The sequence below is a fragment of the Pseudomonas japonica genome, assembly GCF_013522925.1.
Classification (GTDB): domain Bacteria; phylum Pseudomonadota; class Gammaproteobacteria; order Pseudomonadales; family Pseudomonadaceae; genus Aquipseudomonas; species Aquipseudomonas japonica_A.
Genome location: NZ_JAAMQU010000022.1, coordinates 1 through 50,034, shown reverse-complemented (window position 1 = coordinate 50,034; position 50,034 = coordinate 1). Strand labels below are relative to the sequence as shown.

General features: G+C 59.8%; 43 protein-coding genes and 1 pseudogene. 25 read left to right on the top strand and 19 right to left on the bottom strand.

Annotated features, from left to right (window positions below; genetic code table 11):
* Nucleotides 1-675: 675 nt before the first annotated feature.
* The 3 genes from G7016_RS23605 to G7016_RS23600 all read left to right on the top strand — a co-directional run bounded on the left by G7016_RS23605 (nt 676) and on the right by G7016_RS23600 (nt 2,838).
* Nucleotides 676-1,083 (top strand): hypothetical protein, encoded by a 408-nt coding sequence (locus G7016_RS23605; protein ID WP_181118230.1) that lies wholly within the window; start codon nt 676-678, stop codon nt 1,081-1,083.
* 765 nt (nt 1,084-1,848) lie between these two features.
* Complete coding sequence (locus G7016_RS25420) at nt 1,849-2,154, top strand: BPSL0761 family protein (protein ID WP_308812210.1); 306 nt, start codon at nt 1,849-1,851, stop codon at nt 2,152-2,154.
* 387 nt (nt 2,155-2,541) lie between these two features.
* A complete protein-coding gene (locus G7016_RS23600; RefSeq protein ID WP_181118229.1) occupies nt 2,542-2,838 on the top strand; it encodes a hypothetical protein in 297 nt (98 codons plus the stop codon).
* Nucleotides 2,839-3,345: 507 nt separating this feature from the next.
* On the opposite strand, the gene G7016_RS23595 is transcribed toward G7016_RS23600, so the two are convergent.
* The 4 genes from G7016_RS23595 to G7016_RS23580 are packed head-to-tail and all read right to left on the bottom strand — an operon-like array spanning nt 3,346 to nt 9,769.
* The gene (locus G7016_RS23595) at nt 3,346-4,821 is read right to left on the bottom strand and encodes a tyrosine-type recombinase/integrase (protein ID WP_181118228.1); all 1,476 of its coding nucleotides are present in this window, start codon (nt 4,819-4,821) and stop codon (nt 3,346-3,348) included.
* On the bottom strand, nt 4,802-5,419 hold the full coding sequence (locus tag G7016_RS23590; protein ID WP_181118227.1) for a hypothetical protein: 618 nt from the start codon (nt 5,417-5,419) through the stop codon (nt 4,802-4,804). Before G7016_RS23590 ends, G7016_RS23595 begins: the two co-directional genes overlap by 20 nt.
* Nucleotides 5,419-7,494 (bottom strand): integrase, encoded by a 2,076-nt coding sequence (locus G7016_RS23585; protein ID WP_181118226.1) that lies wholly within the window; start codon nt 7,492-7,494, stop codon nt 5,419-5,421. Before G7016_RS23585 ends, G7016_RS23590 begins: the two co-directional genes overlap by 1 nt.
* Nucleotides 7,478-9,769, bottom strand: a complete 2,292-nt coding sequence (locus G7016_RS23580; protein WP_181118225.1) for a hypothetical protein — start codon at nt 9,767-9,769, stop codon at nt 7,478-7,480. Before G7016_RS23580 ends, G7016_RS23585 begins: the two co-directional genes overlap by 17 nt.
* Nucleotides 9,770-9,859: 90 nt before the next feature.
* Here G7016_RS23580 and hrpB point away from each other — a divergent pair.
* Nucleotides 9,860-11,983: pseudogene (gene hrpB / locus G7016_RS23575) on the top strand (ATP-dependent helicase HrpB); the annotation flags it as partial.
* A 285-nt stretch (nt 11,984-12,268) separates the two neighbouring features.
* Here hrpB and G7016_RS23570 read toward each other — a convergent pair.
* From G7016_RS23570 to G7016_RS23560, 3 genes are all read right to left on the bottom strand, one after another.
* A complete protein-coding gene (locus tag G7016_RS23570) occupies nt 12,269-12,790 on the bottom strand; it encodes a hypothetical protein (RefSeq protein ID WP_308812209.1) in 522 nt (173 codons plus the stop codon).
* A gap of 281 nt (nt 12,791-13,071) precedes the next feature.
* Nucleotides 13,072-14,157 carry an endonuclease/exonuclease/phosphatase family protein gene (locus G7016_RS23565; protein WP_181118224.1) on the bottom strand — a complete coding sequence of 362 codons (1,086 nt, stop codon included), beginning with the start codon at nt 14,155-14,157 and terminating at the stop codon, nt 13,072-13,074.
* Between the two features lie 60 nt (nt 14,158-14,217).
* The gene (locus G7016_RS23560; protein ID WP_181118223.1) at nt 14,218-14,889 is read right to left on the bottom strand and encodes a YciC family protein; all 672 of its coding nucleotides are present in this window, start codon (nt 14,887-14,889) and stop codon (nt 14,218-14,220) included.
* 182 nt (nt 14,890-15,071) lie between these two features.
* Between G7016_RS23560 and G7016_RS23555 the strand changes: the two genes are divergently transcribed.
* Genes G7016_RS23555 through G7016_RS23540 form a run of 4 tightly spaced genes read left to right on the top strand, consistent with a single transcriptional unit; the run spans nt 15,072 to nt 18,636 of the window.
* Nucleotides 15,072-15,815, top strand: a complete 744-nt coding sequence (locus G7016_RS23555) for a DUF2076 domain-containing protein (protein WP_181118222.1) — start codon at nt 15,072-15,074, stop codon at nt 15,813-15,815.
* Nucleotides 15,796-16,317: a LabA-like NYN domain-containing protein gene (locus G7016_RS23550; RefSeq protein ID WP_181118221.1), complete on the top strand. Its 522-nt coding sequence runs from the start codon at nt 15,796-15,798 to the stop codon at nt 16,315-16,317. Before G7016_RS23555 ends, G7016_RS23550 begins: the two co-directional genes overlap by 20 nt.
* A 60-nt stretch (nt 16,318-16,377) precedes the next feature.
* Nucleotides 16,378-17,256, top strand: coding sequence for a drug/metabolite exporter YedA (gene yedA, locus G7016_RS23545; RefSeq protein WP_181118220.1), 879 nt, complete (start codon nt 16,378-16,380; stop codon nt 17,254-17,256).
* Between the two features lie 48 nt (nt 17,257-17,304).
* A complete protein-coding gene (locus G7016_RS23540; RefSeq protein ID WP_181118219.1) occupies nt 17,305-18,636 on the top strand; it encodes a DEAD/DEAH box helicase in 1,332 nt (443 codons plus the stop codon).
* A gap of 7 nt (nt 18,637-18,643) precedes the next feature.
* On the opposite strand, the gene G7016_RS23535 is transcribed toward G7016_RS23540, so the two are convergent.
* Together G7016_RS23535 and G7016_RS23530 are read right to left on the bottom strand one after the other, a co-directional pair.
* Nucleotides 18,644-19,870, bottom strand: coding sequence for a TIGR03862 family flavoprotein (locus tag G7016_RS23535; RefSeq protein WP_181118218.1), 1,227 nt, complete (start codon nt 19,868-19,870; stop codon nt 18,644-18,646).
* Between the two features lie 190 nt (nt 19,871-20,060).
* A complete protein-coding gene (locus G7016_RS23530) occupies nt 20,061-20,975 on the bottom strand; it encodes a histone deacetylase family protein (RefSeq protein ID WP_181118217.1) in 915 nt (304 codons plus the stop codon).
* 69 nt (nt 20,976-21,044) lie between these two features.
* Here G7016_RS23530 and G7016_RS23525 point away from each other — a divergent pair, with 69 nt between their 5' ends.
* The 3 genes from G7016_RS23525 to G7016_RS23515 all read left to right on the top strand — a co-directional run bounded on the left by G7016_RS23525 (nt 21,045) and on the right by G7016_RS23515 (nt 23,133).
* On the top strand, nt 21,045-21,614 hold the full coding sequence (locus G7016_RS23525; protein WP_181118216.1) for a GNAT family N-acetyltransferase: 570 nt from the start codon (nt 21,045-21,047) through the stop codon (nt 21,612-21,614).
* A 65-nt stretch (nt 21,615-21,679) separates the two neighbouring features.
* Nucleotides 21,680-22,549 carry an acyl-CoA thioesterase II gene (tesB, locus tag G7016_RS23520; RefSeq protein ID WP_181118215.1) on the top strand — a complete coding sequence of 290 codons (870 nt, stop codon included), beginning with the start codon at nt 21,680-21,682 and terminating at the stop codon, nt 22,547-22,549.
* Nucleotides 22,549-23,133: an HAD family hydrolase gene (locus tag G7016_RS23515; protein ID WP_219854499.1), complete on the top strand. Its 585-nt coding sequence runs from the start codon at nt 22,549-22,551 to the stop codon at nt 23,131-23,133. The genes tesB and G7016_RS23515 overlap by 1 nt, the downstream gene beginning before the upstream one ends.
* Nucleotides 23,134-23,232: 99 nt before the next feature.
* Here the strand turns inward: G7016_RS23515 and ypfJ are convergent, their stop codons facing one another.
* Nucleotides 23,233-24,123, bottom strand: a complete 891-nt coding sequence (ypfJ, locus tag G7016_RS23510; RefSeq protein WP_181118213.1) for a KPN_02809 family neutral zinc metallopeptidase — start codon at nt 24,121-24,123, stop codon at nt 23,233-23,235.
* 145 nt (nt 24,124-24,268) lie between these two features.
* On the opposite strand from ypfJ, the gene pcaH reads away from it, so the two are divergent.
* Nucleotides 24,269-24,988, top strand: a complete 720-nt coding sequence (gene pcaH / locus G7016_RS23505) for a protocatechuate 3,4-dioxygenase subunit beta (RefSeq protein WP_181118212.1) — start codon at nt 24,269-24,271, stop codon at nt 24,986-24,988.
* A 14-nt stretch (nt 24,989-25,002) separates the two neighbouring features.
* Nucleotides 25,003-25,608 (top strand): protocatechuate 3,4-dioxygenase subunit alpha, encoded by a 606-nt coding sequence (gene pcaG / locus G7016_RS23500; protein ID WP_181118211.1) that lies wholly within the window; start codon nt 25,003-25,005, stop codon nt 25,606-25,608.
* Nucleotides 25,609-25,621: 13 nt separating this feature from the next.
* On the opposite strand, the gene G7016_RS23495 is transcribed toward pcaG, so the two are convergent.
* The gene (locus G7016_RS23495) at nt 25,622-26,446 is read right to left on the bottom strand and encodes an aldo/keto reductase (RefSeq protein ID WP_181118210.1); all 825 of its coding nucleotides are present in this window, start codon (nt 26,444-26,446) and stop codon (nt 25,622-25,624) included.
* 20 nt (nt 26,447-26,466) lie between these two features.
* Entirely contained in the window at nt 26,467-28,185 is a 1,719-nt protein-coding gene (locus tag G7016_RS23490) for an FAD-dependent oxidoreductase (RefSeq protein ID WP_181118209.1), read from the bottom strand.
* A 157-nt stretch (nt 28,186-28,342) separates the two neighbouring features.
* Here G7016_RS23490 and G7016_RS23485 point away from each other — a divergent pair, with 157 nt between their 5' ends.
* From G7016_RS23485 to G7016_RS23465, 5 genes are all read left to right on the top strand, one after another.
* On the top strand, nt 28,343-29,119 hold the full coding sequence (locus tag G7016_RS23485) for an IclR family transcriptional regulator (RefSeq protein WP_181118208.1): 777 nt from the start codon (nt 28,343-28,345) through the stop codon (nt 29,117-29,119).
* Between the two features lie 68 nt (nt 29,120-29,187).
* On the top strand, nt 29,188-30,003 hold the full coding sequence (locus G7016_RS23480) for a sugar phosphate isomerase/epimerase family protein (RefSeq protein ID WP_181118207.1): 816 nt from the start codon (nt 29,188-29,190) through the stop codon (nt 30,001-30,003).
* A gap of 3 nt (nt 30,004-30,006) precedes the next feature.
* Entirely contained in the window at nt 30,007-30,966 is a 960-nt protein-coding gene (locus G7016_RS23475) for a DMT family transporter (RefSeq protein WP_181118206.1), read from the top strand.
* A 183-nt stretch (nt 30,967-31,149) separates the two neighbouring features.
* A complete protein-coding gene (quiC, locus tag G7016_RS23470; RefSeq protein WP_181118205.1) occupies nt 31,150-33,063 on the top strand; it encodes a 3-dehydroshikimate dehydratase QuiC in 1,914 nt (637 codons plus the stop codon).
* A 91-nt stretch (nt 33,064-33,154) separates the two neighbouring features.
* Complete coding sequence (locus G7016_RS23465) at nt 33,155-33,817, top strand: TetR/AcrR family transcriptional regulator (RefSeq protein ID WP_181118204.1); 663 nt, start codon at nt 33,155-33,157, stop codon at nt 33,815-33,817.
* Between the two features lie 108 nt (nt 33,818-33,925).
* On the opposite strand, the gene G7016_RS23460 is transcribed toward G7016_RS23465, so the two are convergent.
* The 6 genes from G7016_RS23460 to G7016_RS23435 all read right to left on the bottom strand — a co-directional run bounded on the left by G7016_RS23460 (nt 33,926) and on the right by G7016_RS23435 (nt 40,801).
* Entirely contained in the window at nt 33,926-34,786 is an 861-nt protein-coding gene (locus G7016_RS23460) for a shikimate dehydrogenase (protein ID WP_181118203.1), read from the bottom strand.
* 124 nt (nt 34,787-34,910) lie between these two features.
* Entirely contained in the window at nt 34,911-36,323 is a 1,413-nt protein-coding gene (locus G7016_RS23455; protein ID WP_308812208.1) for an MFS transporter, read from the bottom strand.
* 49 nt (nt 36,324-36,372) lie between these two features.
* Nucleotides 36,373-38,013 (bottom strand): phosphoethanolamine transferase, encoded by a 1,641-nt coding sequence (locus tag G7016_RS23450; protein ID WP_181118202.1) that lies wholly within the window; start codon nt 38,011-38,013, stop codon nt 36,373-36,375.
* Between the two features lie 139 nt (nt 38,014-38,152).
* A complete protein-coding gene (trmA, locus tag G7016_RS23445) occupies nt 38,153-39,235 on the bottom strand; it encodes a tRNA (uridine(54)-C5)-methyltransferase TrmA (RefSeq protein WP_181118201.1) in 1,083 nt (360 codons plus the stop codon).
* Complete coding sequence (locus G7016_RS23440) at nt 39,232-40,527, bottom strand: NCS2 family permease (protein ID WP_181118200.1); 1,296 nt, start codon at nt 40,525-40,527, stop codon at nt 39,232-39,234. Before G7016_RS23440 ends, trmA begins: the two co-directional genes overlap by 4 nt.
* 19 nt (nt 40,528-40,546) lie before the next feature.
* On the bottom strand, nt 40,547-40,801 hold the full coding sequence (locus tag G7016_RS23435) for a hypothetical protein (RefSeq protein ID WP_181118199.1): 255 nt from the start codon (nt 40,799-40,801) through the stop codon (nt 40,547-40,549).
* Between the two features lie 108 nt (nt 40,802-40,909).
* Here G7016_RS23435 and G7016_RS23430 point away from each other — a divergent pair, with 108 nt between their 5' ends.
* From G7016_RS23430 to G7016_RS23415, 4 genes are all read left to right on the top strand, one after another.
* Nucleotides 40,910-41,167, top strand: a complete 258-nt coding sequence (locus tag G7016_RS23430) for a hypothetical protein (protein WP_181118198.1) — start codon at nt 40,910-40,912, stop codon at nt 41,165-41,167.
* 121 nt (nt 41,168-41,288) lie between these two features.
* Entirely contained in the window at nt 41,289-41,807 is a 519-nt protein-coding gene (locus G7016_RS23425; protein WP_181118197.1) for a (2Fe-2S)-binding protein, read from the top strand.
* On the top strand, nt 41,804-42,793 hold the full coding sequence (locus tag G7016_RS23420; protein WP_181118196.1) for an FAD binding domain-containing protein: 990 nt from the start codon (nt 41,804-41,806) through the stop codon (nt 42,791-42,793). The genes G7016_RS23425 and G7016_RS23420 overlap by 4 nt, the downstream gene beginning before the upstream one ends.
* Complete coding sequence (locus G7016_RS23415) at nt 42,790-44,991, top strand: xanthine dehydrogenase family protein molybdopterin-binding subunit (protein WP_181118195.1); 2,202 nt, start codon at nt 42,790-42,792, stop codon at nt 44,989-44,991. The genes G7016_RS23420 and G7016_RS23415 overlap by 4 nt, the downstream gene beginning before the upstream one ends.
* A 172-nt stretch (nt 44,992-45,163) precedes the next feature.
* Here G7016_RS23415 and G7016_RS23410 read toward each other — a convergent pair whose 3' ends face one another.
* Nucleotides 45,164-46,408: an MFS transporter gene (locus tag G7016_RS23410; RefSeq protein WP_181118194.1), complete on the bottom strand. Its 1,245-nt coding sequence runs from the start codon at nt 46,406-46,408 to the stop codon at nt 45,164-45,166.
* A gap of 233 nt (nt 46,409-46,641) precedes the next feature.
* Here G7016_RS23410 and G7016_RS23405 point away from each other — a divergent pair, with 233 nt between their 5' ends.
* The 3 genes from G7016_RS23405 to G7016_RS23395 are packed head-to-tail and all read left to right on the top strand — an operon-like array spanning nt 46,642 to nt 49,245.
* Entirely contained in the window at nt 46,642-48,075 is a 1,434-nt protein-coding gene (locus tag G7016_RS23405; RefSeq protein WP_181118193.1) for a cytochrome ubiquinol oxidase subunit I, read from the top strand.
* Nucleotides 48,076-48,077: 2 nt separating this feature from the next.
* Nucleotides 48,078-49,085, top strand: coding sequence for a cytochrome d ubiquinol oxidase subunit II (gene cydB, locus G7016_RS23400; RefSeq protein ID WP_181118192.1), 1,008 nt, complete (start codon nt 48,078-48,080; stop codon nt 49,083-49,085).
* Complete coding sequence (locus G7016_RS23395) at nt 49,072-49,245, top strand: DUF2474 domain-containing protein (RefSeq protein ID WP_181118191.1); 174 nt, start codon at nt 49,072-49,074, stop codon at nt 49,243-49,245. Before cydB ends, G7016_RS23395 begins: the two co-directional genes overlap by 14 nt.
* Nucleotides 49,246-50,034 lie beyond the last annotated feature (789 nt).

Genomic DNA, 50,034 nt, shown 5'->3' with positions numbered 1-50,034 from the left:
TAGCCAGACCTGTCTGGCAGGAAGCGACGATGGCTGCACTGGCACTACAGATCTCCTACCGTAACTGACAGATATGGCGTAGGTGAGCTCAAGCGGCAAGAGGCGGCTGCAAGCGGAGCGCGCAGGCGTGCAGGATGAACGCCCGTAGGGCCAAGATGCCTTGTCCTGGTTCACGACAGCCGCCCCCGGGAGGGGGCACGCACCGCCCCAGCAGGCAATCTCACAACGCGTTCAATAGCCGCTCCAGTCTCTGCTCTCATCATCACGTCGAAGACAGGGAGCAACGCCAAGGGCCAGTAGGCTGTTGATGCTGACGATCCGCAAGACTATCTAGAGCATATCTCTCGCCCCTGCCAGTCCCGCACGGAAGGCATGGATTTGCACCGCCCTGCCGCGTCTGTAAGGTAGTTTTCTCATGCAACAGCGTAAACGTTACAGTGCGAAATAAACGTTACATTCCGGTTCGACTAACCGCTTAGGTGGATCACCGGTGGCTACCGAATGTCATCAACCAGGCCACAGATCTGTTGCAGGTCTTCCGCCTCCTGGAAGCAGATGACATAGGGAACATGGGTATTCCAGATCTATCGCACCACGCGCTTCTGGACGCCGGGCTCCTGATAGGCCTATACCGTGACCTCACATCATTTGCTTCGCGCTGAGGACAGATTTTTGATGGATAGAAACACCGACATTCACACGCGCGAAACCCAAAGGAGAAGGGTTCTCTGGCGCCTTGCAGGTCTACAACCTGGTGATCCCGCAGCGCTGGAGCTAATCCTGGCTCTCGATGAGATCGACCGGGCAGAGGCTGATGATGCCTCGCTGGTAACGAAAATCCTCGATGCCGAGGAGCTTTTAGTCCAGGTACTCGCTGAAGATCATGCCTGCGGCTTCACCATCGTCAGACACCAGAATATTCCGCAGCCTTGGCGCTCACGCTTTCTCGCTGCGAGCATCGGCTCGACCCGTGTGGTGGAAGGTTTTTACGCTCACGACTGGCATAGCTTTCTCCGAAGATGGCAGGCGGAGATGATTCATTTAGATAGCCATAGGAGCGCGGGAATGAAAAGCACGTCTTGACCTCCCGGGCTTGTCATCTTCGTACTGAATGTTTGAGCACCGTCCCGAGGTGCGATCATCTGACGGCGAATCTCTTTTCGGCCTATAAAAATGCCCCTTGGGGTCACCTGCAGAGTCACGAGCCGATTGACTGCTTGGATGAATTCTCGTACGCGCCGTAGGCAAACGAGGTGGTGCGTTTAGCAAGGCACCGAGGCACTCTGAACAGACGCAAGGGCAGAGAAAATATACGGCTTACTCAGCGAAACGGGTAGTGAGCTTCATAGGCAACCTAGCTCCCCTTTTCCACACAGAAGAGGTCGCTGGTGATTTGGTCGCCCGGTCTTTGAGAGACGGTACGGTGATTCGAGCATCCCCAGAAGACGATGCTGAACCAGAAGATGCGACCGTTATTGTGTGGTGGCACGGCGATCCTGGCCGCGTCAGCGAAATCCCTGCATACATGATGGCAAGCAATGCGTTGGTCGACTACGTTCGATTCCATAGCGTTGGGCATAATGTCTCTCATGCAGCGAATCTTTTAGCGCACCTCAGTCAGCACTTTGCTCACAAAGCCTCCGCGAATCTGTACCCTCCATATCAAGGGTGAGCTGGTGCTTGAAATGAGACTCCAACAGAAATCTTTTTTCAAAGGTTGAAGTCCTCAGCCGCCGGAATCATTGCCCTGCTGTCTCGGGCGTAGCGTTGCTCAGAGGCATTTCAACGATATACGTCTCATCTGACGCCCCGTGAGCGGTGTCTTGCTCAGGTGTGCGTTGAAGTCGTATGGTTGATGTGATGAGTTCAGCGCAAGGGGCTAGATCGCCGATGACGATGCCAGAAGAGCGAACACGCTCAGTATTACAGGCGCGGGAATTTCTTATCGCGCTGTCCAAGAATGCTTCGATGAGTGAAGACCTCCGCGGGGAGGCCAAGGCGTTGCTACGTCACTTCCCATCGGAGGACGACATGTTGAACGTCGTGCGGTTTGAGACCAATCCTGACCACTACAGTCCCTGGTCTTACCAGACTTTCGGAATTCCTAGCGGCTCGGGGTGGAGCGTTGTGATGCCAGAGCAAGCCCCGGGGTAATGGTGTACGGGCTAACTGACTCAGGCAGTCGGCACCGTATAGTGCATCCACCAGAATCGTTGCCGATGGTGAGGCCTCAACCCTGAAACAACATCTTTTCATGCGTTGCGCGCGCGTTCCTAAGTAACTTCCCGGCAGGCGACAGGCCAGGGTCTAAACCCGCTTGGAAGACACCCAGAAGGGGCCTAGACCATGCGAATAAGCGCGGCTTGACCTAGCGTATGCAAGCGGAGCGCGCAGGCGGGAGGATGGAAGCCCAGCGGGCCAAGACCCCGACCGAAGTCGGGGCTTGGTTCACGACAGCCGTCCCAAAGGGCACGCCCTAATGATGCGAATATCATTCTGACGCTCACGAAACGAGCCGTGCAGTGACTGAAAGGTGAGCCAATGAATGTCCGGGAAATGATCGCGGTGCTGTCGACTTTTGATCCGGAGGCCGAGGTTGTCGTTGAATACGATGACCAGTACAGGCTCGTCAAAGCTGTACAGCCACAAGCGGTGCTGACTGAAGGAGCATCCTGGGGTGACTACCAAGGGATTGAATCCCTGGATACAGAGGATAGCTTGTACCCACCTTCTATGGATGAGCAGCTAGCAAACCAGGCAAGCCCGAGAGAGGTAGTCGTGGCGATTTGGGGCTCGAATCCACCCGAAGGACTCTGCCTGCCTACAGAGTCACCATAACCCTATGCACGAACGCCGCAGGGGATGCAGCTACCGCCCGCGGGCTATGGGAGTTTACGAGGCAGATGAGGGTCATGAAACGGGTGTGTGATTGACCTCAGTTACCCCCTGAGCTACCGTCTAAAAAACGTTATGAGAATGGAGAGGCCACCATGACCTACCGCGAAGAAGATTGGCTCTGAACACGAGGGTCGCCGCAGCTGAAATGCGTGATCTCCCATCGTCAGAGACGGGTTTGTTGGCGGCATCTCACAAAATGCGCGAAGAAACTAGGTATAACCAAGTGAGAACCCCTATGCAGCGCGAAGAAGAATGGATTTAAACAGGCGCATGCCACCTTGGTGCTGTGTTTTAAGGGATGACATCCTTGAGTACCAGTTGTTCGAGTTGTGACAGGGGCTCAGGCCGAGCACTCAGCCTTCAACCAAGACACGCGGCGCGAATGACGGAGTATCCCTAGTGTATGCCAAGGAAAAGAACCCTTCCAAACAATCTCTCAGGTTGACCTTACAAAGATTTTGGTGGCTTATGAAGCGCTGATCGCGCTCGATCTGCTACAGCTAAGTCTTGGGTAAAACTTTCATCTAGTTGATTGTCAAGCGCTGCATATTCTTCCTTCGGCATTCCTTCCAGAAGAGCGTCTCTCAGTTCTTTCCGCTTGCGAAGGTATATCTCCCTAACGTGATGGTGCCTTACTGACTTGATGGTTTCGTCATAGCTCGCCAGATCGCGGAACGCCCAGTCAATATAGTGCTCAACAGAGTCCGGATGGATCTGGCCCGTTTCAACTTGGATTTCGGTAACAAAAGTTTTGATATCAATCAGGTTTCTCCGAAGCTCATCCTCGTTGCGAATTTGATGATCATTTAGTAGGTTGAGGATTTTCTTTGTAATGAATGCATGCCGATACATGTGTGGGCATACTTGGTGGGATATGCCGGCAATCTTCCTTAGATGCCCAATTTCGTTGGATAGGGTTTGACCGCTAAGCGCCTTGCCGGTACGCTCGGAAATAAATAGCTTTCGATGGTCAGCTCCTAGTTTGTAATGCTTTTTTATGGTCATCCTCCGGGCTTTCTCGATATGAGTTTTAACTTTTCGGAGAACCATATGCGGAACTGAAACTTGCCTGGTTTCGATTTCACCTCCAGTCTTTAGGGTAATCAAGGCCAGCTTGTATTCGGGATCATTCAGTGCGTTTGTGATGTCGTCAATAGATACGTTTTGTATTTCGTCTCGCCTTGCTCCAGTGGCTTCGAATAAATCCAGTAAACAAGCGCGGCGCTCACGGATAAAAGCACTATAGGTAGAGTTTCGGTTTGCTCTTGTTAGTCTTTCAATATCATCATTGGTGATGGGGTCTCTCTTGTGCTGTCTCCGTGAAAATGTAAAAGAGGAATGGCTTTTGTAGTTGCGCCAGATCAATCTTCCATTTCTGCCTTTGGTAGCAAACCTTTCATTCGTAATTCTTATTGTACCTTCCTCTGATACAAAGTTAGGGTTTCCATAGAAGTGGCCTACAAAATAAAGGAAGTCCAACCATATCCGTCCAGTAGCAAGTGCTGAAGTACCGCTTTTCTTCTCTTTGGCCGGATTTTTATGGGATCTTTCCTGAGCCATTTCAATTACGTAATCGCTAAATATGCCATCGCTCAGATCCTTGGGTTCAATGGAATCCCGATAACAGCGTTTAAGTAGCTGACTAATTTTCGAGGCATAGTCTCCAATCGTGCCACCTTTATCTCCCCGCCTTGATAGGCCTTCTCTACCGCCGCGTCCAATCTTTTGATATAAGGATAGTATATAGAGGTTTCCAATCAGGCATGGCGACTTGTCTGGCCATGTAATATAGGAAATATTACTCGCGTCTCGCTTGTATAAGCGATCGATTGAAAAGTGCCGGTTGAGCTCGAAGTCTCCAAGGAGATGATAAATCTTTTCAGGGGCTACAATCGTAGCGGGCTTAGCGGTCACGGTACGCATTTAAGTCTATAACCTCTAAGCTAGGTGGTGGAGAGGAGCGAGTGAGCTGATCAAATGGAGGAGTATTCATGCTGACAATAGCCCTCAAACTGTTCGAAGCCGTTTGAACCCGGCTTGCACGGCTAGCGGAATCGGTGCCAGCTCCTATGATGGAAAACTGATGTAAGGCGTCACTGAGAGCGCTGAGCAAAATCATGTTTGTTTGCCGAAGGATGTCCAGCTCGCTTTCGAGTTCCTCTAATTTAAGTTTGAGGCCAGACTTGCTACGCTTGTTAGCCCGTGTGGTTTTTCTGTCGGAGAATTCGATCGCTGCAATGGCTTTGCGGCGTAGGTCGTCTAGTGCCTTGTAGCCACCGGTGATAATATAATCTGCGTGCGTTTTTAATGAGTTTAAGCTCATTGGAAACGTTTTTAATGTATCTCCCGTTTCTGTCGCTACAGTGCACTGGAATTTAGAAAGGCTCGCTTGGGTTTTCAATGCGGTTCGTAGTTCTATGTCAGCTGCATATTCTCTAGGCCGCTTGATAGCATTCATGAGTATTTGCTGGAGTGCATTGATGCCCTCTGAAATTTGGATGTTTTTGGTCGATCTGCTCATCAGACGCTCCGAGGCTTAGTCAGTTTGGCGACAATTTTGTAGGTCTCGCCATGCACGTCGGTAAAAAACTCCGGCTCAACCTCAAGCCAGCCTTCTATCATTAGGTCGTTGATATAGTCCTCAATCGCATTGCTGTCAATAACCTCAACGTCGTCTGTCCCATAGTGATCCTTTACCAGTTCAGCAAGGTCTTCGTATTCGGAGTAGTCCCCGGATTTAAGGCGCTCACTCAGGTATTGTGAACTCGCACTTCGAAGGATAGCGCCGTCTGTAGTTTCAGTAATATAGTGCCAGACGTGGCTAGGGTCTGTGTGGCCAAGCATCCACCGCAATGTATCAAGGCTATTAAATGTGCTGCAGTAGAAAAATAACATTGCAAAGAAACGACGCAATTGATGCTGTCGAATATACATGCGTTTTCCCTCGCTAGTTAGCGGGGTTTCAAAGTAGTCGCAAAAAAAATCTAGATTACGATTAAAGTTTCGGTCGGTTAACTTGGCCGCTCCCCGTAAATGGGGGGTAGAGAAGAGCTTCATCTCCCGTTTAATGAACCCAATGCGTTTGAGTTCCCCATGCATACGTTGCAGATTCTTGACCATCTGTGCCGCAATGGGATCAATAGGGCGTGCCTCGATTAAGCGCTTCCCAGAAGCATACCGGGTGCTTTTAGCATTTTGGAAAATCAGCCAGGATTCTGTTACATCCATACAATCGTGCGGCATCAGGCCAGTGAGTTCGCTTACGCGGCGCGCCATCAAGATACCGACTAAGAGTTGAATGCCACCTATGTAAACGCAGATGAGTTCATAGAAACCACGGTTAGCTCTGAGATCTCTAAAGTATTCAGATTTTCCTCCCTTGAAAGGTGTGGAGTAATCATGGTCTTCATCGGGGATGCTCAGGGATAGCCTGCTTACACCTAGGTCAACCAGTTCTGAACCCACCAACTGACGTACCCTTTTTGAAGATAAGCTTGCCGGTTTTATATTGACACGCTGACACTCCCTAGCAATCCGACACATTGCATCAATGAGCGTATTACCGTGTTTAATGTGCAGTTCAATAGCGTTGCGAATAGATGTAAACGCTAGTTCTGATGGGAGAGTCTGAAAACGTCCCCGGTTCGACAATGCAGGCTGGAATCTTTCTGCCTCTATTAAGGCGCTGCTGGCTGGTGCCGGGTATCCTACTTCGTGTAGTATTCCTAAGCTATAAATCGCATGCCTATACGAAGCGTAGCCGCTCATTCCTAGAAGCGCTTCATTATCTTTTCGTATGGGCGCGCGTGGATACTCTCTTTCAAAAAGGCAAGAGTTATCATTGTATGTCAAAATTAGTTTAACAGGTTTTAAGCTTGTGTTGCCCCAAATGCAGTTTTTATAGATTTCCTTTGAAATAAGGGTTGAGTTGGGTTGGTTGCCGTTAGCGGTCTTATGATAGAATCCGTGAAGAAGGAGGCATGCTCTGATTTTCGGAATCAGGGTCTCATCAATACCCAAGCTGTTGTTACATAGTTGCTCATCCGTTATATCCATGAGCTGAGGCTTGAGCTTTAATGTTTCCTCAATCTTTTTAGTGCATGTGGATGTTAGTAGTTCGAGGCAATACCTCCTGAGCTCGTTCGTCCAGTTATAGATGGACTCACAAACTTCTGGGTTCCTAGATATATTCTCAAGTATCTCCTTAAGATTGCCGGATGTCAGTTCGCCAAGTTTGTGCTTGTAGATCTTATATCTCGCGCAATTGATAAGAAAGTAATCGATCACGCAGCACGCGGTAGAGAAGCGCTTAGCTTGCATCTCTTTGACCGTGGTTTCGTTCGAGTGCGCGTCTCGAGTTGCGCCGATTAAATAATATTTAAAACTCTCAAGCAGAATTTTATTTGATTCTCCGGTAAGCATGCTGCCATCAGATAGTTTTACACACCAGTTGATGTACGGTGATTCAGTGTGGCCGAAATTGTAATACCATTTAGTATCCTCAAAGTCACTTTTTAGCCAGGCTGCACTGCGGTAGGCATCCCGTGGATCCTGTGTGAATTTCTTCAAGAACTCTAGGTTAGGCGGCAGATTCATATATGAACTTCAGCATGGATTCTGGATCGGTTCGCGACTCAGCTACAGTAAGGCTTTCCAGCAAGACTTCATCGAACCCTTCGCGAATGTGGGTCGAAACCAGCATGGTAAAGGCTGCCCAGTATTTAGCTTTCGCGTGTACTTGATCTGGCTTGGAAGCAGAGCTTACCGCGTCGCGCAGTGAAACGAGGCTGGTCATCAACGGAGTGCTTATGGATATCAGGACTCGCTCCTCGGATTTATTGCTATTATGCTTTGTAAGGTTTTTTCCCTGGTTCCTCGGAAGTTTCAGTCGTTGAGGAAGCTCTTTTAAAGCGTGATTCGACAAAAATTCGTGGAGCTCGTCCATGTTTTCAAAGCCGCTAGCTTCTAACAGATAGGGGCTATTCTTCATCGCCTCAAGGATAACGCCCTTCTGAAATATTCTGATCCAGCGCGTTTGGAAGAAATCGAGGATCACTTGCGGCAGATACGAGCTGAGTAAATTGGGTCGAAAGGTTTCATGGCCCAGGTCTCGGGCAAGCTTTCTTACGCTGTTATGTCTCAAGTAATCCTCGACAGCTACCGATGGACGATAGCTGGCGATCGAGACCCGATTGACAAGATGTCGCAGTTCAACATCCCCAAGAGCACTGTGTCTGGAGAACTCAGCAACTATCTCTTCCATCGTTTCCTTAGCAGTGTTTGCGCCCCATCGTTTCGTATTAGGCCGATTAGGTTTATTGATACTACGACTGCAGTGAATGAGAAGATACCGCCAAGCGTCGAAACCTGCTTCCCTGAGTTCTTTACGGAGCGGCTCCGTCAGTTCGATCAACATCCTGACTACAGCGGCATCACGCGCAGATAAATCGATCTTCTGCTCGCTGAGTTTGCCTCCTTTGCGATCTTTGTATCCAATAAGCTGGTAACCGCTATTGGTTTTCAGAAGGCCGGAAAGATTTCCATTCTTATCGTATAGCTCAAAGTCTTTGAAAAAGCTTTCAGTCATGACTGGATGCGAACGGATGAGCATAAGCAGTAACGCAATGAGGTCATATTTGTTTGGTAGACCAAGTTCGTTGGATATCTCGGATTTTTGAATGGTTCCAAAGCGTTTCTGATAGTCGTTCCGGAAGAACGGCAAGCCATGGGCCTCGAACGATGCGCAGATGTGTTCCGCACCGATATCAGCGATCGATTGGGCGCTTGGACGGTTTTCCGAGATAACGGTGCCGATCTTCGACAGTCGAATTCGACGCAGCTGTGCTTTACGTAGCTTCATGCAGCGACTTCTTGCCCACTTAAAAACGAGTGCATTATCAAGCTTTATTTTCTTGAACAGGATAGTGATCGCTTCTGAGTCCGTCAGTGTGAGAGGGATTTGAGTAATTAGATTATTCTTCACCTCCCGTCCGTCTTCGTTTTTGACGACCTTTGTGCGAGAGCCACATTTTGCTGTCATAGGGACTTTGCTGAGCGCTCCCCTGAACGGCTTTGCCCAAACTCCGGTATCTAAAAAGCTTTCGGTAATGGAGTTTATGAACCTAGAATAGACTTTAGATTTCGATTCATGCTCCGTCCGGGCACGAGTAGACCGATGCCAACTCTCCCAAAGATAGCTGTTAAAAAGGTTGTTGATGCGGATTGGGCAGCCGAATGTCTCTACTGGATACTCAGCTGAGTTTTCGGCTAGATAGTCGAGGAAGTGGTTGATTTCCACGTTGTCATTTCTAATTTTCTTTTCATGTAACTGGTTATAGTACTTATAGAACTGCTCGGCGAATTCACTGCCATGCGAATGCCATATTTGCGGCAAGGCGAGAATGATATTCCCTCCTTTAGGGTCGGTAATAGTCCAGCCGTTCCAGTACCTCACAGCATGTAGGTCTAGCCCTTGCTTCTGCTGTTCCCATACAGAAGCGCACTTCTCGAGGAATTGCGGGCTTTGTTCATAGGTGGGACAGAGAGGCAAGTGCTTCTGCATCTCGTGCAGGAGCTTGATGAAGTTCACCGCGTAGCGCCGGCGGGTTTGTTGAGATTGATCGATGAGGCACTGGCCGCTAAAAGAACCGATGAACCCGACACACACACTGCCGAAGCTTTTGTCTGATATGCCCAGGTAGCTCACCGCCGTGCTCGTCACGTGACAATACGCCTCAAAGAGCTTCATCAAGCACCGGAACCCGCCAGTCGTGATCACGGCGCTGCATTGCTCCATCAACAAGCGTACGGCCGGCGGCAGCCTCCTGAACGGATAGTATTTCAGAGAAGACGTGTTTTTGATGATTGTCAAGGACATTTGCTCCCTAGGGGATGCGCGGCTAGGCCCGTGCTGGAGGATTTTTGGCAGATTTGACAAGCCCGTGCAAGTGGCAATCTCGACGAACGCAGCCTCGATGCGGACCTGGCCTTGGCGCTGGTGCTTAACGGGCGGGATCTGTTGCGCGATGAGCCGCCACTGAAGGTGCTGCTCATGTCTGCCACTTTGGAAGGCGAACGGCTTTCAACGCTGCTGGACGACGCTCCGGTTATCAGCAGCCAAGGCCGTGCGTACCCGGTGGAGGTGCGATGGGGCCGCGCACCGCAGCAAGGGGAATACCTGGATGCCAGGGTAGAAAGCGTGGTGCTCCAGGCGTTGGACGAGCAGGCCGGCAGCGTGCTGGTGTTCCTGCCGGGGCAGGCCGAGATCCGCCGGGTGGCGCAGCGCCTGGAAAGCGCCCTGGGTAGCTACCCCGGCGTTCGGCTGTGCCCATTGCATGGTGAGCTCGATCTGGCGGCCCAGCGTGCCGCCATCGAACCTGCGCCCGCCGGTGAGCGCAAGGTGGTGCTCGCCACTAATATCGCTGAAACCAGCCTCACCATCGAGGGTGTGCGTGTAGTAGTGGACAGCGGGCTGGCTCGGGTGCCGCGCTTCGACCCCGGCACGGGCATGACACGTCTCGATACCCAGCGTGTTTCCCGTGCCAGCGCTACCCAGCGCGCCGGCCGGGCAGGGCGGCTGGAGCCGGGCGTGTGTTACCGGCTGTGGTCCGAAACCCAGCATGAGCAACTCGCGGCTTATGACAGCGCCGAGATACTTCAGGCCGACCTGGCGCCGCTGGCGCTGCAGCTACACCGCTGGGGCTCAACGCCGGATCAGCTGCGTTGGCTCGATATGCCGCCGCCCGCTGCGATGTCCCAGGCCGATGATCTGCTTGCCCGCCTCGGCGCCCTTGCTGCGGACGGCCGGCTGACGGCGCACGGTCAGGCGATGGCTGGCCTGCCGGCGCATCCGCGAATCGCCCACCTGCTACTGCGAGCCAAAGCCCTTGGGCTGGAGGCCATGGGTTGCGACCTCGCCGCCTTGCTGGGTGAGCGCGACATCGTGCGTGACCGTGGCGCCGACTTGCACAGCCGTTTGGCCATGCTGCACAGCGGGGCCCGTGCCTCCCAGCGCATCAAGCAACTGGCCAGGCAGTACCAGGGCCTGCTGCGCGGTCAACCCAATGCAGCACGCCCTGTCGAAGATCCCCAGGCCGACCGCTGGCTTGGCATGTTGCTCGCCCTGGCGTACCCCGACCGGGTTGCCCAGCAACGCCGCGCCGGCGGGGCTGAGTACCGCCTGGCCAACGGCCGCGCGGCCCAATTCGGTGAGCCAGACGCGCTGATGAAACATGAATGGCTGGTGGTGGCGGACCTGGGTAGCCGCCAAGGCCAGCGCGAGGAGCGGATATACCTTGCCGCAGACCTGAACCCTTTGCTGTTCGATACCGTATTGGCCGAGCAGGTACAGCGTCGGGACGTGCTGGAATGGGATGACAAGGAAGGTACGCTGCGCGCCGAAGCCCAGTGGCGGGTCGGTGACCTGGTGCTGCGCCGCGAGCCGCTTTCCGGCTTGGACGAGGCCGCGCGCGGGCAGGCGCTAGTCGACCTGGTACGACGCAAGGGGCTGGCTCTGCTGCCCTTCACTCCTGAACTGCGACAGTGGCAGGCGCGCGTGCAGCTACTGCGCGATCTGGACCTTGCCACCGGCCAGACCGAATGGCCGGACGTCAGCGATGAAGGCTTGCTGGCAAGCTTGGAAACCTGGTTGACGCCTTACCTGGGCAAGGTCACCCGACTGGCTCATTTCAGCCAACTGGACCTCTCCAGCATTCTGCACAATCTGCTGCCCTGGCCATTACCCCAGCGCCTGAACGAATTGGCACCCACCCACCTGAACGTGCCGTCGGGCTCGTCCATCCGGCTCGACTACAGTGAGCATCCGCCAGTACTGGCGGTGCGGCTGCAAGAGCTGTTCGGCCTGGCCGACACCCCGCGCATCGCCGGCAACCGGGTGCAAGTAAAACTGCATTTGCTGTCCCCGGCACGGCGGCCAGTGCAGGTCACCCAGGACCTGGCCAACTTCTGGCGCAGCACCTACAGCGAAGTGAAGAAGGACTTGAAGGGCCGGTACCCCAAACACTACTGGCCGGATGACCCGCTAGTGGCCGAGGCCACCGCACGGGCGAAACCGAGGGGGACGTAGCAGCAAGGAGGGCGTCTGTAACGTTCAGACGGGTGTGCTACGGTAGGCCAAGCCAAGCCTGACGAACCTTATTAACGATATTCTTTGACCCAAAAACCAGGCTTGGGTACGATGGCCTTGTCGCTACAGACCGGAACCTCAGATGAGGGGTAGCGATGCCGGGAACGAGTTCAGACACGTTCCTCCCAGCCTGTGAGCGGGTTTAAAGGCCAGGCCGACATTTGATTCAGCAAAAAGCCCTGCGGTGTGAGCCGTAGGGCTTTTTTGCTATTTATTTATCAGCCTTCAAACCGAGATACCCTCGTTGCGCTTTTCCAACACGTAGCGAACGTTATATAACGGACCTTTGCTCGGCAGGCCGGAGCGTCCCCAAGGTTCAACTTCGTAAGCGGAAACCACATTCAGGCGAAGGAAGTTTTCCCGGTTCAGCGGCTTGCGGATTTCAAAGAAAATTGCGTATTCATGAGCGTCAAGGCAAAAATATCGCCTGTTGTTCTGGCCCGCAAAGTGAGCTCTTACCTTCGAATCAATGAAGCGCCTATCAATGTAGTCAATTAGCTGTTTGGGAAGAGAGTACCTGGGAGAGCAGAAATATCGTTTTTCCCGAACTTTTGGATGAACTATTAATGGCCCATTTCCCTTCTTGTCACTGAAGCAATGAAGCCCGAATGTGAATTCGACGCACACGTTGCAGGCCGCCAGCTGGTATGCCCGCGCAGTTGGCTGTAAATGTGCCATACAGACTTTTTTTCCGTCTACCGTCAGGTCTTCCCAGCGCATACTCATTGCCGCTTCATTTCGGCTCACGAGAATATTCCATTAGTGAATCATGTCAATGCAGCGCTGCATGATTTCACCGGGAAAATTTGTCCAGTAACTGCTCTGTACTGACGACGTGGGTTCAGCGGTGGCTGAATAGGTTCTGGTCTTGCAGTAAGTCTTGAATCTTGTGGTGCTAATTTATATTGAAGTAAGCCAGTGCTATTTGCGCGGCCGTTACGCTGAACTAATTAATACGTAACGATATAGGACGAAACGAATCGCCTTCTTAAAAGGCGCCGGTCGAGAAATGAAGCCATAGCGGGAGCCTACGCCCCCGGCACTTTCCCCGGCAGCAAAAACCGACCCATCAATGGCAAATGATCGGAAATCCCAAGGGTATCTTCCTGCCGTACGTGGGCTTCGAGCTGGCGCACGCGGGGGCTGTGTACCAGGTAGTCCAGGGTGCGATCCGGGCCGTTGGCCGTGGGCGGAAAGTGGGTGAACCAGTCGGCTCGATCAGGGCCGCCGGCTTGCGCGTTGCTGGGGATCAGCGGGTAGCGATCCCACAGCAGGTGCAAATCGTCGGCGGGGGAATAATCTGCCTGCTCACCAGGCTCCAGCCGTCGGTATTGGCCCAAGGGTAGGAGGTTGAAGTCGCCCCCCAGTAGCCAAGGCGTGCCCAGGCTTTCCAGATGGTCTACCCGGTCGGCCACCGCTTGCAGTTGCCGGGCCTGGGCGTCGTTGCCGCGCTTGTAGGGCTCCAGGCGAGTATTGAGCACAGCCAAGTGGCCGCTGCCATCGGTGACGGGCAAATAGGCGCCCAGCATCACCTGCTGAGGATGGAACCAGCTGAAGCGGCTTACAGGGCGAGGCAATTGCCAGCGCTCGGCCTGATCAATGCGATAACGGCTGAGCGTGGCGAGCTTGCGCCCCACGCTGCCGAATATGCGGGTATCGGGTATGAAGTCGGCCTTCCAGTCAAAAGCTTCCACGCTGCAGGGGTACAGGTCTACCAAGCGCTCCTGCAGCAAGGCGAGCTGGTTCTGGTAACCGGTGGCCTTGGCGCCATCGTCCAGTTCCTGCAATAGCACCACATCGGGCTGCTCGTCGCGGATTACCCGTACTACTTCGTCCAGGTCATGAGCGATGTCCTCGGCGCTCGGGCGGTCGTCATGGCTCTGGCCTTCAGGGGCGCCGTACCAGAAGAGGTACCGCTTGCCGGCCAGGAACTGCACGTTCCACGTCATTACTTTCAGCGGCTGGCCCGGCGCCAATGTAGGCGGGCTGCCTCGGCACACTGGCGTTACGACGGCGTGGGGCGCGGGATGCCACGACAGGTGCCAGGCCAGCGCAGCGAGGGCGGCGGCCATCAGCAGAAGGATCAGGGAAGCGTTACGCAGTCGTCGAATCATCGGCTCGGCTACGGCAGCAGGAAGTTCCTGAGCATAACCGAGGCCGCGCGTCGGCCCAAGTCAGCGGCGGGGTTCGCGCAGGGTTGGGTCCGTGACCAACATGAACAGCCGGAACAGCACTACGGTCGTGATCAGCTGCACCAGGCCATTGACGCAGTCCAGCGCAAGTGAAATGGCCAGGTTGTCGTCATCGGGCAGCACGGCAGCGCTGGCGAAGTCGATCAGCCACAGCGGCACCAGCACAGCCAGCACGCAGGCCAGCACTTGCCAGAAAGGCCCGCGGGTAAGCTCGAAGCTTTGCTTGATTGCTGCCAGCGGAGTCAGCCCCCGCAGCACCAGCAGGTACTCGGCAAATGCCAGGCGGGCCATCAGCCATAGCCCTGGCAAAAGGTACAAGGCCATGCCCAGCAGGATGGCCAAGGAACAAATGGCCGCCAGTAGTGCAAAGCGAGGCCACAGCCGCAGGCCCATGCCAAGCAGCAGTTTGAGAGGTGGATGCTCGCCATTGCTGCGCGAATCGAGATACAGGATCAGGGCCGCGGTATAGATGGGGTAGAACAGCAGCCCTACCAGGATGTCGAACGCACCACGGGCGTCGGTCGCCACGCTGTGGTCTACCAGCTGTTCGGCCAGTGACTGCAGGGCAACCAGCGGCAAGCACAGCCGCACGATGGCCCACAGGTGAGTGCGGAAGAAATAGAGAGAATCTTTGAGGATGCTGAGCGGGTTCATCACGCCAATGTCTTGGGCCAGGCAGGCCCACCACTGTACCGGATGGGCCCCGCAGGGCAAACGCCTGGCAGGCGATTAACAATGTTTCATCCCGGCCAGCCGTTGAATACCAGGGTGTGGCCCCCATAATGGGTTCATCAGGCCCCTTTGGGCCAGTCAAATTCGGCAATTGAGAGGTCGCCATGAACAGCGAAGAGCAAAGCCTGATCGACGGACTCTTTTCCCGCCTCAAGCAAGCGGAAGCAGACGGCGGCCCGCGCGACGTACAAGCGGACCAGCGCATCCGCGAGCACGTGGCCAACCAGCCCGCTGCCGCCTATTACATGGCCCAGGCGATTCTGGTTCAGGAAGCGGCGGTAAAACGCCTGGATGAGATGAACCGGCAGCTCAAGGCCGAACTGGAGCAAGCGAAGGCCGCAGCCAGCAAGGCGCCGGCTCAGAGCGGCGGGTTCCTTTCCGGCCTGTTTGGTGGCGGCTCGCGCGATCAAGCGCCGGCCCCGGTGCAGCAAGCGCCCAGTGGTGGCGGTTGGCGGGAACCGGCGCGCGGCTATGCACCGCCGCCCCCACCGCCTCAATACGGCGGTGGCCAGCCGGGTTATCAGCCTGGCTATGCCCAGCCTCAGGCAGCGGGTGGAGGCTTCATGCGTGGTGCGTTGCAAACCGCTGCGGGCGTGGCCGGTGGCATGATGCTGGCGGAAGGGCTGAGCAGCCTGTTCCATCACAACAATGCGCCGCAGGAAATCGTCGAGATCATTCGCGAGGAGCCGGCACCCGCCGCCGATCAAGGCGGAAATTGGGGCGAGGACAACAGCCAGCAGCTGGTGAGCGACAACAGCGACTGGAACAACGACCGCGGGGGCTTCTCGGACGCCGACTACAGCGGCGACAGCGGAGGGTTCCTCTCGGATGACGACGACTACGTCTGAGCCCACGAGCGAGCCCTCGGAGCGTCGGCGGATTGCCCTGTTCGCCGACGTTCAGAACCTCTATTACACCGTGCGCCAGGTGCACGGTTGCCACTTCAATTACGCCGCGCTCTGGTCCCAGGTGGCCGGGCGCGGCGACATTGCGGTGGCGTATGCCTACGCCATCGACCGCGGCGATCCCAAGCAGCAGCAGTTCCAGCGCATCCTTCGCCAGCTCGGCTTCGAGGTGAAGCTCAAGCCGTATATCCAGCGCAGTGACGGCTCGGCCAAGGGCGACTGGGACGTGGGCATCACCATCGACGTGCTGGAAGCCGCCGCAGAGGTGGACGAAGTGGTCCTGGCGTCCGGCGATGGCGATTTCGATCTGCTGTTGCAACGCGTGCACCAGCGTTATGGCGTGCAAACCAGCGTGTACGGAACACCGGGCCTTACCGCAGGTTCCCTGATACGCGCCGCTTCGCGCTATGTCCCTATCGAAGGCGAGCTGTTGCTCCGGCATTGAGCTGGACGGGATCCGTTTCGCTCGTACAATGGGCGCCTTTCTCGATTTCGAGCGCCTGCCATGCCTTCCCGTCCTATGCCCGCCCTGCTGGTCGGCGCCTTTTTGGCGCTGTACCTGGTGTGGGGCTCCACCTATCTGTTCATCCGCATCGGGGTTGAGTCCTGGCCACCGCTGACCATGGCTGGCATCCGGTTCCTGGTGGCCGGCGCGATCCTCTACGCCTGGCTGCGGCTGCGGGGGGCGCCAAGGCCCACCGCGCCACAATGGCGTGCTGGCGGGTGGGTCGGGCTATTGCTGCTGGGGTGCGGCAACGGTGGGGTGACCCTGGCCGAACATGCCGGTATCGCGTCCGGCGTGGCCGCGCTGGTAGTGGCGACCATGCCCTTGTTCACCTTGCTGTTCGGGCTGCTCTGGGGCCAGCGCAATTCGTGGCTCGAGTGGAGCGGCATCCTGCTGGGCATTGCCGGCATCGCCTTGCTTAACCTTGGCGCCAACCTGCAAGCCAGCCCCGGCGGGGCGGCGGTATTGCTGTTCGCAGCGGCCGCCTGGGCGTTTGGCTCGGTGTGGAGCCGTTACCTGCCGCTGCCCGCCGGCGGTATGGCCAGCGCCGTGGAAATGCTCATCGCCGGCGCTGCATTGCTGGCTACCGGGCTGATCAGCGGCGAGCGCATGACCAGTTGGCCGCCGCTTTCTGGGTGGTTCGCACTGGCGTATCTGGTGTTCTTCGGCTCCATCCTGGCCTTCAACGCTTATATGTACCTGCTCAAGCACGTGCGCCCGGCCGCGGCAACCAGCTATGCGTACGTGAATCCTGTGGTGGCGGTACTGCTGGGCGTGCTGTTCGCAGGCGAGCGGATTGGCCCATGGGAGATGCTGGCCATGCTGGTGATCGTCGGTGCGGTGGTGCTGATCGGCTTGCCGCAATGGCGGCGACGCTGATCCGGGGTAAACTGCGCGCCTTGCCAGTTCATTTTCAGGTACACCCCGATGACTTTCGCTTCACTGGGCTTGATCGAGCCGCTGTTGAATCGGCTGCAAAGCCTTGGCTACGACAAGCCTACCCCGGTCCAGGAAAAGGCGATCCCTGCCGTGCTGGCCGGCCGCGACCTGATGGCCGCCGCCCAGACCGGCACCGGCAAAACGGCCGGTTTTGCCCTGCCGGTGCTGCAGCGCCTTACCCTGCAAGGCAGCCAGGTGGCGAGCAACAGCGTGCGCGCCCTGGTCCTGGTACCCACCCGCGAACTGGCCGAGCAAGTGCACGCCAACATCAAGGCCTACGCCGCTGATCTGCCGTTGCGCACCTACGCTGTGTACGGCGGAGTGAGCATCAACCCGCAGATGATGGCCTTGCGCAAGGGCGTGGACGTGCTGGTAGCCACGCCCGGCCGCCTGCTTGATCTGCACCGGCAGAACGCGGTCAAGTTCAACCAGGTCGAAACCCTGGTGCTGGACGAAGCCGACCGCATGTTGGACCTGGGTTTTGCCGAAGAACTGCGGGACGTGTATGCCGCGCTACCCAAGCGCCGCCAGACCCTGCTGTTCTCCGCGACCTTCTCGGATGACATCCGCCTGCTGGCCGGGAAAATGCTCGATGAGCCACTGACCCTCGAAGTGAGCCCACGCAACCAGGCCGCCACCAGTGTTCGCCAGTCCGTGGTGCCTGTGGATAAGAAACGCAAGCCGGAACTGTTCTGCCACCTGTTGCGCCAGCGCCGCTGGAAGCACGTGCTGGTGTTCGCCAAAACCCGTAACGGTGTGGACCAACTGGTCGAGCGGTTGCAGGGCCAGGGCGTAGCGGCTGAAGGCATTCATGGCGACAAGCCCCAGGCTACCCGCCAACGTGCGCTGGACAGCTTCAAGGCCGGCGAGCTGACCGTATTAGTGGCCACAGACGTGGCTGCGCGCGGGCTGGATATTCAGGACCTGCCCCTGGTGGTGAACCTGGATTTGCCCATCGTCGCCGAGGACTACGTGCACCGTATCGGCCGTACCGGCCGCGCAGGCGCCACGGGTGAGGCCATTTCGTTGGTATGTGCCGACGAAGTGGAGCAGCTGGCAGCCATCGAGGCCATGACGCGGCAAACCCTCAAGCGTGTCGAAGAGCCGGACTTCGAGCCGGAGCACCGCGTGCCGGAAACCACGGCAGGCGGGCAGATTCTGAAGAAGCCCAAAAAGCCGAAGAAGCCGAAGACCACTGGCGGTAAGGCTACGCTCGGCCGCTGGACCGAGAGCCGCGACGCTGCCGTAGCCGAACCAGCTATCAAGCCCGTGCGCAAGGTGCCGGCGTTCAACACCGGGCCTCGCAAGCGCAAGCCGTAAAGCCCGTTTAACCCAGGTACCGCAAAACCCCCTCGGCGGCGCGGCGGCCGCTGGCAAAACAGGCGGTCAGCAAGTAGCCGCCGGTGGGTGCTTCCCAGTCGAGCATCTCACCGGCGCAGAACATGCCCGGTTGGGCTGCGAGCATCAGGTCGTCGGTCAGGGCCGAACGCATCACCCCACCCGCGCTGCTGATAGCCTCGGCCAGTGGGCGAGGGCGCAGCAGGGTCAATGGCAGCGCCTTGATTGCCTGGGCCAGCCGAGGCAAGTCCTGATACACCGAGGCGTCGGTCAACTCTCGCAGCAATGCTGCCTTCACACCCTCCAGCCGCAGTTGGCCCTGCAGGTGACGGGCCATGGAGCGAGTTCCGCGCGGTTTGTTCAGCGCCGTTTCAACCTGCGCCAGGCTTCGGTCGGGCAACAGGTCGATAAACACCGTGCATTGCTCATCCCGATTGATCGCCTCTCGTATTGGCGCGGAGAGGGCATACACCAGGCTGCCTTCCAGGCCGCCTTCGGTCACTACGCATTCCCCTTTACGTGGCGCGTCGCCAGCGAGCGAGAGGGCGATATTCTTCAAAGGCGCGCCCGCGAAGCGCTCCTTTAATACAGCACTCCAGCCGCTCACTTCGAACCCGCAATTGGCCGGCTGCAGGGGCGCGATGCCCACGCCGCGCTCAACCAACCACGGCAGCCAGGCGCCGTCCGAGCCCAGCCGCGGCCAGCTTCCACCGCCCAGCGCCAGCACTGTCGCGCGGGGCTGGATAACCGTTTGGCCGTCGGGATGCTCGACCTGCAAACCACCGCAGGGCGCCCAGCCTAGCCAACGGTGGCGGGTGTGGATAACTACGCCGTTCTCGCGCAGGCGTTTGAGCCAGGCACGTAACAGCGGGGCGGCTTTCATGTCGGTGGGAAAAACCCGGCCGGAACTGCCCACAAAGGTCTCGATGCCCAGGCCGTGTATCCAGGCGCGCAGGGTGTCGGCATCAAATTCAGCCAGCCAGTCGCTTACCCAAGCGGCCTGTTCGGCATAGCGGCCAATGAAGGCAGGCTTGGGCTCGGCATGGGTAATGTTCATGCCGCCTACACCCGCCAACAGGAATTTGCGCCCCACCGAAGGCATGCTGTCGTACACCGTCACGGCGTGGCCGGCCTGGCTCAATACCTCGGCCGCCATCAGGCCGGCCGGCCCGCCACCCATGATCGCCACCGTGGGGGTAGCGGAAATCAACGCCATGAACATTCGCCAGAATCATAAAGGGCGGTAGTGTAACCAAGGCGCCTGTCAAATGCCTGCTCGCTGCTGATCAAAAAACAACCAGCTGCCTCGCAGCCTGCGTACAGAAGGGGCCTCGATGCTTTCACTCAGGTTATCCACAGGCGGTTCCACAGCGAATGTGGGTAATTTGCTAGGCAGCATGGCCCTATCAAATGCCTGCGCCCCATACCCGCGCCGCCACGGTATGCAAAATGCCGTGCCGCTTCGCCAATGCGTGCCGGTCCTTGCTGTAACCCCCGCCGATCACGCCCATTACCGGGATATCCCGGCCCAGGCAGTGCCGCAGCACGCGCTCATCCCGGGCCGCCACGCCTGCATCGGTGAGCTGCAAATAGCCCAGGGCGTCATCCTTGTGCACATCCACGCCCGCGTCATACAACACGAGGTCGGGCTGATAAAGCGGTAGCAAGTAATTCAGCGCATCCTCCACCACCTGTAGATAAGCGTCGTTTCCCATGCCCCGGGCCAAGGGGATATCCCAGTCGCTCTGCGCCTTGCGCGCAGGGAAGTTCTGCTCGCAGTGAAGGGACACGGTAATGGCATCGGCGGTATCGGCCAGAATGCGTGCAGTACCGTCGCCTTGGTGTACGTCGCAATCGAAAATCAGCACCCGATTCACCCGGCCGGCTTCCAGCAGATAGCGGCTGACTACGGCCAGGTCATTGAAGATGCAAAACCCTGCCGGGTAATCGTAGTGGGCGTGGTGGGTGCCGCCGGCCAGGTGGCAGGCCAGCCCATGTTGTAGCGCAAGTTCGGCGGTGAGCAACGAGCCGCCCACAGCGCGGATCGTCCGGCGGGCGAGGGGTTCGCTCCAGGGTAAACCCAGCCGCCGCTGGTCCTCCCGGGACAACTCACCGGCCATGTAGCGCTCTATGTACTGGGGAGCATGCGCGAGCGCCAGTACATCAGCCGGGCAGAGTTCTGGCCGATGCAGGTGTTCGGAAGAAGCGATGCCCGTGGTGACCAAGTGATCATGAAGCAGGCGAAACTTCTCCATCGGAAACCGATGTTCAAGCGGGAACGGCGGGCTGTAGTCTTCGTGATAAACCAGAGGTAAGCGCATGATCGACCGCACGGCACGAAAGCTGCGAGTGTGCCAGCTTTCGCCCGCTGATAACAAAGGAGCCCGGGCATGACTGATCTGCTGACGCTCGAGAGCCCGCGCCTGCGGTTGCGCTTGTGGAAGGATGAGGACCTGGCGCCGTTCTCCGCGCTCAGCGCAGACCCTGCCGTGATGCGCTACTTTCCCAAACCGCTCAGCCGCCTTGAAAGCGCGGCCTTCATTGGCCGCGTGCGTGGCCATTTTGCGGAATACGGTTACGGCCTGTGGGCACTGGAGCGCAAAGATGATGATGCTTTTATTGGTTTTACCGGGTTGTGGAACGTGCGGTTCAAAGCCCCTTTCACGCCTGCCGTTGAAATCGGTTGGCGGCTGGCCCGAGACTACTGGGGGCTGGGTTACGCCAGTGAAGCTGCGTTCACCAGCCTCGGTTGCGCCTTCGAACAGCTGGGCCTGAAAGAGGTAGTGGCGTTCACGTCCGAAGTGAACCTGCCCTCGCAAAAGGTGATGCAAGCGATTGGCATGCAGCGCCACGACGCCGAGGATTTTGACCACCCCGCGCTGGACGAAGCCAGCCCGTTGCGCAGGCATTACCTGTACCGCATAGACCGCGCAGGCTGGTTGAAGGCCATGCACGGGTAGCCGGTTGGCTTGCACATCAAGGTATGATGCCCGCTCATGGTATTTGTAAGCCGAGGTAACCCTGAATGAGCCACGTCCTCGACGATCTGGTCGACCTGTTAAGCCTAGAACCTATCGAAGAAAACCTCTTCCGCGGGCGTAGCCAGGACCTGGGCTTTCGCCAGCTGTTCGGTGGCCAGGTGCTGGGCCAGTCCTTGTCGGCTGCCAGCCAGACGGTAGAAGAAGAGCGGCATGTACATTCCTTGCACGGTTATTTCCTGCGCCCCGGCGATGCATCGCTGCCCGTGGTGTACATGGTTGATCGGGTACGTGACGGCGGCAGTTTCTCTACCCGACGCGTGACGGCGGTGCAGAAGGGGAAAACCATCTTCACCTGCTCGGCGTCCTTCCAATACGACGAAGAAGGCTTCTCCCATCAAAGCAAGATGCCGGATGTCGTCGGCCCTGAAAACTTGCCCACCGAACTGGAGCTGATGCGCCTGGGCGAGGCGTTGATCCCGGAACACCTGCGCGAAAAACTGCTGTGCCCCAAGCCCATCGAAATGCGCCCGGTAACCGAGCGCGACCCGTACAACCCCACCCCGGGCGACCCGGTCAAATACGTGTGGTTCCGCGCGGACGGCGCCTTGGCGGATACGCCTGCCCTGCACAAGTACGTCATGGCCTATGCCTCGGACTTCAACCTGTTGACCACCTCGCTACTGCCACACGGCAAGAGTGTGTGGCACCGGGATATGCAGATGGCCAGCCTGGACCACGCGCTCTGGTTCCATGGCAACCTGATCGCGGATGACTGGCTGCTGTATGCACTCGATAGCCCTTGGGCCGGCAATTCCCGCGGCTTCTCCCGAGGCAGCGTGTACAACCGCGCCGGCCAGTTGGTTGCCTCTTCGGCGCAGGAAGGGTTGATTCGCCACCGCAAGGATTGGGCGTGATGCTGGGGCAGATCCGGCACTGGGTGTTCGATATGGACGGCACACTCACCGTGGCCGCCCACGATTTCGCCGCCATCCGCACCGCGCTCAGCATCCCCGCCGAGGACGACATCCTGCACCACCTGGCGGCCTTGCCTGCCGACGAAGCCGCTGCCAAACACGCCTGGCTGCTCGAGCATGAGCGCGAGCTCGCGATCGCCTCCCAGCCTGCGCCCGGCGCGGTAACCCTGGTGCGCACACTGGCGGGCCGCGGCTACCGGCTGGGTGTGCTGACCCGCAATGCTCGCGAATTGGCCCATATCACTCTGGCGGCGATTGGCATCGACGACTGCTTCGCCCCGCACGATGTGCTCGGCCGCGACGAAGCAGCCTTCAAGCCCAACCCCGAGGGCCTGCTCAAGCTCGCCGCAGCGTGGCAAGTGCCGCCTGCCGAAATGGTGATGGTGGGCGATTACCAATTCGACCTTGCCGCCGGCCGCGCCGCCGGTACCCGTACCGTGCTGGTGAACATGCCGGCCAACCCCTGGCCGGAGTTGACCGACTGGCATGCGGTGGATTGTGCGGCGTTATTGGACGCTCTGTAGACCGGCGGGGCCGACCTTCCGGAGGCCCGGGAATGGCTACGGCTCCAGACACAGCCGGGAGGGGTTCGCCAGCTGCGCTGGCTCCTACAGGTGCCGCATTTAGAGCTTTTGCGCGGCGAACGTATCGCACTGCTCCAGCTTACCGCCCTCGAAACCGGCCTTGAACCAGCGCACACGCTGCGCTGACGTGCCATGGGTGAAGGAGTCAGGCACTACCCGCCCTTGGCCTTGTTGCTGGAGGCGATCGTCGCCGATGGCATTGGCGGCGTTGAGCGCTTCTTCCACGTCGCCGGGTTCCAGCCAGTTCAAACGTTGCTGGGCATGGTTGGCCCAGATGCCGGCAAAGCAGTCCGCTTGTAGTTCCTGGCGAACGAGCAAGCCATTGTCGCCTTCCAGTTTTTGCCCACGCTGGCGTGCGGCATCGACCTTGGCCGAGATACCCAACAGCGTTTGCACGTGGTGGCCTACTTCGTGCGCAATCACATAAGCCTGAGCAAAATCGCCCGCGGCTTGAAAGCGCTGGCTCATTTCGGTGAAGAATGCGGTGTCCAGGTACACTTTGTGGTCACCCGGGCAATAGAACGGGCCTACTGCGGAGGAGGCCAGGCCGCAAGCTGAATTCACCCTTCCACCGAACAGCACGAGGGTTGGGTCTTCATATTGGCGCCCGCCTTCCTTGAAGATGGCCTGCCAGGTGTCCTCGGTATCCCCCAGAATGGCTTTCACAAATTCTGTCTGCTCATCACCACCCGCAGGCGTGGTGCGCTGTTGAGTGGGCGCCGGCGAGGTGGCCTGGCCTGTGAGTTGCCCGAGTATCTGTAGCGGATCCTGCCCGGTCAGTAAGCCGAACCCGACGATCAGCACTACCGCACCCAGGCTCAAACCTTTGCCGCCCACGCGGAATCCGCCGCCTCCGTAACCGCCGCCATTGCCGCCCTCGCCGCGGGCATCGACCACGTTGTCACTGCGCCGGCCTTTTTTCCACAGCATGCTGGTGTCTCCTTGAGGTTTTTTCATAACCATATGGTTATGACAGAACTGTACATTTTCAGTGGTCGCACTGCCCGCTTTGGCGGAAACTGAAGCCAGCGTATTTATCTATGCGACCTTATAAATCCAATAACAGGAGATCGACATGTCTGAACAAGACACCAGTCGCTTCATTGTCCGTGACCGCAACTGGCATCCCAAGGCGTTGACCCCCGACTACAAAACGTCGGTACCGCGTTCGCCTCGTCAGGCCCTGGTGAGCATTCCGCAAACCGCAAGCGAAAGCACCGGCCCGAACTTCTCGCACCTCAAGCTCGGTAAGTTCGACAACGATCTTCTGCTGAATTTCAATAATGGCGGCCTGCCGGTGGGTGAGCGCATCGTGCTCGCCGGCCGTGTGATCGATCAGTTCGGCAAGCCGGTGCCGCATACCCTCGTGGAAATGTGGCAGGCCAACGCAGGTGGCCGCTATCGCCACAAGAATGACCGTTACCTGGCACCGCTGGACCCGAACTTTGGCGGGGTAGGCCGCACGCTTACCAACAGTGAGGGCTACTACACCTTCCGTACCATCAAGCCGGGCCCGTATCCATGGCGCAACGGCCCGAACGACTGGCGCCCGGCGCACATCCACGTGTCCATCAGCGGCCCGTCGATCGCGACCAAGCTCATTACCCAGCTGTACTTCGAGGGCGATCCGCTCATCCCGATGTGCCCGATCGTGAAATCCATCACCAACCCCGAAGCGGTGCAAAGCCTGATCGCACGGCTGGACATGACCAACGCCAACCCGATGGATTGCCTGGCCTACCGCTTCGATATCGTGCTGCGCGGCCAACGCCAGACCCACTTCGAAAACTGCTGAGAGGAGTGACGCACATGCCTGTTCAATTCCTGCCCGAAACTCCCTCGCAGACCGCTGGGCCTTACGTGCACATCGGCCTCGCTCTGGGCGTGGCCGGTAACCCCACCCGCGACCAGGAAATCTGGAACGAGATGGCCAAACCCGGTGCGCCGGGCGAGCACATTCTGTTGATCGGTAACGTGTATGACGGCAACGGACACCTGATCCGCGACTCCTTCCTGGAGTTCTGGCAGGCGGACCACCAAGGCCGGTATGACACCGAGTACAACCTGGAAAAGCCGTTCAACAGCTTCGGCCGTACCGCTACCACTTTCGATGCCGGTGAGTGGAGCTTGCACACCATCAAGCCGGGCGTGGTGACCACCACGGCGGGCATCCCGATGGCGCCGCACATCAACGTGAGCCTGTTTGCCCGGGGGATCAACATCCACCTGCAAACCCGGATCTACTTCGACGACGAAGCCGACGCCAACGCGAAGTGCCCGATCCTTAATTTGATCGAGCAACCGCAGCGCCGTGAAACCTTGATTGCACGCCGCTGCGAGGTGGATGGAAAAACCGCCTACCGGTTCGACATGCGGGTGCAAGGCGAAGGCGAGACGGTGTTCTTCGACTTCTGATTCAAGGCCGGGCTTAATCCCATTTGGGAGCGAAGTCCGGATTCACCAGGCGCTGATCCTTGGCCAGGCCAGCGATCAGCGCACGGTCCTCGTCGTCCAGCTGTACCTTGAGCGAGTCCAGGTTGCTCTGCTGGTTCTTCACGCTGGCAGCTTTGGGAACGGCGGCAACGCCGTCCTGATCGAGCAGCCATTTGAGCGCCACCTGGGTGGGCAGCACGCCGTGCTTTTCGGCGATCTGCTTGAGCTCAGGGATGTTCGATACCTTATTGCGTGCCAACGGGCTGTAGGCGGTAAGGGCCAGCCCATGCTGGCGGCAGAAGTCGAGCCGCGGCTGTTGATCCAGGCTTACGTGGTATTCCACCTGCAACGCTGCCAGCGGCACCTTCAATTCCTCGACTGCGCGACGCATCAGCGGCAGTGGAAAGTTGGCCACACCAATGGCTTTCGCCTTGCCGCTTTCGTATACCGCGGTCAGCGCCGCCAGGCTACGGTCCATGTCCCAACCCTCGCGCCCAGGCCAGTGGATCAGGAACAGGTCCACGTAATCAGTTTGCAATGCATTGAGGCTGGCATCGAAGGAGGCCTGCAGGTCAGCTGGGGCCAGCTTGTCCCACCACACCTTGGTGGTCACATGTATCGCTTCGCGTTCCACTGAGGTAGCGCGCAACGCCTCACCGACCGCCGCTTCGTTGTTGTAGGCCGTTGCGGTATCAATGTGCCGATAGCCGAGGTCCAGCGCGCTGAGCACCGCGTCGGTGCACTCCTTGTCGAGCATGGGCCAGGTACCCAGGCCCAGCTTGGGCATCTTCAGGCCGTACGAATTGTCGATGGTTTGCATGTGAGCCTCCTTGGTTGAGTTCATTCGCTCTGCGTTACGCCAGCGGCATGGCGCCCGGCGATGTAGCCGAAGGTCATGGCCGGCCCCAGGTTGATACCACCCGCTGGGTAAAAGCCGCCCATGATGCTGGCCATGTCTGTGCCTACGGCATACAAGCCAGCGATCGCTTCGCCGTTGCTATCCAGCACGCAGGCGTTGGCATCGGTTTTCAAACCGGCGAAGGTGCCAAAGCTGCCTGGCCTTACCTCCACGGCATAGAACGGCGGTGTGACCAACGGCGCCACGCAGGGGTTGGGGCCATGACGCGGGTCGCCTTGTTTGCGGTTGTACAGGGTGCGCCCGCGGCCGAACGCCGGGTCTTCGCCGCGCTGGGCATGCAGGTTCCATTCGGCCAGCGTGTGCGCCAGGCCATCGGAGTCGATGCCACAATTACGCGCCAGTTCTTCTATGGTTGCGCCCCGCTTGAGATAGCCGGAGCGCACGGCCGGTTCAACCGGGAGCGGGAATGGCCGGGCGATACCCAGGCCATAACGGCGCTGGAAGGCATGGTCGCAGATCAGCCACGACACCACGTTGTTGCCTGGGGCCTTGTCGACCATTGCCTTTGCATAGTCGTAATAGCCGTCGGCCTCGTTCACGAAGCGCTTGCCATCGGCCAATACCCCGAAGATCCCCGGCTTGCCCCGCTCGATGATGTGGGGGAAGTGCCCTTGGCTGCCGTCTGCGTAGGGCACCTTTGATACCGGGCACCAGGCGGCCGCGCTGGCAAGATCGGTAGCCACCACGCCGCCCACGCTTTCCCCCAGGCGCAACCCATCGCCAGTGACCGAGGGCGGAGGCAGCGGCAGGTGCTCCCCGCCGGTTGGCGTACGCGGCAACAGCGCCTTGCGCCGGTCCGTGTCATGGGCAAAGCCGCCGGTGGCCAGCACCACGCCCCGGTGGGCATGGATTCGTACCTTGCCCTTGGCGGTGTCGATTTCAGCGCCTGCTACGCGCTCGTTCTGTTGCACCAGCCGCACTGCCGCCGCGCTGGGCCACAGCAGTACGCCCAGGTCTTCGGCGGACTTTGCCAGCCGCGCGACCAGCGCCACACCGTTGACCAAATGTGTTGCTCGGCCTTTGAGCGCGAGCCCAAGCAAATGCGCGCCGAAGCGCCGGGCCACATGGAGTGCCGAACGCCACGAACGGGTGACGCTGAGAAAGGCCGAGAGGTCTGCGCCCGCCATGATCGGCATGCCGAGCACGGAGGTTTCTCGCATCGTACGCCGCAGGCGGGGCAGAAGCTTGCCTAGGGCGTAGGCGCTGATCGGCGCGGCAATGACCGAGCGGCCGCCGGTACCGGCGCCAGGGGTATCGCCATGGATGTCGGCAATACCGTTGCCATCGGCGAATTGTAGCGCGGTGTGCTGCTCGAAAAAGGAAACCATCTCGGGCGCTGCTTTCAGGAAAGCGTCAATCCGGGCGGGATCAAAGCGATCGCCCAGCTCATGCTCCAGATAGCGCCGCGGCTCGCTCGGCTCTTCCACGATGCCCGCGCGGCGTGCCAAGGGGTTGCAGGGTACCCACATCCAGCCGCCCGACCACGCACTGGCGCCGCCTAAGACGTCGTCTTTTTCCACCACGATCACGTTCAGGCCATGCCACCCCGCTGTTACCGCAGCAGCCAGCCCGCCCGCACCGGAACCGATTACCAGCAGGTCGCATTCCACAACGGAAACGGGGTGGGGAAGGCTTGGCATAAGATGCTCCACAGGCTTGTTATTTATTGGAACCTTGTTCCAGAATTCTATTGGCGAGTTATCCAAAGGCCAAGTATCGTGCTGAATAAACCGGGCGAAGATCGCACGCTCCGCACAGCCTCACTACAATCGCCACTTTATTTGCAAAGGGCCCACCATGGCCGGAAGTCAGATCGAACGCGCCTTCAGCTTGCTGGAGCAACTTACCCGAGCGCCAGGCGGCCTGCCGCTGCAGGCGCTGGCAGACGAAGCCGGTATGCCCAAAAGCGCGGCGCACAGAATGCTCGCCGAGCTCGTGCGGCTGGGTTATGTACGGCAGAACCCTGAAAGCCTGCGGTACCTGCTGACGACTCGGCTGGTAGCTCAAGGGTTCCGCTACCTGGGCCACAGCGGTGTGGATATCGTGCAGCCGATCCTGGACCGCCTGGCCGAGCATACGGGCGAGCTGATCCGCCTGGGCGTGGTGGAAGGCCAGCGGCTGACTTGGCTGGCGAAGGCTCAAGGTGCCCGCGCGGGCTTGCGCTACGACCCGGACATGGGCCGCGAGGCGCCGCTGTTCTACACCGCGTCCGGGCACGCCTGGCTGGCTACCTTGCCTGACGAAGAGGCGCTCGCACTGGTGAAGGCGCAGGGCATCGCCGCGGCCGAAGGCTTCGGCCCCAATGCGCCGCGCAGCCTCGAGGCGCTGCTGGAGCGCCTGCGCCTGGCCCGTACGTTGGGCTACGCCTGGGTAATGGAGAGCTCGGCTGTTGGCATGTCCGCTCTGGGCGTCGCCGTTCGGCACCCGAGCAGCAAGGCTACCCTGGGTGTACTGAGTGTGGCGGGCCCTACCGCACGCTTACCTGAAACCCGGCTTCACGAAATCGCTCCCGCAGCCATGGCCGCTGCGGTCGAATTGGCGGAAGCGAGCCCGGCGTCGGAATGGTTTCAGTAGCGGGAGGGCTTGTATTGAAACTGGAACTGGGTTCTAAATAAATAAAACAGGTAACGGGTGGCTTGACCATGACTCAACGCAGCTTTTCCCTGGCAGCCCTTACGGTTTTGGAGCTGTCACCCGTCGAAATGATCGAGGTAGCTGCGCGGGCCGGTTATAGCCATGTGGGGCTGCGTACCGAGCCTGCCACTGCCGAGGAGCGTCATTTCTCTCTTCTGGCAGACACCGGCCTGCGACAGGCAACGCTCAAGCAGCTGCGCGATAGCGGAATCAAAGTGCTGGATATCGAGATTCTTCGATTGAAGCCCGATACCAAGGTGGCGAGCTTCGAGCCGCATCTGGCGTTTGCCGCCGAGTGCGGTGCCACGGAGCTGCTGGTGGCGGGCAACGATCCGGACTTGCCACGCTGCGCCCAGCGCTTCGCTGAACTCTGTGAGCTGGGCCAGCGCTACGGTATACACCCCCACCTGGAGTTCATGCCCTGGACCGACGTTCCCGACCTGGCCACCGCGGTGAAGGTGGTTGAGCAGGCCGGGCAGTCCAATGGCTGCGTTCTGGTAGATGCCTTCCACTTCAACCGCTCCCGCTCGCAGCTGTCGCAACTGGAACAGTTATCCCCAGGCCGTTTGCGCTACGCTCAACTGTGTGACGTTGCCGGGCCGGTGCCGGACGATATCGAGCGAATCCTCTTCGAGGCACGGCATGAGCGCTGCCTGCCGGGGGAGGGCGACTGCGATCTGGTGGGGCTGCTCAAGGCCTTGCCGCCGGATATCCCGCTGAGCCTGGAAATACCCACTCGCCGCCTGATGGAGCAAGGGGTGAGCGCGCTGGAGCGTGCCACTCGCGCATTGGAAGCCACTTACCGCGTACTGGAACGCCTTTGACCCATGACTAATGCCAACCTGTCGCTGACCGGCACCAGCCAACCGCTCAAGGGGATGGCGCTGATCGTGGTAGCGACGCTGCTGTTCGCCAGCCACGACGTATTGTCAAAATACCTTTCGGGCTTTTATCCAGTGATGCTGGTGATCTGGGTTCGGTACTTTGTACATACCTTGCTGATGATGGGGATTTTCCTGCCCCAGTCGGGGCTGCGTATCCTGCGCACGCGCAGGCCGTGGCTGCAGGTCGCCCGCGCTTTGTGCCTGCTGGGCACCAGCCTGCTGTTTGTTTCCGGGCTGCAGCATATTCCGTTGGCCGAAGCCACCGCGGTCAACTTCCTCGCGCCGCTGCTGGTCACCGCGCTGTCGGTGCCGCTGCTGGGCGAGCGTGTAACCTTTGGCCAGTGGGCCGCAGTCCTGGTCGGCTTTTGCGGGGTGGTGACCATCGTGCATCCCGGCGGGGAGCTATTTACCCCGGCAATCCTGTTCCCCTTTGGCTCGGCGCTGTGCTTCTGCTTCTATCAGTTGCTCACGCGCAAGGTCGCCGAAGTGGACAGCCCCACCACCAGCAACTTTTTCGCGGGTATCTTCAATACCTTGCTGATGTCTGCCGTGGTGCCTTTTTTCTGGCAATGGCCCAGCGTGCTCGACGGGATATTCATGATTGCCCTGGGCGCCTGCGGGATGACCGCGCACCTTCTGCTTACTCAAGCCTTCCGCCATGCGCCGCCGGCGCTGCTGGCGCCGCTGGGCTATTGCCAGATCGTATTCGCCGGCATTTATGGCTTCCTGGTGTTCAACCACAGCCCTACAACAACGACCATCGTGGGCATTGTGGTGATTTGTGGCAGTGGCATTGCCGCCGCCTGGCTGCAACGTCGGCCGAAAGTGGTGGAACCCTTGGTGGCTACGTCGGCCCAACCTTCAGCCACGGTGAGTAGCGCGCCGCCCGCGAAGACTGCCTGAACCCAGAGCAGCGAAGCGGGCGATAATCGAACACAAAACTAACCGGTTGGTACGCTTGCACGGCAGGGTTTTCAGGTATAAACCCTTCCGACAAACCCAAGAATTTCCGGCTGCAGCCAGGCCGGTCAGTAGTGTGCGGGCCACCGGGTCACGGGGCTTTGCTCGCGCCCTCAGGAGTGAACCATGCACCGTTCGATCGCCACCGTATCCCTCAGCGGCACCCTGCCGGAAAAACTCGAAGCCATTGCCGCCGCCGGCTTCGACGGGGTGGAGATCTTCGAAAACGATCTTCTTTATTACGATGGCAGCCCGCGGGAAGTGCGCCAGATGTGCGCCGACCTGGGCATCGCGATCACGCTGTTCCAGCCGTTCCGCGATTTTGAAGGCGTGCCCCGCAATCGCCTGGCCCGCAACCTCGACCGCGCGGAGCGCAAGTTCGAGTTGATGCAAGAGCTAGGCACCGACCTGGTGCTGGTGTGCAGCAACGTGGCCGCCGACTCCGTTGGTGACCACAACTTGCTGGTGGATGACATGCGCCTGCTGGCCGAACGCGCCGCAGTCCACAACCTGCGTATCGGCTACGAAGCGCTGGCCTGGGGCCGGCATGTAAATACCTGGCAGCAAGTGTGGGACATCGTGCGGGAAGCGGACCATCCCAATCTGGGGATGATCCTCGACAGCTTCCACACCCTCTCGCTGCGCGGCGACCCTTCGGGCATCGCACAGGTGCCGGGCGACAAGATCTTCTTCGTGCAAATGGCCGATGCGCCTTTGCTGGCCATGGATGTACTGGAGTGGAGCCGTCACTTCCGTAACTTCCCTGGCCAGGGTGATTTCGACCTGCCGAACTTCCTCGCGCCTATCCTCAAGACCGGCTACCAGGGGCCGCTGTCGCTGGAGATCTTCAATGATGATTTCCGCGCCGCGCCACCACGTGCCAACGCCGCCGACGGCCTGCGCTCGCTGCTCTACCTTGAGGAAAAAACCCGCGAACTGCTGGCCCGTGAGGCCGACACCAGCGCCAACCTGGAGCAGCTGTTCGCCACCCCGCCTGCGGCGCCCTATGGCGGTGTCGAGTTTCTGGAATTTGCGGTGGACGAAACCACCGGTGCCAAGCTCAAGCATTGGCTGGGCCAACTGGGCTTCGCCGAGGCCGGGCAACATCGCTCCAAGAGCGTTACCCTGCTGCGGCAGAACGATATCAACCTGATCCTCAACTCCGAGCCCTATTCGTTCGCCCATAACTTCTTCGAAGCGCATGGGCCGTCGCTGTGTGCCACCGCGATCCGCGTAGACAACAGCGCTGCTGCGCTGGAGCGGGCCGTGGACTACAAGGCCCAGCCTTATCGCGGATTGGTAGGGCCTAACGAGCGCGAGCTTGCGGCAGTGCGTGCGCCCGACGGCAGCCTGCTGTACCTGGTAGACCAGGACGCCCAAGGGCGGACCATTTACGACACCGACTTCAACATCAAGCCTGTGCCCGCGACCTCGCCTGTAGGGCTCAAGCGGATCGACCACATGGCGATGGCGCTGCCGCCGGACGCATTGGATACCTGGGTGCTGTTCTACAAGACCGTGCTCGACTTTACCGCCGACGACGAGGTGGTACTGCCCGACCCTTATGGCCTGGTAAAAAGCCGCGCCATTCGTAGCCGTTGCAGCGCGGTGCGGCTGCCGCTGAACATCTCCGAAAACCGCGGCACAGCGATTTCCCACGCGTTGTCGTCATATAGGGGGTCCGGGGTTCACCACATCGCCTTTGACTGCGATGACATCTTTGCGGCAGTCACCCAGGCCAAGGAAGCGGGGCTCGCGCTGCTGGAAATTCCGCTCAATTACTATGACGACCTGGCAGCGCGTTTCGACTTCGACGACGAATTCCTGAGCGAGCTGGCGTATTTCAACGTGCTGTACGACCGCGACGCCAATGGCGGTGAGCTGTTCCACGTGTACACCGAGCCATTCGAAAACCGCTTCTTCTTTGAAGTGCTGCAGCGGCGTGGTGGCTATGCCGGTTACGGTGCCGCGAACGTCGCCGTACGCCTGGCGGCCATGGCCAAGGCCCGTAGCGGCGCCGCCCGCCACGCCCGGTTGTAACGGCCGGTTTGAAGCCGTTTCGCCTGGAGCGGCTTCCTTCCCAAGGCGGGGCGGCTCATAATTACCGCTGACCCATACAGGCCAAGAGCCCATGACAATAACATCTGACGTGCCCGCTACCAGCGCGCCACGCCGTACCCGAAAAAACAACCCCGAGAAAACCCGCGAAAATATTCTCCAGGCCGCGATAACCGAATTCGTCGCCCAAGGCCTGGCCGGCGCACGCGTGGACGCTATCGCCGAGCGCACGCAAACCTCCAAACGGATGATTTACTACTACTTCAACAGCAAGGAACAGCTGTATGTGGAGGTGCTGGAAAAGCTTTACGGTGATATCCGGCATACCGAAAGCAGCATGCATCTCACCGAGCTGGAGCCTTTCGAAGGGTTGAAGCGGTTGGTGGAGTTCACCTTCGATCACCACGATCGCAACGTGGACTTCGTGCGGATCGTGTGCAACGAGAACATTCACCAAGGCGAGTACATCAAGCAGTCGCGTTCGATTCGCAGCATGAACCAGACCGTTCTTCTGCAACTGGAGGCGCTACTGGAGAAAGGCGTGACCAGCGGTGTGTTCCGCCAAGGCCTCGATGCCATGGACGTACACATGCTGATCAGTTCGTTCTGCTTCTACCGGGTGTCCAACAAGCACACCTTCGGCGAAATCTTCCAGGTGAACTTCGACGACCCGGCGACCAGGCAGCACCATCGAAAGATGATCGTCGAAGCGCTGGAGCGTTTCGTCAAAGCCTGACTGGCTTCCCCGCTGCTTTTGTAGAGACGGGGGGCCGGCCATCCGGCGAAGCCGCAGGCGTAGCTCGCGAACTGGCGCCCCAATCCTGCTCTTTACCAGTCGGTGCAGCTAGCCATTCATGCTGTGGAAATGCGCGGTCATGCGCTCGGCATCGGCTTGGCGGTCAGTGAACAGTTCGAACGCCTTCACAGCCTGGAAAACCGCCATGGTGCTGCCATCCAGCGTACGGCAGCCCAGGGCGCGTGCATCGCGCAGGAACTCGGTTTCCAGTGGGAAATACACGATCTCTGCTACCCACAGGTCAGCGCGCAGCAGTTCCTTCGGTACCGGCGTGCCCGGCAGCTTGGCCATGCCCATGGGCGTGGTGTTCACGATGCCGTCCGCCTGGGCCACGGTGGCGGGAAGGTCGGTGCCCACCTGGGCTGGCTCGCCCGGGAAGTGCGCATTGAGGTTATCCACCAGCGTGCGTGCGCTTTGCGGGTTCACATCGAATACCGTGAGTTGCTTTACGCCTTCCATCAGCAGCGCGTGCGCCACCGCCGAACCTGCGCCCCCTGCGCCCATCTGGATCACCCGGTTGCGCCCGGCATCGGCCAGGCCCCGGCGGAAGCCTTCGGCAAAGCCCAGGCAGTCAGTATTGTGGCCCACCCGCTTGCCGTCCTTCAGCACCACGGTGTTCACCGCGCCGATCCCTTTGGCTTCTGGCGAAAGCTCGTCCAGGTAAGGGATGATCGCCTGCTTGCTGGGGAAGGTAACGTTGAGGCCTGTGAAGCCCATGCGCTGCGCTGCGGTCAGCAGCTCCTCCAACGCCTGGTTATCAAGCTTGAGCACGTCCAGGTCGATCAACCGATAAACGTAGCCCAGCCCTTGTGCCTTGCCTTCCTGTTCGTGCATGGAAGGGGTGCGGGAAAGCTGGATGCCTGAACCGATCAGCCCGGCGAGGATGCTGTTATGAGGGGTCGCAATCATGGTGAAGCTCCATTGTTATTCTTGACCGAAGTCGCTGGCGTTAAATTGTACCAGCCGGTTACTTAGGTCAATCGCTTTACCTGTATTGGACCCCGCCAGTGCTTGGAAATTGGGCGGCAATCGGTCAGCGCTGGCCAGATACCGGTGCGCCGGCATCCCGTGGAAGCTTCCATACATCTATCGCGGCGGCCAGCGTGAGTATCGCCACCGCCACGAACGCCACATGGAAGGCCTGTTCATCGCCGCCCTCAAGGCCCAGCAAGGTTTGCGCGCCGCGCAGCAGAATCACCGCCAGCGCGATCCCCAGGCCGAACGCCAATTGCTGGGTCATGCTGAACAGCGTATTGGCTGATGTCATCAAGGGCGCGGGCATGTCGGCAAATGCCAGGCTGTGATAAGCCGTGAAGCCCATCGATCGGGCCATGCCGGACACCACCAGCACGGGCACGATCAGCCACACTGGCGTGGCTGCAGTCATGAAAGCACACGCGAGCGCAGTGGCGGCGAGTACACCGATGCTTCCCAGCAAAGTGGCGCGAAAGCCGAAGCGGCGAAGGATCGCCGACGTCATGGGTTTCATCCCGATATTCCCGGCGAACAGGGCCAGCACCAGCAAGCCCGAGACGAACGGATCGAGGCCGAACGAAAGCTGGAACATCAATGGCAGCAAAAACGGCGCGGTGCTGACCATGGCCCGGTATAGCGAGCCGCCGCGAATAGTGACCGCATAGGTTTGTATACCTAGCGCCTCGAGCCGCAGCAGTGGCGCAGCCGAGCCCCGCAGGTGCCGATTGAACCCCCACAGCACCGCGCTGCTGGCGGCTAGCCAGAGATAGGCGCCCAGCGCTTCAGGCTGTTTGCCGAGCTGCTCCAGGCCATGCACCAGCGCTCCGCAGCCCAGGGCGCAGTACGCAAAGCCCTTCAGGTCGAAAGCAGGCGGGGTGGTGTGTGCTTGCGCTTGTGGCATCAATCGCCAGGCGAATGCCAGCGCCAGTATCCCCAACGGCAGGTTGAGAAGGAATATCCAGTGCCAGGAGGCGTAGCGGGTGATGAAGCCGCCCAAGGGAGGGCCTAGCACGGGCGCTACCAACCCGGGCCAGGTGATCAGCGCGATCGCACCCAGCAGGTGCTGCTTTTCCGTGTTTCGCAATACCGCCAGCCGCCCCACCGGCACCATCATCGCCCCACCGACGGCCTGAAGCGCTCGCGCCAGAACAAATTGCCAGAGCGTTTGAGCGCCGGCGCACAGCACCGACGCCAAGGTGAAGATCACCAGTGCCGCCATGAATACCCGCCGATGGCCAAACCGCTCGGCCACCCAGCCGCTGGCCGGGATAAATACCGCCAGGGTAAGCACATACACCGTAATGCCGACGTTCACGTCCACGGCGCTTACGCCAAAGGAGCGCGCCATGGCCGGCAACGCGGTAACGATCACCGTGGCATCCAGGTTGTCCATGAAAAACGCGGCGGCCACCAGCAGGGCCAGCAACCGTGCCCGGGAAGGCGACAAAACGAAAGCGGATGATGTAGTCACAGGCCCTCCGGTTCAGAGGGCCGATATAACGGGTGCGTGGCAGCGCTTGTCAACCAGCGGCGGCAAGGCCGTGGCAGCTTTGGAACAGGTCCAGCGCCGGTTTGTACACCTGAGTGTGTACGTTGAACAACCCTAGTACCGAGTGAAATACGAAGTCGTGGCTCAGGTCGGCTTCATCCCGTTTAGCCGCCAGGCATGGCAGGGACACCCCGGCATCGCTCAGGGTGTTTTGCCCGAACCACAGCACCATGGGTACATGTTTCTGGGCTTCGGGAGCGATTGCATAAGGTGCCGCATGCAAGTACAGGCCGTTCTCGCCGAGGGATTCGCCGTGGTCCGAGACATACCACATGGCCGTGTCGAAGCGGCTCTGGTTGGCTTTCAGCACGCCGATCACCCGGGCCAGGAAGTGGTCCGTGTAGAGGATGGTGTCGTCATACACGTTGTTGAGCGACTCGTTGCTGCAGCTGCCCAATTGGTTGGTGTGGCACACAGGCGCAAAGCGCGTCATCGCCTGTGGGTAACGCTCGTAGTATTCCGGCCCGTGGCTGCCATCGGAATGAAGGAAAATCGCCGTGTCGCCGTCGAGCTTGTCGATGTCCGCCTGCAGGCCTTCAAGCAAGGACTCATCCAGGCAGGTATGGCCGTCGCAGTATGGGCTGGGCTGGTTTTTCGGGATGTCCCGGTGAGGGCTGCGCAGGCAGGTACCCTTGCAGTCACTGTTGTTCTCCACCCACAACACGTTCACCCCGGCGTGCTGGAGCACATCCAGCAGGCTTTCCACGGTTTTGCCTTTTTTGTCGGTGTAATCCTTGCGGCCGAACATCGAGAACATGCACGGCACCGACACGGCCGTGGACGTACCGCACGAATGTACCTGGCTGTAATCGAGCACATCGAGCTGGCTGAGCTCGGGGTTGGTGTCGCGGCTGTAGCCGTTGAGCGAAAAGTGGTCGGCGCGTGCTGTTTCACCTACCACGAAGATCATCAACCGTTTGCGCGGCGCCTGGCCTGCCTGCACCGCATCGGTGCCGATAGGCTGGATCTCTGTGTGCTGCTGCAAGCCTAGCCGCTCCTTGCCGAGCTTGGCGCCTGCGTAAATGAAATTGGTAGGGTTGATGAAGTGCGTGAGCTGATCGTGCTGGCGCAGCAGCGGCCCGTAGGTGGAGTAGAACGCCGCCACCGTGGCCAGCAGCAAGCCAGCCGCCAGTGCCGCAGTTGCAAGTTTGTGCAGCAGCCCGCGCAAGGGCGGGGCGTACCGAACCGGCCACGCCCAGATCAGCACTGCCGGCACCACGCCAAGGCCGAGCAGATACGCCACCATCTTCAGGCTGACCAGGCCCGCGACTTCGCCGGGGTTGGTTTCGACCACGTTCTGTATCATCACGGTGTCGATTGCTACACCGTATTCGTTCATGAAATACGCCGCGCCGGCAGCGCCCAGCGCCGCCATGCTCAGTACGGGCCTGAGCAACGGGCGGAACGAAAAGCCAATGAACAGCAGCGTAAACGCCGACCAGAGGAACACGCCGAATGAGGCTTCGAACGCCAGGCGCTTGAAGCCCTCCAGCTGAATGAGGCTGGCCAGGGCATGCCAGCTGGCAAGGTTGCAGGCGAGAACGAGAAAGGCGGAAAACAGCATCACCAGGCGGGAAGCGCCAAGGGTGGGAAGGTAGCGCGCGAGGGTCATGAATACTCTGCCACAGAGCATGAATCGGCCCGGGACCGGGGTCGGCGCTGAGGGTAGGCCTGGAGTTGTACGGCAGCGGTGAGCAGGAAGTGAAAAAAACGTGAAACCCCGGGGCCGTGACCCCGGGTTCAGGCTGGGTTCAGCGGCGGACCAGCAGTACCCCAGCTTCCATGTGGTGCGTATAGGGGAACTGATCGAACAAGGCGCAGCGTTCTATGCGATGGCTACTGCTCAGCTGTTCGAGGTTGACCGCGAGGGTTTCGGGATTGCACGAGATGTACAAGATGTTATCGAAGCGCCGCGTGAGCTCGCAAGTGTCCGGGTCCATGCCAGCGCGCGGCGGGTCGACGAATACCGTACCGAAGGCATAGCTGGAAAGGTCCACGCCCTGCAGGCGGCGGAACTCACGCACACCGTTGAGGGCCTGGGTCAGCTCCTCCGCCGACAAGCGCACCAACTCCACGTTGTTCACGCCGTTGTCAGCGAGGTTATGCAAGGCCGCCGCCACGCTGGTTTTGCTGATTTCGGTGGCCAGCGCCTTACGTACTCGGGTCGCCAGCGGCAGGGTGAAATTGCCATTGCCGCAATACAGTTCGAGCAAGTCGTCATCGCGCTTACCCAATGCCTCATAGGCCCAGCCGAGCATGTGCTCGCACACGGTGCCGTTGGGCTGGGTGAAGGCACCTTCAGGCTGGCGGTACGTGAAAGTGCGGCCGGCTACCGTGAGGGCTTCGGTCACGTAATCACGGCCGATCACCAGGCGTTGCCCGCGGGAGCGCCCGATCAGGCTTACGCCCAGCGAAGCGGCCAGCTCGCCTGCCGCAGCTTCCCACTCGGCGCCCAGTGGGCGGTGATAGCACAGCGTGATCAGCGCATCGCCGGCAAGTGTGGTGAGAAACTCCACCTGGAACAGCTTGTGCCCCAGCGCTTCGTCAGCCTGCCAGGCGGCCTTGAGCAGCGGCATCAACGCATTGATGCGCTCGCTGGCCACAGGGAACTGCTCGATGAGGATAGGCGTGCGGTTATCACCGGGGGCGAACATTGCGTAATGCCGCTGGCCGCTCTCGCGCCACAGCCTGAACTCCGCGCGTAGCCGGTAGTGCTCGCGCGGGGACTCGAATACTTGCGGCGCGGGAGCATCGAAGGGCGCCAGCAAGGCCTCAAGCCGCGCCAGCTTGGCCTGGAGTTGCTCGGCGTACTCTGCCGGGTTGATGGCCGTCATGCGTTGAACCAGCCCAGCTTGATCACGAACAGCACCGACAGGATGATCAGCGCCGGGTTGAGGTCGCGGGCGCGGCCGGACACCAGCTTCACGGCGGTCCAGGTGATGAACCCGAAGGCAATGCCGTTGGCGATGGAGTAGGTGAGTGGCATGGCCAGGGCAGTGACCACCACTGGCGCGGCCTCGGTGATGTCGTCCCAGTTGATCTCGGCCAGGCCTGAAGCCATCAGCACGGCCACGAACAGCAGGGCAGGGGCCGTGGCGTAGGCCGGCACGCTACCGGCCAACGGGGCGAAGAACAGCGCCAGCAGGAACAGTACGGCCACCACGATAGCGGTAAGCCCGGTGCGCCCACCGGCACTCACGCCCGCGGCCGACTCGATGTAGCTGGTGGTGGTAGAAGTGCCCAGCAGCGAACCGGCCATGGCCGCGGTACTGTCGGCGATCAACGCCCGGCCCATTTTCGGCATGTGGCCGTCCTTGCCCATCAGCCCGGCGCGCTTGGCCACGCCGATGAGGGTGCCGGAGTTGTCGAAGAGGTCCACGAACAGGAAGGCAAAGATCACGCTCACCAGGCCGATATCCAGCGCGCCGGCGATGTCCAGCTGCAGGAAGGTAGGGGCGAGAGAGGGCGGCATCGACACCAGGCCGCCGAAGGGGCTGAAGCCGAACAGGATCGACACCACGGTCACGGCCAGGATGCCGATCAGCACGGCGCCACGCACCTTCAGGGCTTCCAGCCCGACAATCAGGATAAAGCCCAGCGCAGCCAGAATGGCCCCCGGCTGCTTGAGGTCGCCCAGGCCCACCAAAGTAGCGGGGTTGTCCACTACGATGCCGGCATTCTGCAAGGCGATGAGGGCCAGGAACAGGCCGATACCGGCGGCGATGGCGCTACGCAGGGGCAAGGGGATGCTGTTCACGATCCACTCCCGCACCTTGAAGATCGACAGCAGGAAGAAGCACACGGCAGAAATAAACACCGCGCCGAGCGCCACCTGCCAGGTGTGGCCCATGTGCAGCACCACGGTGTAAGTGAAGAAGGCGTTGAGGCCCATGCCTGGGGCCAGCGCGATCGGGTAGTTGGCGATCAACCCCATCACGGCCGAGCCGATGGCAGCGGCCAGGCAAGTGGCGACGAACACCGCGCCCTTGTCCATGCCCGTGCTGCCGAGAATGCTCGGGTTCACGAACAGGATATAGGCCATGGCGAGGAAGGTCGTGACCCCTGCCAGGATTTCTGTGCGCACGTTAGTGTTGTGTGCCTTTAACTGAAACAGCCTTTCCAGCATGCCCGCTCCCCGAGGCGCCTTAGAAGCGCCGTGAATGATGGCCCATAAGCAAAGCACAATCGTGCCAGTTGGGCCCAAAAAAGCCGCGCATCATACCAGTGTCACGTTGCCACGGTGAACGAGAGATACGGTTTTTAAAGGCCTGCGCGACGTTAACGGCGATCAGCGGTTGCCTTCCGGCGCTTCCATCCAGCACTTCACATTTCACGGTAGCGCCATATCTGTAGTACTTGTATAAATACGGGGTGGCCGTGATCACATTTTCACCGGTCATCTTCCTGGTAATTTTCTGTCATAACGGTCCGACGTGCCTTTTAAAACCTCTTTGGTAATACCCGTTACAGCGCTTTACCCTGGTGTTGAAGGCGCGATTCGTGGCCCTATGCTGCCCTCGGCCGAGGCGGGTGTAGTGCTATGCCGCATCGAGTTCAGCGACGGCTCGCTCGCCAACGGTTCTCTCCTTGCCGTGGAGGAGAACGGCTGGTTGCTTTTGGTACATGAATACACCACTACTCAGGGGCGAAGTATTCCTGCGAGAGCCTGGGCACTCGAGCAGCCGACCGGGAATGACCAGGAACAGCCAGTGACTAGCTTCCGCGTGCGCTCGATGCTGCCCGCCGGGCCCGTGTCCGCCACCTGATGGGCACCGAGCGCCGCGCGGTCTTACTCCCCGCATCGGGCTGAACGAACCCTCCTCACGCAAAGTCGTACTACGAGACGCAGGCACACAGACTTGCGCAGACGACCGTGAGGCTTTCCCGATGAGTGCGCTTTCTTCCAGCGTTGGCGTGGAGTGCTACGCCAGCCATTCGATAAACATCACGCTTAACGGCCAGCCGCGGTCGCTCGATGTCTTGCCCTGGACCACCCTGCTCGACCTGCTGCGCGAGCGCCTGGACCTGGTAGGCAGCAAAAAGGGCTGCGATCACGGCCAGTGCGGCGCCTGCACGGTGTTGGTCAACGAAAAGCGCGTGAACGCGTGTCTGACTCTGGCCGTGATGTGCGATGGCGCAAGCGTTACCACCGTGGAGGGGCTGGCCGACGGCGGTAGCCTGCACCCTCTGCAGGCGGCGTTCATCAAGCACGACGCCTTCCAGTGCGGTTATTGCACGCCAGGCCAACTGTGCTCGGCGGCGGGTTTATTGAAAGAGGGCCGTGTGAACTCGGCCGATGATATCCGCGAACAAATGAGCGGTAACCTTTGCCGCTGCGGCGCCTACGGCAACATCCTGGCGGCTATCGAAGAGGTGATCCAGGCACCCGGGGAGGGCGACGCATGAACCCCTTCAACTATGCGCGTGCCAGCGACGTCAACGAAGCGCTGGCACTCTATCAACCGGGCAGTCGGTTTATCGCCGGCGGTACCAACCTGCTGGACTTGATGAAGGAAAACGTCACCCGTCCACAGCGGCTGATCGACATTACCCGGCTACCGCTGCATGAGATTACCGAGCTGCCGAATGACCGTATTCGTGTGGGTGCGTTAGTCAGCAACGCCGACCTGGCCCATGATCCTCTCGTCCAGGCACGTTATCCCCTTCTCAGCCAGGCTATCCTCGCGGGTGCCTCGCCCCAGTTGCGTAATATGGCGACCACAGGGGGTAACCTCCTGCAACGCACCCGCTGCTACTACTTCTACGATGCCGGGGTGCCGTGCAACAAGCGCGAGCCTGGCACGGGTTGCCCGGCCCGCACCGGCCTCAACCGCATCCATGCGATTTTCGGGGCGAGTGACCAGTGTGTTGCCACTCACCCGTCGGACATGTGCGTGGCCTTGGCGGCACTAGGCGCCACCGTAGAGGTTCAAGGCAAACAGGGTACCCGAGTTATTGATTTCGCCGACTTTCACCGCCTGCCGGGTGATCAGCCTGAGCGGGATAACCACCTGGCCGAAGATGAGCTGATCGTGGCGATCGAGCTGCCTGCCGAAGGCTTCGCCCCGCATAGCCATTACCTGAAGGTCCGCGATCGGGCTTCGTATGCGTTTGCTCTGGTGTCGGTAGCGGCGGCGTTGAAACTGGAGGGCGATATGATCAAGGAGGCTCGCCTTGCCCTTGGCGGCGTGGCCCACAAGCCGTGGCGCAATACGGCGGTGGAGGCGGCGCTGGTCGGCCAGCCCGTCAGCCATGAAACGTTCACCGCTGCGGCAGAGGCCCTGGTCAAGGACGCCCAGCCACTGGCGGGCAACGCGTTCAAAGTCAAGCTGGCCCGGCGCGCCATCGTGCGGGCGCTGGATGAAGCTGCACTGGGAGGGGCACGGCCATGACAGTACTCGGACAACCCATGGACCGTGTGGACGGCGTGCTGAAGGTCACCGGCCAGGCCCGCTACGCGGGTGAATATCCCGGGCAGGGCTTGCTGTATGGGAGCGTAGTGTCCAGCACTATAACCTCTGGGCGGGTGCTACGCATCGACGCCAGCGCGGCCCTGGCATTGCCGGGCGTGGTCGAGGTGATGGACCACGGCAATCGACCGCCCATGGCCGGCGATGACGAGAAATATTCCGATGCCGACGCAGCTGACGGCAAACCCTTCCGGCCCTTGTACAACGACCGCGTGCTCTATAACGGGCAACCCCTGGCGTTGGTGGTCGCGGAAAACCTGGAGTTGGCCCGGCACGCCGCCTCTCTGGTGCGCGTCGAATACGTGGAGCACCCATGGTGTTCCGACCTGCGCGCAGAACTAAGCAACGCCACGCCCGCGCCAGCCGAGTTGCCCGAGCCCCGCGGCGACTTTGACAGCGCCTACTCGGCTGCGGCCTACAAGGTGGACGCCACCTACGAAACGCCCATCGAGCATCACAACCCCATGGAGCCGCATGCCAGCACTGTGATCTACAAGGCCGACGGTAGCCTTGAAGTGCATGACAAAACCCAAGGTACGCAGAACTGCCAGAACTACCTGTGCCAAACGCTCGGGTTGGAAAAGGACAAGGTCCGGGTGCTGGCGGCCTTCGTTGGCGGTGCATTCGGTTCAGGGCTGCGGCCTCAGTATCAGCTGCCGCTGGCGGCAATGGCCGCGCTCAAGCTGCGGCGTTCGGTGCGGGTAACGCTCACCCGGCAACAGATGTTCACCTTCGGCTACCGCCCCCGCACGATCCAGCGCCTTCAACTGGCCAGTGATGCTGGCGGCAAGCTCATGGCGGTCTCCCATCACGCCACGGGCGTGACGTCACGCTTCGAAAAATTCACGGAACACGTGGTGGAATGGAGCGGCATGCTCTACCACTGCGACAACGTGAAGCTGAGCTACGACCTGGTACCAGTGGATCTGTACACACCTCTGGACATGCGCGCCCCTGGGGCGGCGCTGGGGTTGATCGGGCTGGAATGCGCCATGGATGAGCTGGCCGAGCGGCTGCACATGGACCCGGTCACCTTCCGTGAGCTTAACTTCGCCGATAGCAATATGAACGAGGGCAAGCCTTATTCGAGCAAGGCGCTCATTGCCTGCTACAACGAGGGCAAGGCCCGCTTCGGGTGGGACCGCCGCAAGGCCGAGCCGCGTAGCCTGCGCAACGGCCGCAAGCTGGTGGGGCTGGGCATGGCGGGCGGCGTATGGGAAGCCATGCAAATGCCTGCCAGCGCCAAAGCCAGCCTGGGCAAGGACGGGATGTTGACCGTCAGCACCGCAACCACGGATATCGGCACAGGCACCTACACGGCGCTCACGCAGATCGCTGCTCAGGCCGCTGGCCTGCCGCCGTCACTGGTGAAGATCAACCTGGGGGACTCGTCCCTACCAATGGCGCCGCTTCAGGGCGGTTCGTTCACCATTTCGTCCGTGGGCACGGCTGTGCAACAGGCCTGCGAAGCTTTGCACAAGCAGCTACTGACCGCTGCGGCCAGTATTGACCCGGACTTTGCGACGGTCACGCTTACCCAGGTGAGCTTCACCGAAAGCGCATTGGTGTGGGGAGATAAGCAGTTGGCGTTTACCGACCTGGTCCATGCCAGCGGTTCGGACGCGATCGAAGTGCAGGTAGATGCACAGCCAGACAAAAAGCGGGAGCAGTACGCCACGGCAACGCACTCGGCAGTGTTCGTGGAGGTGGAAGTTGATGAAGACCTGGGCACGGTGCATGTGACCCGCGCGGTCAATGCCGTGGCGGCGGGCAGGGTGGTGAACCCGAAAACCGCCCGCAGCCAGATTCTGGGTGGCGTGGTGTGGGGCATCGGCATGGCGCTTCATGAGGAAACGCTGACCGACCACGCGTTAGGCCGGCACATGAACCACAACCTGGCGGAGTATCACATCCCTGTTCAGGCGGACATCGGGCCTATCGACGTGGTGTTCGTCGAGGAGCAGGACTCGGTGGTCAATGCGTTGGGCTCCAAAGGGGTGGGGGAAATCGGCCTGGTAGGCGTGGCGGCAGCGGTGGCCAACGCCATTTATAACGCCACCGGCAAGCGCGTGCGCGATTTCCCTATCACTCTGGACAAACTGCTGGATAGCCCGGCGTAGCTTGCGAACGGCAGTTTGCCAATTCGCGAGCTCCGCCGGATGGCTGGCCCCGCCGCTTCCCACAGCCCAACTGCGCGGGTGTAGGAGACGGGCGGAGCCGCAGGCGCAGCTCGCGAATAAGGCCTTGAGAAAACCGCTCAAGACAATTGCTACCCACAGGGCTAGGGGGTTCCTACAGTGGCTTTGCCGCGTCTCGCTCGGGCGCTTGCATATGGTCCCGGTTGGCAAGGCTCGGGAACAGTTTTATCCACACCCCGGTCACCATCAGCGTGCCAACCCCGCCGATCACCACGGCGGGGACGGTGCCGAACCAGTGAGCGGTAAGCCCGGATTCGAACTCGCCCAGCTGATTCGACGCACCGATGAACAGCCCATTGACCGCGCTGACCCGGCCGCGCATTTCGTCTGGGGTTTCCAGCTGCACGAAGGCCCCGCGGATCACCATGCTGATCATGTCTGCCGCGCCCAGCACCGCCAGGGTTGCCAACGAGAACCAGAACGAAGTCGATAGCCCGAACGCGATGGTCGCCACGCCGAAGATGCCTACGCCGGCGAACATGGTGCGGCCCACCTTGCGTTCGATCGGGAAGCGCGACAACCAGAACGACATCAGCAGCGCCCCTACCGCTGGCGCCGAGCGGAGCAGCCCCAGGCCCCAAGGGCCGGTGAGCAGAATGTCCCGGGCGAATACCGGCAACAGGGCGGTAGCGCCTCCTAACAACACGGCGAACAGGTCCAGGGAAATCGCACCGAGGATGTCCGAGCGGCTACGAATGAAACGAATCCCCGCCATGAGCGAATGCAACGTGGCTCGGCCGGTAGGCAGCGGGGTTTCACGTTTTGGCAGGCTGAGCATCAGGCTGAGCGCCAATAGGTAAAGCACGACCGTTGGCCCGTACACCCACACGCTGCCGAACGCATACAGAAAGCCGCCCAGCGCCGGCGCCACGATGGTCGCGGTTTGCATCGCCGAAGCTGACGCCGCCACGGCCCGGGGGAACAGGCCCGCCGGGACGATATTAGGAAGCAGCGCCTGGGTAGTCGGCATTTCAAAGGCGCGGGCGCCGCCGAGGCAGAACGCAAGCACAAATATCATCTCCCGGCTCACGTTATCCGTGCTGCTACCCACCACCAGGGCCAAGGCCACAATGGCCTGTAGCGTCTGGCAGATGGCCGCGACCTTGCGGCGGTCATAGCGGTCCGCCACATGGCCGGTGTGCAGCATGAACAGCACGCGGGGCGCGAATTCGACCAGACCTACCAGGCCCAGGTCCAGCACACTGCCGGTGAGCTGGTAGAGGTGCCAACCAATGGCTACGGTCAACATCTGGAAGCCACTTGCCGTGCACACCCGTGCCAGCCAGAACGCAAGGAAGGGGCGGTGGTGACGCAACAGCCGGGGCGCTTCGGTAGCCATGAACGACCAGTGACCTCAGGGGGCGGAAGAGGTTAGCAGCCTATCATTTCCCTGTAACAAACGGTTGCAACTTCATGCTGGCGCTTGCATGAAACCTGCCGGTTCCGGGGGGTGGGGCAATTGGTCACGCGGCACTGCACCACAGCGTCGACATGCGGGAACGGGGCTACGCTATGCAAGGTCATTGATTTGGATCAATGCCGTGCTCCGTGCCGCCTGTCAGAGGAAACCCTATGTTCGGTTCAGAGGCGCTAGACCTCGCCCGTATCCAGTTTGCGTTCACCGTGTCGTTCCACATTCTTTTCCCAGCCATCACTATCGGGCTGGCGAGCTACCTTGCGGTGCTCGAAGGCTTGTGGTTGAAAAGCGGCAACAGCGTGTACCGCGAGCTGTACCATTTCTGGTCGAAAATATTCGCCGTGAACTTCGGCATGGGCGTGGTCTCCGGGCTGGTCATGGCCTACCAGTTCGGTACCAACTGGAGCCGGTTCTCGGACTTTGCCGGTGCGATCACCGGGCCATTGCTCACCTACGAGGTGCTGACGGCGTTCTTCCTCGAAGCAGGTTTCCTGGGCGTAATGCTGTTCGGCTGGAACCGCGTAGGCCGAGGGCTGCACTTCTTCGCGACGGTGATGGTAGCGATCGGCACGCTGATCTCCACCTTCTGGATTCTGGCATCCAACAGCTGGATGCACACCCCTCAGGGCTACCAGATCGTCGACGGCCGGGTGATTCCGGTGGACTGGTTCGCGGTGATCTTCAACCCGTCGTTCCCTTACCGCCTGGCCCACATGGCAACTGCTGCCTTTGTGGCGACTGCGTTCTTCGTTGGTGCCTCCGCTGCCTGGCACTTGCTGCGCGGCCGCAACAACCCAGCCGTGCGCAAGATGTTCTCCATGGCCATGTGGATGGCGTTGGTGGTTGCGCCGGTGCAGGCCATGTTGGGCGACATGCACGGCCTGAATACCCTCGAGCATCAGCCGGCGAAAATCGCCGCCATCGAGGGCCACTGGGAGAACACCAACAGCGAGCCTACGCCGCTGGTACTGTTCGGCTGGCCTGACATGGAAGCCGAGAAAACCCGCTTCGCCGTGGAAATTCCCTATCTGGGCAGCCTTATCCTTACCCACAGCCTGGACAAGCAGATCCCCGCCCTTAAAAGCTTCCCACCGGAAGACCGCCCCAACTCGACCATCATCTTCTGGTCGTTCCGTGTCATGGCCGGCCTGGGCATGCTGATGGTCGCGGTGGGCTTGTGGAGCCTCTGGCTGCGCTGGCGCGGCAAGCTGTATGACTCGCCGCTGTTCCTGCGCGTTGCGTTGTTCATGGGGCCGTCCGGGCTGATCGCCATCCTTGCGGGCTGGTTCACCACCGAGATAGGCCGTCAGCCGTGGGTGGTGTACGGCCTGATGCGTACCGCCAATGCCTCCTCCAACCACGACGTGGGGCAAATGAGCTTCACTCTGGCGCTGTTCGTGCTGGTGTACTTCGCGGTGTTCGGTGTGGGCTTCGGCTACATGATGCGCCTGGTGCGCAAAGGGCCGGCCATTGCCGGGCCGCATAGCCATGGCGGGCCTGGCCAGAAACGCACGCCTGCGCGGCCGTTGTCTGCCGCTCATGAAGAAACCGCTGAAGACCACCACGCCACGCCGAGCGAGAGGAACTGACCATGGGCATCGATCTATCGTTGATCTGGGCCATCATCATTATTTTCGGCGTGATGATGTATGTGGTGATGGACGGGTTCGATCTGGGTATAGGCATCCTCTTCCCGTTCACGCCCAAGGAACACGACCGTGACGTAATGATGAACACGGTTGCGCCGGTATGGGACGGCAACGAAACCTGGCTGGTACTGGGTGGCGCTGGCTTGTTCGCGGCCTTCCCGCTGGCCTACGCCGTAGTGCTGTCGGCCTTGTATATCCCGCTTATCCTGATGTTGATCGGCCTTATCTTCCGCGGTGTGGCATTCGAGTTCCGTTTCAAGGCCAAGGTGGACAAGCGCCACATCTGGGACAAGGCGTTCATTGGCGGTTCGCTGCTGGCTACCTTCTCCCAGGGCGTTGCGCTGGGCGCTTACATCGACGGTATCAAGGTGGCCGAGCGCGCCTATGCCGGTGGCCCGTTCGATTGGCTTACTCCGTTCTCGCTGTTCTGCGGCCTGGGCTTGATCGCGGCTTACGCCATGCTCGGCTGCACCTGGTTGATCATGAAAACCGAGGGTGAACTGCAGGAGCGCATGCACCAGCTCGGCAAGCCGCTGACCTTCGTATTGCTCGCCTTCGTGGCCATCGTGAGCGTGTGGACGCCGCTGGCTCACAGCGACATCGCCGCGCGTTGGTTCACCCTGCCGAACCTCTTCTGGTTCATGCCGGTGCCTATCCTGGTGGTGGTGGCGACCTACGGCCTGATCAAGGCGGTGGCGCGCAAGGCGCACTACATGCCGTTCCTGCTTACGCTGTTGCTGATCTTCCTGGGCTACAGCGGCCTTGGCATCAGCCTGTGGCCCAACATCATCCCGCCTGCCGTGAGCATCTGGGACGCCGCCTCGCCGCCGCAAAGCCAAGGCTTCGTACTGGTGGGCACGCTGTTCATTCTGCCGTTCATCCTCGGTTACACCTTCTGGAGCTACTACGTGTTCCGCGGCAAGGTGACCACCGAAGATGGCTACCACTAGAGAGGTGCGCCCAGTGATCAAGCCGGTTGAAACGAAAAAGCCCCTCTGGCAACGCCTCGGCTGGCTGGTACTGATCTGGGCTGCAAGCGTGGTCAGCCTCGGCCTGGTGGCCGGGCTGCTCCGGCTGCTGATGGCAGCGGCTGGCATGCGCAGCCACTGACAGGTTTTCCCTTCTTTATGCCCGCGCTCCAGCGGGCTTTTTTATGGTTGTGTGTTTGTTTTGGAGCAAATAAACAGGCTGACACCTGTATTTCAATTGAGATACGGAATATACGCGAGCTTTTTTTAAGGACTGGGAACGTCTTTCACGGTCGGGGCTACAGGCTGTAGGAAGCGGGCGAAGCTCGCGAAGAATTTATAGCGCGAATAGGCAAAAAGTCGTTCGCGAGCTCCGCCGCTTCCTACAAGTTGATCGGTAATAGCGCTACCTCCGTGCCCGCAACACCACGAACTTGGGAATCGCCGCTACATGGTCCACACCTCGTAACTAAATGGCATCGAGAATAAATCCGAACAGTAAGCGCGCTGCCTTAATGCGATCATCCGAATGTACTCTGTAGGAAGCGGGCGAAGCTCGTGAAGAATTTATAACGCAAATAGGAAAAAAGTTGTTCGCGAGCTTCGCCCGCTTCCTACAAGTTGATCGGTAATAGCGCTACCTCCGTGCCCGCAACACCACGAACTTGGGAATCGCCGCTACATGGTCCACACCTCGTAACTAAATGGCATCGAGAATAAATCCGAACAGTAAGCGCGCTGCCTTAATGCGATCATCCGAATATACTCTGTAGGAAGTGGGCGAAGCTCGTGAAGAATTCATAACGCGAATAGGCAAAAAGTTGTTCGCGAGCTCCGCCGCTTCCTACAAGTTTATCGGTAATAGCGCTACCTCCGTGCCCGCAACACCACGAACTTGGGAATCGCCGCTACATGGTCCACACCTCGTAAC

Bases quoted from the DNA above. Each gene is read 5' to 3' on its own strand.
- G7016_RS23605 (WP_181118230.1), top strand. From the start codon at position 676: ATGGATAGAAACACCGACATTCACACGCGCGAAACCCAAAGGAGAAGG.
- G7016_RS25420 (WP_308812210.1), top strand. From the start codon at position 1,849: ATGGTTGATGTGATGAGTTCAGCGCAAGGGGCTAGATCGCCGATGACG.
- G7016_RS23600 (WP_181118229.1), top strand. From the start codon at position 2,542: ATGAATGTCCGGGAAATGATCGCGGTGCTGTCGACTTTTGATCCGGAG.
- G7016_RS23595 (WP_181118228.1), bottom strand. From the start codon at position 4,821: ATGCGTACCGTGACCGCTAAGCCCGCTACGATTGTAGCCCCTGAAAAG.
- G7016_RS23590 (WP_181118227.1), bottom strand. From the start codon at position 5,419: ATGAGCAGATCGACCAAAAACATCCAAATTTCAGAGGGCATCAATGCA.
- G7016_RS23585 (WP_181118226.1), bottom strand. From the start codon at position 7,494: ATGAATCTGCCGCCTAACCTAGAGTTCTTGAAGAAATTCACACAGGAT.
- G7016_RS23565 (WP_181118224.1), bottom strand. From the start codon at position 14,157: ATGATTCGACGACTGCGTAACGCTTCCCTGATCCTTCTGCTGATGGCC.
- G7016_RS23560 (WP_181118223.1), bottom strand. From the start codon at position 14,889: ATGAACCCGCTCAGCATCCTCAAAGATTCTCTCTATTTCTTCCGCACT.
- G7016_RS23555 (WP_181118222.1), top strand. From the start codon at position 15,072: ATGAACAGCGAAGAGCAAAGCCTGATCGACGGACTCTTTTCCCGCCTC.
- G7016_RS23550 (WP_181118221.1), top strand. From the start codon at position 15,796: ATGACGACGACTACGTCTGAGCCCACGAGCGAGCCCTCGGAGCGTCGG.
- yedA (WP_181118220.1), top strand. From the start codon at position 16,378: ATGCCTTCCCGTCCTATGCCCGCCCTGCTGGTCGGCGCCTTTTTGGCG.
- G7016_RS23540 (WP_181118219.1), top strand. From the start codon at position 17,305: ATGACTTTCGCTTCACTGGGCTTGATCGAGCCGCTGTTGAATCGGCTG.
- G7016_RS23535 (WP_181118218.1), bottom strand. From the start codon at position 19,870: ATGGCGTTGATTTCCGCTACCCCCACGGTGGCGATCATGGGTGGCGGG.
- G7016_RS23530 (WP_181118217.1), bottom strand. From the start codon at position 20,975: ATGCGCTTACCTCTGGTTTATCACGAAGACTACAGCCCGCCGTTCCCG.
- G7016_RS23525 (WP_181118216.1), top strand. From the start codon at position 21,045: ATGACTGATCTGCTGACGCTCGAGAGCCCGCGCCTGCGGTTGCGCTTG.
- tesB (WP_181118215.1), top strand. From the start codon at position 21,680: ATGAGCCACGTCCTCGACGATCTGGTCGACCTGTTAAGCCTAGAACCT.
- G7016_RS23515 (WP_219854499.1), top strand. From the start codon at position 22,549: ATGCTGGGGCAGATCCGGCACTGGGTGTTCGATATGGACGGCACACTC.
- ypfJ (WP_181118213.1), bottom strand. From the start codon at position 24,123: ATGCTGTGGAAAAAAGGCCGGCGCAGTGACAACGTGGTCGATGCCCGC.
- pcaH (WP_181118212.1), top strand. From the start codon at position 24,269: ATGTCTGAACAAGACACCAGTCGCTTCATTGTCCGTGACCGCAACTGG.
- pcaG (WP_181118211.1), top strand. From the start codon at position 25,003: ATGCCTGTTCAATTCCTGCCCGAAACTCCCTCGCAGACCGCTGGGCCT.
- G7016_RS23495 (WP_181118210.1), bottom strand. From the start codon at position 26,446: ATGCAAACCATCGACAATTCGTACGGCCTGAAGATGCCCAAGCTGGGC.
- G7016_RS23490 (WP_181118209.1), bottom strand. From the start codon at position 28,185: ATGCCAAGCCTTCCCCACCCCGTTTCCGTTGTGGAATGCGACCTGCTG.
- G7016_RS23485 (WP_181118208.1), top strand. From the start codon at position 28,343: ATGGCCGGAAGTCAGATCGAACGCGCCTTCAGCTTGCTGGAGCAACTT.
- G7016_RS23480 (WP_181118207.1), top strand. From the start codon at position 29,188: ATGACTCAACGCAGCTTTTCCCTGGCAGCCCTTACGGTTTTGGAGCTG.
- G7016_RS23475 (WP_181118206.1), top strand. From the start codon at position 30,007: ATGACTAATGCCAACCTGTCGCTGACCGGCACCAGCCAACCGCTCAAG.
- quiC (WP_181118205.1), top strand. From the start codon at position 31,150: ATGCACCGTTCGATCGCCACCGTATCCCTCAGCGGCACCCTGCCGGAA.
- G7016_RS23465 (WP_181118204.1), top strand. From the start codon at position 33,155: ATGACAATAACATCTGACGTGCCCGCTACCAGCGCGCCACGCCGTACC.
- G7016_RS23460 (WP_181118203.1), bottom strand. From the start codon at position 34,786: ATGATTGCGACCCCTCATAACAGCATCCTCGCCGGGCTGATCGGTTCA.
- G7016_RS23450 (WP_181118202.1), bottom strand. From the start codon at position 38,013: ATGACCCTCGCGCGCTACCTTCCCACCCTTGGCGCTTCCCGCCTGGTG.
- trmA (WP_181118201.1), bottom strand. From the start codon at position 39,235: ATGACGGCCATCAACCCGGCAGAGTACGCCGAGCAACTCCAGGCCAAG.
- G7016_RS23440 (WP_181118200.1), bottom strand. From the start codon at position 40,527: ATGCTGGAAAGGCTGTTTCAGTTAAAGGCACACAACACTAACGTGCGC.
- G7016_RS23435 (WP_181118199.1), bottom strand. From the start codon at position 40,801: ATGACCGGTGAAAATGTGATCACGGCCACCCCGTATTTATACAAGTAC.
- G7016_RS23430 (WP_181118198.1), top strand. From the start codon at position 40,910: ATGCTGCCCTCGGCCGAGGCGGGTGTAGTGCTATGCCGCATCGAGTTC.
- G7016_RS23425 (WP_181118197.1), top strand. From the start codon at position 41,289: ATGAGTGCGCTTTCTTCCAGCGTTGGCGTGGAGTGCTACGCCAGCCAT.
- G7016_RS23420 (WP_181118196.1), top strand. From the start codon at position 41,804: ATGAACCCCTTCAACTATGCGCGTGCCAGCGACGTCAACGAAGCGCTG.
- G7016_RS23415 (WP_181118195.1), top strand. From the start codon at position 42,790: ATGACAGTACTCGGACAACCCATGGACCGTGTGGACGGCGTGCTGAAG.
- G7016_RS23410 (WP_181118194.1), bottom strand. From the start codon at position 46,408: ATGGCTACCGAAGCGCCCCGGCTGTTGCGTCACCACCGCCCCTTCCTT.
- G7016_RS23405 (WP_181118193.1), top strand. From the start codon at position 46,642: ATGTTCGGTTCAGAGGCGCTAGACCTCGCCCGTATCCAGTTTGCGTTC.
- cydB (WP_181118192.1), top strand. From the start codon at position 48,078: ATGGGCATCGATCTATCGTTGATCTGGGCCATCATCATTATTTTCGGC.
- G7016_RS23395 (WP_181118191.1), top strand. From the start codon at position 49,072: ATGGCTACCACTAGAGAGGTGCGCCCAGTGATCAAGCCGGTTGAAACG.